This window comes from Chthonobacter albigriseus, assembly GCF_013839445.1.
GTDB lineage: Bacteria > Pseudomonadota > Alphaproteobacteria > Rhizobiales > Pleomorphomonadaceae > Chthonobacter > Chthonobacter albigriseus.
Genome location: NZ_JACDIT010000010.1, coordinates 1 through 55,800, shown reverse-complemented (window position 1 = coordinate 55,800; position 55,800 = coordinate 1). Strand labels below are relative to the sequence as shown.

Genomic DNA, 55,800 nt, shown 5'->3' with positions numbered 1-55,800 from the left:
TCGGTGCCGAGAGCCGCCTGGACCTTGCCGACGACGGCCTGCTGGGCCTCGTCGCCGCCTTCCTGGCGCACGATGCGGATCAGGACGGTGTCCGCCTCGCCGAACTCCTGGACCTGGACTTCGCCGAGGCCGAGGTTGTTCAGCTTCTCGCGGATCTCCGACAGGTTGGCCGGGCCGCTCTTGGTGGCGATCTCCATCAGGGTGCCGCCCTGGAAATCGATGCCGGTGTTCATGCCGAAGGCCAGGTAGGCCACGAAGCAGAGCACGGACAGGATGCCCGAGAACGGGAAGGAATACTTCCGCCACCGCATGAACGGGATGCGGGTGTCGTCGGGGAACAGGCGCAGGAGCCGCATGGGGGTGTCCTCTCGTCCGGCCGGAGCGTCAGATCGGCACGACCGTCGGGCGACGGCGGCGGACCCAGTATGCGATCAGCAGCCGGGTGAAGGTGATGGCGGTGAACATGGTGGTGATGATGCCGACCGTCAGCGTGACGGCGAAGCCCTTCACCGGGCCGGAGCCGAGCTGGAAGAGCACGCCGGCGGCGATCAGCGTCGTGATGTTGGCGTCCAGGATGGTGCCGAAGGCACGCTGGAAGCCGGCGTCGATGGCATTGATCGGCGAGCGGCCGAGCCGCTGTTCCTCGCGGATGCGTTCGTAGATCAGCACGTTGCTGTCCACGGCCATGCCGAGGGTGAGCACGATGCCGGCGATGCCCGGAAGCGTCAGCGTCGCCTGCAGCAGCGTCAGCACAGCGAAGATCATCACGATGTTGACGATGAGGGCGATGTTGGCGAAGAGGCCGAACAGGCCATAGACCGCGAACATGAACAGAGCGACGGCGATTGCGCCGATGACAGAGGCACGCTCACCCGCGGCGATCGAGTCGGCGCCGAGACCGGGGCCGACGGTGCGCTCTTCGATAACCGACAGGCGCGCCGGAAGCGCGCCGGCGCGAAGCAGCACGGCGAGATCGTTGGCGCTCTGGACGGAGAAGCTGCCGGAGATCTGGCCCTGGCCGCCGGTGATCGGCTCGCGGATGACCGGGGCGGAGATGATCTTGTTGTCGAGCACGATCGCGAAGGGACGGCCGACGTTCTCGGTCGTCACCGAGGCGAACTTGCGCGATCCGCCGGTGGAGAGGCGGAAGGAGACGACCGGTTCGTTGGTCTGCGAGGCAAACGAGGCCTGGGCGTCGACGAGGTCCTCCCCGGAGAGCAGCGGGGCCTCCTCCACCACGTAGGGGCGCGGGTTGGCGTCGTCGAGCGATTCAAGCAGCAGCGAGCCGGGCGCGATGCGGCCGGCCTGGGCCTCGGCGATGTCGGCGTTGACGTCGACGAGGTGGAAGGTGAGCTGCGCGGTCTGGCCGATGATGTTCTTGAGGCGAGCCGGATCCTTCTCGCCGGGCGCCTCGACCAGGATGCGCTCGGCGCCCTGGCGCTGGATCGACGGCTCGGTCGTGCCGAGTTCGTCGACGCGGCGGCGGATCACCTCGATGGACTGGTCGACCACGGTGGCCAGGCGCTGACCCAATCCGGCATCGGTGAAGGTCATGCGCAGGAGACCGTCGGCCTGCTGCTCGAACTGGAACTCGGTGACGCCGGTGCCGCCGATCAGACCCTGGTTCAGGGGATTGACCAGCCCCTGCAGGCGGGTCGCCGCGTCGGCCACCCGGTCGGCATCGCGAATGCGGAGCTGGACGGTTTCTCCGGTGACGCCGAGGCCCGTGTAGCCGATGCGCGGATCCTGGCGCATGGCGTTGCGGATGTCGTTTTCCAGAGTCTTCAGACGCTTGGCCTTGTAGTCCGCGGTGTCGACCTCATAGAGCAGGTAGACGCCGCCCTGCAGGTCGAGGCCGAGCACGATCTGCCGGCCGGGTAGCCAGCCGGGCCAGCTGTCCCTCAGGCGCTCGGCGCTGAGGAAGTTCGGCACCAGCACCAGCAGGCTCAGCACGATGACGCCGAGGATGGCCGTCACTTTCCAGCGGGAAAAATATAGCATCGGGACTCTGTAACCTCTTCAAGCCGGGCATCGACCGCGAGACAGGCCGGCGCTCGGCCGCCGCATCCGCATGCCGGCGATCAGGCGCCGTCCTTGACCGGTTCGCCCTTGGTGCGCAGTTCGGCGACGAAGGCGCGCGCGACGCGGACCTTGGTGCCGCCCGTCGACTCGCCGACCTCCAGCACCATCTCGTTGTCGTCCACCACCTTCGAGATCTTGCCGATCAGGCCGCCGGTCATCACCACCGTATCGCCGCGGCGCAGGTTCTTCAGCATCTCCTTGTGCTCGGCCGCCCGCTTCTGCTGGGGGCGGATGAGAAGGAAGTACATGATCACGAAGATCAGGATGAAAGGCATGAACTGGATCAGAAAGCCGGTCGTGCCCATCGGATCACCGGCGGCAGCTTGCGCGAAGGCGGGGGTCACGAACATGCGGAGGGCTCCTTCAAGCGGGTATCGGCGGGCGCGCCGGCGTCGGGGGCGACCATGAACGGGGAAAGGGGCGACCGGAGCCGCGCCGTTCCCCCGATAGGCAAAAGCGCGCGGACTATAGCGATAGCCCCACGCTTTGCAAACGGAGTGTTAGGCATCGGCAACGGCCGGCGGGCTGCCTTGCGCAGGCGCCTTGCGCGCCGCGCTTACCGGGCTTCGTTTGCCTCGCGCGGGAGCGTCGGATAAGTCATGGCCGACAGTCCTTTACGCGAGACACACCCGTGACCGCCGATCCGATCGCCACCTTGAACGCCCACCTGGAGAAGCTCGTCGCGCTCCTGGAGCGGAGCGCGCCGCCGCTCCCCTCGCCGCCGCCTTTCGACGCCGCCGACGCCTTCGTCTGGCACGCCGCCGGCCGATCGCTGCAGCCGGTCGCCCGGGTCAACCGGGTGGAGATGGCGCTCCTGCGCGGGATCGACCGCAGCCGGGACATCCTGGCGGAGAACACCGAGCGCTTCGCCCGCGGCCTGCCGGCCAACAACGCCCTGCTGTGGGGCGCGCGCGGCATGGGCAAGTCGTCGCTGGTCAAGGCCGCGCATGCCGAAGTGAACAGGACGCTCGCCGGAGAAGGCTTCACGCCGCTGAAGCTCGTCGAGATCCACCGGGAGGATATCGAATCCCTGCCGGAGCTGATGGCGCTGGTCCGGCCGGCGCCCTACCGCTTCATCCTCTTCTGCGACGACCTCTCCTTCGACCACGACGATACCTCCTACAAGTCGCTGAAGGCGGTTCTGGAGGGCGGCATCGAGGGGCGTCCGGACAACGTGATCTTCTACGCCACGTCGAACCGCCGGCATCTGCTGCCGCGGGACATGATGGAGAACGAGCGCTCCACCGCCATCAATCCGCACGAGGCGGTGGAGGAGAAGGTGTCGCTGTCGGATCGGTTCGGTTTGTGGATCGGCTTCCACAAGTGCAGCCAGGACGACTATCTCCAGATGGTCGACGGCTACGTCGCGCGGCACGGGATCAGCGTGGACCCGGAGCGCCTGCGCGCGGAAGCGCTGGAATGGGCGACCACGCGCGGCAGCCGGTCAGGCCGCGTGGCATGGCAGTTCGTCCAGGATCTCGCGGGAAGGCTCGGCGTCCGGCTGGACTGACCTGCCGTCGGGCCCCGTGGTTTCCGCTCGCCCCGAGAGCTGCGGCCCCCTGCTCCCGTGGGCGCAGCTTTCGCGACGGGCCACCCATCGAGACGATCCGAAGTCCGGGACGACCGGGCGATCGCCGCCACCAGCACAGTCGCAAAGCCAATCGGCCCGTCCGCGGGTGCGGACGGGTCGATCCTGGCAGTGATAGCGGGTGGGAGCCGCGACCCCGTTCACCCCTGCAGGTGGGGGATTGGATCGACTGGGCGGTTGCCGTTGCGGATCTCGAAGTGGAGCTGCGGCCGGGTGACGTTGCCGGTGGCGCCGACCTTGCCGAGCGTCTGGCCGCGCATCACCGCATCGCCGCGCTTGACGAGGATCTCGCTGGCGTGGGCGTAGGCGGAGACGAAGCCGTTGGGATGCTTGACCAGGACGAGGTTGCCGTAGCCCTTCAGCTCGTTGCCGGCGTAGATCACCGTGCCACCCTCGGCCGCCTTGATCGGCGTGCCTTCGGGGACCTCGATGTTGAGGCCGTCGTTGCGCTCGCCGTTGGCCTTGGTGCCGAAGCCGGAGATCACCCGGCCGCGGACCGGCCAGCGGAATGTGCCGGTGGCGGCGGCGGCGACCTGGGTGCCGACCGGCTTGTTGACCTGCGGCTGGGCAGCGGCCGGCGGCGTCGGCTCGAGCGAGGCGACCTGGGTCTGCTGCGCCACCGGCTGCTGCACGGGCGCCTGGGCGACCGGTTGAGTCGTCGGTTGTGCCAGCGGCTGGGCGGCCTGAGCCGGCAGCGTCATCTGCGGCTTGGCGACCGGCGCCGCGGGATTGGCGTCGGTCATCGTGCCGGTCTGCAGCGAGGCGACGCGCGTGTTGCCGGCGCCCGCACCCGGGATGGAAAGCTTCTGGCCGATCTTGATCGGCGCGTTGGGGTCGATGCCGTTGGCGGCGGCGAGTTCGCGCGAACGCATGCCGTGGGCGTTGGCGATCTTGCCGAGGCTGTCACCCGGCTTGACCACGTAGACGCCTCCCGGTCCCGCGGCCATCGCGGTCTGGGCAGGCGCCTGGGCAGCGGGCTTGGCCGCGACGGCCTGACTGCTTCCGCCGTAGCTGTAGGACGGGATGATCAGCTGCTGGCCGGGCTGGACGGCGGCGTTGGCCGTCAAGCCGTTGGCCTGGAGGATGGCGGTTTCCGGAACCCCGAAGCGGCGCGCGACGGTTTGCACCGTCTCGCCCGGGCGGATCACGACGGGCGTACCACCTTCCGCACTCCAGCCAGCCGCGCGCGCCGCCGTCTGGGCCATCGGCTGGACCTGGGCGGGCGACGGAGGCAGCGTGGCGAGCGACGTCGGCTGCTGGAAGCCGGGCTGGCCGCCCACCGCCGGACGCACATACGGGGCGTTCGACACCACGGCGCCGGGTGCCGGCGGCAGCGTGTTGGAGGTCACGGCCGGGGTGCCGTAGCCGGTGCCGGTCGAAACCATGGTCGGCTGCACCGATCCGGTGACGTCTCCGGCGGGAACCGGCACCTGGGCCATCGTCTGCTGGCGATTGTCGGGCGCCTCGAACAGGCTGCCGAAACGGGTCACATCCGAACTGCAGCCCGCCATCGCGCTGGACAGAAGTCCCACGACGGCAACCTGGGCAAGCAATCGGTTCTTTGAAAAAATGGCAGGGTGACGCATGTCTGAAGTCCCGCTGTGACCACTCTGAAACTGCGGTGATTAAAGCGCGGTAACGTTGACAAACACTTAAGACGGACGATCGAAAGCGCCGGTTAGTGCCGTTTTTCAAGCACCAAACCAGCGTCCGGGACGCCCCGGTGACGGCTAGAGGCGGGCGGCGAGCCCTTCGACCAGCGGCGTGAATCGCACCGGTCCGAGTTCCGTGCGGTGGAACAGCCGTCCGTCGCGGACGACTCGCACCAGCGTCTGCTCCGGCCCCGTCCCGACCGGCGCCACCAGGAGCCCGCGATCGGCAAGTTGGTCGAGCACCGGATGGGGGATTCGGCTGACCGCCCCGTCGAGGAGAATGCGGTCGTAGGGCGCATGGCGCGGGTAGCCGTCGAAGCCGTCGGCGTGGAACGCCTGCACGTTGGGCACCTTCAGCAGCGCGAAACGGTCGGCGGCGAGGTCGGTCAGCGTGCGGAAGCGTTCGAGTGTGACGACCGCGGCGGCGAGCCGGGCGAGCAGCACCGTCTGGTAGCCGGAGCCGGTGCCGATCTCCAGCAGCTTGTGCTCCGGTTTCAGATCCAGCGCCGCGACGAGCATGGCCGTCGTGGAGGGCGGGCTGATCGTCTGGCCGCACTCGATCGGCAGCGCCCGGTCGGCATAGGCGCTCGCTTGGTAGGCGGCCGCCAGGAAGATCCGGCGCGGCACGGCGGCGATGGCGGCCAGGATCCGTTCGTCCGTGACGCCCTGCTCCGCGACGCGTCGAGCCAGCTTCTCGGCACCGGCGCGGTCGCTGTCTGCGGGCTTCATCACGACGTCGTCTCTCAGAACAGGGCGGAAAGACGAGCGAGCCCCGAATCGTCCGTCATGTCCAGCCGCAGCGGCGTTATGGATACGCGGCCCTGGGCGATGGCGTGGTTGTCGGTGCCGGGAACCAGTGCGTTGTCCGCGCGGGCGTAGGCCAGCCAGTAGTAGGGCTTGCGGCGGCTATCGAGGCGCGCCTCGGCCTTCAGACCGTGGGTGGAGGTGCCCTGGCGGGTCACCTCGACGCCGGCGATGCGGTCCGGCGCGCGGTCGGGGAAGTTGATGTTGACGAGCGTCGCCTTGGGGATGCCGCCGGCGACAACCTTGCGGATCAGATCCGGCGCAAGGGCCTCGGCGGTGCCGAAGGGGATCTCGCCGCCGTCAGCCCAGGAATAGGCCTGGCTGAGCGCGATCGACGGGATGCCGAGCAGCGTGCCTTCGATCGCAGCGGCGACGGTTCCGGAATAGGTGACGTCGTCGGCCATGTTCGCGCCGGCGTTGACGCCGGAGAGCACGAGGTCCGGCGGCTCCGGCATCAGTTCCTTGACCGCCATGATGACGCAATCGGTCGGCGTCCCGCGGACGGCGAAGCGGCGGCCGTCGATGTCGCGGACGCGCAGCGGGTCGTGCAAGGTGAGCGAATGGGCGAGCCCGGACTGGTCGGTCTCCGGCGCGACCACCCAGACGTCGTCGGTCAGGGCGTGAGCGATGCTTTCCAGGGCCACGAGGCCGGGAGCGTTGATGCCGTCGTCGTTGGTGATCAGGATGCGCATGCCGGACCCGCTGGAATGAGAGCGTGGAACAGGAATCGAGCCGGGCGCCCTGGATTTTCGGGGCGGCGGCAAGCGGAGACGATCGGGCGGTCAGGCCCGCTCGATCGCCTTCAGCCCACCCATATAGGGCTGCAGCACCTCGGGAACGCCGATCGAGCCGTCTTCGTTCTGATAGGTCTCCATCACGGCGATCAGCGCGCGGCCGACGGCCACGCCCGACCCGTTGAGGGTGTGGACGAAACGCGTGCCCTTGGCCTCGCCCGCCGGGCGGTATCGCGCGTTCATGCGGCGGCCCTGGAAGTCGCCGCACACTGAGCAGGACGAGATCTCGCGGTAGGTGTTCTGGCCGGGAAGCCAGACCTCGATGTCGTAGGTCTTGGCGCTGCCGAAACCCATGTCGCCGGTGCAGAGCGTGACGACGCGGTAGCTGAGACCGAGCCGCTTCAGCACCGTCTCCGCGCAGGTGAGCATGCGCTCGTGCTCGTCGCGCGAGGTCTCGGCCGAGGTGATCGAGACGAGCTCGACCTTGTTGAACTGGTGCTGCCGCAGCATGCCACGCGTGTCGCGGCCGGCCGAACCGGCCTCCGACCGGAAGCAGGGCGTCAGCGCCGTCATGCGGATCGGCAGGTCCTTCTCGTCCAGGATCTCCTCGCGGACGAGATTGGTCAGCGGCACTTCAGCAGTCGGTATGAGCCAGCGGCGGCTGATCGAAGCAGCGAATTCATTGAAACGTCGCGTACCTTCAGGAGTGTACAAATCCCGGCCATCGCTGGTTCTGATAAAGTAGTCGTGTGCCAGCGGATCGGCCTTGAGGCTCGCCATGAAGCGCTTCTCAGCTTCTACGGTATCGGCTTCTGAAAGCGGTGCTGACGCACCAAACAAATCTGCCTCGAACTTCGGCAACTGGCCGGTGCCGTACATGATCTCGTCGCGCACCATGAGCGGCGGCTGGACTTCGGTGTAGCCGTGCTCGGTGGTGTGCAGGTCGAGCATGAACTGTCCGAGAGCGCGCTCCATGCGAGCGAGTGCGCCCTTGACCACCGTGAAGCGGGCGCCGGCAAGCTTGGCGGCGCGCTCGAAGTCGAACAGGCCAAGGCCTTCGCCAAGGTCGAAGTGCTCCTTCGCCCAGTTGATCCGGCGGGGCTCGCCGTGGGTGCGGTAGAGGACGTTGTCCTTCTCGTCGCGGCCCTCCGGCACTTCGTGGAGCGGGACGTTCGGGATGACCGACAGGGCGTAGTTCAAGGCCGAGTCGAGGTCGCGCTCCTTGGCCTCGCCGTCCTGGATGAAGCTCTTGAGATGCGCGACCTCGGCCATCAGCTCCGCGGCCCGCGCCTCGTCCTTGGCGGCCTTGGCCTTGCCGATCTCCTTGGAGGCGGCGTTGCGGCGCTCCTGAGCGTCCTGCAGCGCCTTCAGGTGGGCGCGGCGCGCGTCGTCCCTGGCGATGACGTCGTCGACCGTCGCGCGGGCCGTCTCCTCGGCCTGCCCACGGCGCATCAGCGCGCGGACGAGAGCCTCGGGCTCCTCGCGGATCCATTTGATGTCGAGCATTGGAACACGATCCCCGGCGCGGGGGCGACGGCAGGACCCGGCGCCCGACCGTCAGGAGCCGATGGGAGCCTGCCGCGCCTCGTCGCGCTTCTTCATGAGTCTCACCGCAATGATGGAGACTTCGTAGAGAAGCATGGTCGGGACCGCAAGGAGGATCTGGCTGAGCGGATCGGGCGGCGTCAGCACCGCGGCCGCCACGAAGGCGAGCACGATGGCGTAGCGCCGCTTGTCCTTCAGGCCCTGCTCGGTGATGACACCAGTGCGGGCGAGCAACGTCAGGACCACCGGAAGCTGGAAGGTGATGCCGAAGGCGAAGATCATGGTCATGATCAGGCCGAGGTATTCGGACACCCGCGGCAGCAGCGAGATCGCCGCCCTGCCCTCGCCCCCCTCCTGCTGCATCGACAGGAAGAAGTGCATCATGGTGGGCATGACGAAGAAGTAGACCAGCATCGCGCCGAGGAAGAACAGGATCGGCGTCGCGATCAGGAACGGCAGGAAAGCGTGGCGTTCGTGCTTGTAGAGGCCGGGCGCGACGAACATGTAGATCTGCGTCGCGATCACCGGGAAGGCGATGAACAGCGCGCCGAAGATCGCCAGCTTGATCTGGGTGAAGAAATACTCCTGCGGCGCCGTGTAGATCAGCTCCACCGCCTGGTTGGCACCGGCGGCGGCCTCGTAGGGGCCGACCAGGATGTTGAAGATGGTCGTCGCGAAATAGAAACAGATGATGAAGCAGACCAGGATCGCCAGCAGCGACTTGATCAGCCGCGAGCGCAGCTCGATCAGGTGATCGAGCAGCGGCGCCTTGGAAGCCTCGATCTCGTCTTCGTCGCGCTGGATGGTCACCGGGCGTCTCCAGCGCTGGTGGAGGGAGCGGGCACCGGGTCGGCGGCCGGCGGGACCGGGGTTGCGACGACCGGCGCCGTCGCGGCCGGGGCTGCCGGCGCCACAACAGCGGGGGCGGAGCTCTCGTCGGTGCCGTGGTCGCCGGCGACGTGGCCGGTCTTGGCGGGCTCGGTCGCCGTCGGGGTCGCGGCCGGCTTCGGGTCCGCCATCGGCGTGGTCAGCTCGCGCTTGATGTCGTTGCCGATGCTCGTCACCGGGTTGAGCGCATCCTTGACGCCGGCGAGCGGGTTGAGGGACTTCAGGTCCTCCACCTGCTTCTTGGCGTCCATGATGTCGACTTCACGCTCGGCCTCCCGCAAGGCGGCGTTGAACTGCGACTGGAAGTCGCCGGCCATGCGCCGGGCCTTGCCGATCATCGTGCCGACCGTGCGCAGCAGGCGCGGAAGGTCTTTCGGCCCCACCACGACGATCGCGACCACGGCGACCACGAGGATTTCAGACCAACCGATTTCGAACATGTCTCTACGCCCGCACGTGCCTGCGCGGCGGCCTCGTCAGCCGCCCGCGCCGCCTCTCGATGGATAGGCTCAGGCCTTGTTCACGTCGCTCGTCTTGCTGGCGATCGGATCGGCGGTCTTGTGGTCCAGCGTCTTCACGTCGGTGGTCGCCGTTTCGGTTTCGTCGTCGGCGAGACCCTTCTTGAAGCTCTTGATGCCCTTGGCGAAATCACCCATCAGATCGGGGATCTTGCCGCGGCCGAAGAGGAGAAGCACGACCACCAGGACGATGAGCCAATGCCAGATGCTAAGCGAACCCATGACGAACACTCCGCGATGCGGTAACTCGAATTGGGCGGCACTCTTGCATAAAGGGTGCGGCGTCGCAACAAACGACAGGCGCCCCTTCCGGTCCGTCCCACCCGCGTCATATGGGCCACCGGGGCGGCGGATGAAAGCCCCGGAACGGTTCAGCGCTGAAACACGAGCACGCTGTCCGGGTCGGCGGAGATCCACACGTCGGTGCCGGGGGCGGAGGGCAGCGAGCCGCGGAGACGGGCCTTGAGGGGCGAATCGAGGCCGTCCACCGCCACCTCCACCAGCGAAACCTCGCCGAGGAAGCGCTTGCGCAGGATGCGACCGGGCACGCCGACACCGGCCTCGCCGAGGATCAGGCCGGGCAGCCGGATGCAGACCTTCACCGGCGTTCCGTCGGCAAAACCCGGCGCCGGGAAGACGCCGACCGGGGTTTCCGCCCTGCCCGCCCTGGCGACCGCATCGATCTCGTTGACCTCGGAGAAGAAGCGGGCGGCGAAAAGATCGACCGGGCGGGCGTAGAGGTCCTCGGCCGGGCCGACCTGGATGAGCTGGCCGCCGCGCATCAGCGCGATACGGTCGCCCATGCGCATCGCCTCCTCCGGGTCGTGGGTGACGATGACGGCGGTCGCCCGCGTCTCGCGGAGCACGGCCATTGTCTCGTCGCGCACATTGTCGCGCAGGCGCCGGTCGAGGCCGGAGAAGGGCTCGTCCATCAGCAGCACGGACGGCCGGGGGACGATGGCGCGGGCGAGCGCCACGCGCTGCTGCTCGCCGCCGGACAGGGCGTGCGGGTAGTCGTCGGCGTAGTCCTCCAGGCCGACGCGGCCGAGCGCGGCGCGCGCCACCTGCCCTGCGGCGGCGCGGTCTAGCGAGGTCAGGCCGTACATCACGTTGGCGAGAATCGTCATGTGCGGAAACAGCGCGTAGTCCTGGAACATCAGACCGACGCCGCGCTTCTCCGGCGGTACGAAGCGGGACGGGCCCGCCATCTCCATGCCGTCGATGGTGACGCGACCGCCCGTCGGCCGCTCCACGCCGGCGGCGATGCGAAGGAGCGTGCTCTTGCCGCAGCCGGAATGGCCGAGCAGGCAGAGGATCTCACCTGGCGGAATGTCGAGCGTGATGCCGCGCAGCGAGGGCACGCCGTCGTAGTCGTGCTCGATCGCCTCGAAGGTCAGGCGCGCCGCGATGGTCGCGGCCGCGGTGCCGCGCCGACCCCAGCGACGGAGTTCCTGCGGTGCGGCAGTGCTGGTCGGAAGCGACAAGGCGTCGGGCCCCAGGGGAAAAGCTGACTGTGTCGGTGACGTTTACAGGGCCGGCGCCCGGGTTGGAAGGGGACGGCGGCGAGAGCGCTGCCGTCCCGGCCCGATCACGCGATGCCGAGGCTCTTCAGCTTGCGGTGCAACGCCGAGCGCTCCATGCCGACGAATTCGGCGGTCCTGGAGATGTTGCCGCCGAAGCGGTTGATCTGCGCCTTCAGATACTCCCGCTCGAAGATCTCGCGGGCGTCGCGCAGCGGCAGCGCCATCAGGTGCTCGCCGCCGGTGGAGGTGGGCAGCGAGGGCAGCATCGTCCCGACTTCGGACGGGAGCAGGTCGGCGGTGATCACCGCCTCGGGGTCCGCGCGGGTCAGGATCATCAGCCGCTCCACATTGTTGCGGAGCTGGCGCAGGTTGCCCGGCCAGTCGTGCGCCTGCAGCACGGCCATCGCGTCGTCGCCGATGCGCCGGATCGGCAGGCCGGTGGCGCGGGCGATCTGGTGCATCATGTAGTCGATGAGGAGCGGGATGTCCTCGCGCCGCTCCGACAGGCCGGGCACGCGCAGCGGCACCACGGCGAGCCGGTGGAACAGGTCCTCGCGGAAGCGGCCCTCGGCGATCTCGCGCTCCAGGTCGCGAGCGGTGGAGGAAACGATGCGCACGTCCACTTGGACGCGGTGACCGCCGCCGACGCGCTCGAAGGACTGGTCGACCAGCACGCGCAGGATGCGGTTCTGCGTTTCGCGCGGCATGTCGCCGATCTCGTCGAGGTAGAGCGTGCCGCCGTGGGCCTCCTCCAGGGCGCCGACCTTGCGGCGGCCGTCTTCGCCGGAGGCCTCGGTGCCGAACAGCTCGATCTCCATGCGCTCGGGCGTGATCGCCGCCGCATTGAGCGCGACGAAGGGGCCCTGCGCCCTGGTCGACTGGGTGTGGATCGCGCGGGCGACGATCTCCTTGCCCGAGCCGGACGGGCCGGAGATCAGGATCCGGCTGTTGGTGGGGGCGATCCGATCGATCGTGTGGCGCAGCTGGTTGAGCACGGACGACGTGCCGATCAGGCCGGTCGGCTGGTCGGAGCGGGACTTCAGGTCCTGCACCTCGCGCTTCAGCTTGGAGGCTTCCAGCGCGCGCTGGGCGACGAGCACGAGGCGGTCGGCCTTGAACGGCTTCTCGATATAGTCGTAGGCGCCGCGCTTGATGGCGGCCACCGCGGTCTCGATGTTGCCGTGGCCGGAGATCATGACGACCGGAAGGTCCGGATTGTCCTTCTTGATCTCCTCCAGGAGGGCGAGTCCGTCCATGCGGCTGCCCTGCAGCCAGATGTCCAGGAACACCAGATGAGGACGGCGGTTGGTGACGGCGGCCAGCGCCTGGTCGGAATCACCGGCCTTGCGCGTTCCGTGTCCCTCGTCCTCGAGGATTCCGGCGACGAGTTCGCGGATGTCGGCCTCGTCGTCCACGATGAGAATGTCTGACGCCATTGTTTCCTTCGGCTTGGTTGGCTGGTCGTCGGGCAAAGGGTTCAGGCGTTGACGGCCTCGGGCTCCGGCGCGGTCACCCGCGGCGCAGCACCTGGAGAGACCGGCAGGGTCACACGCACCATGGCACCATGCCCGCCGGTTGCGACGGCGGGCGAATCCAGAAGCTCGATGCGGCCGTCGTGCTCCTCCACGACCTTGCGGACGATGGCCAGGCCGAGGCCGGTGCCCTTCTCCCGTGTGGTCATGTAGGGCTCGAGGAGCCGCTGCCTGTCCTGCGTCGGCAGGCCGACGCCGGTATCCACCACCTCGATGACGAAGTGGTCGTCCTCACGACGTCCGGTGACGTCGACGCGCGGCTCGCCGCGGTCGTCCGGCGGGATCGCGGTGATCGCCTCCACCGCGTTCTTGACGAGGTTGGTGAGCGCCTGGCTGAGCAGGCGATGGTCGAACCGACCGACCATGCCCTTGTCGGGCAGATGCGCCTGAAATGTGATGTCGGGATGGCCGACGCTCATCAGGAACACCGCCTCGCGGATGGCGTCGGCGAGGTCGCGCTCCTCCATCGTCGGCTTCGGCATGCGAGCGAAGGCGGAGAACTCGTCCACCATGCGGCCGATGTCGCCGACCTGGCGGACGATGGTGTCCACGCACTGGTCGAAGATCCGGCGGTCGTCCTCGGCGATCGCCTTGCCGTATCGGCGACGGATGCGCTCGGCCGACAGCTGGATGGGCGTCAGCGGGTTCTTGATCTCGTGCGCGATGCGCCGGGCGACGTCGGCCCAGGCAGAGGTCCGCTGCGCGGTGACCAGGTCGGTGATGTCGTCGAGCGTCACCACGTAGCCGTGTTCGCGGTCGGGCGAGCGGTCGGAGGCGACGCGGACGGCCACCGTGCGCTCCTGGCCGCGGCGGAGCATGGTGATGGTGGACTGGTGGAAGCGGCTGTCGTCGCGGACGGCGGCGGCGAGCAGCGGCTCCAGCTCCGGGATTTCCTGGATGAGCTGGCGACCGATCAGGTCGAATTCGTCGAGGCCGAGGAACACGGTCGCCGACCGGTTGACCAGCGAGATGTGGCCGTCGTTGGAGACGCCGAGCACGGCGGCCGTGACACCGGACAGAACCGCCTCGGTGAAGCGGCGGCGGCGGTCGACCTGGTCGTTGGCGCTCAGGAGTTCGTCGCGCTGGGTGCGCAGCTCGGTGGTCATCTTGTTGAAGGTGGCGCCGAGGCTCTCCAGGTCGTCCAGGTTGTCGCCGACGGGAACGTGGGCGGCCAGATTGCCCTTGGCCACCTCGTCGGCGGCGGTGATCAGGCGGCGGATCGGCGCAACCAGCGCGTTGGCGAAGGACAGGCCCACCCAGATCGCACTCAGCAGGAAGACGATCGTCAGGCCCGCGAAGATCAGGCCGAAACCGATCTGGACGTCGGCGCGGCTCGCCTCCAGCTGGCGGTACTCAACCGCGCTTTCGCGGGCGAGGCGCAGGTTGTCGAGCACCTTGGCGTCCAGCACCCGCACCACGTAGAGGAAGGTCTCGTCGTAGGCCTTGAGCTTGAGGACGCCGCCGACCTGGTTGGAGTTGCCCGGCGAGATCAGCACCGCGCCGCCCGACTGCGCCTCGTCCATCGCGCGCTTGGGCGGCATGATCGTGCGCGCCTGCGGGTCGAGTTCGGTGCGCAGGATGACGGTGCCGGTCTTGTCGAGGAGGTAGGCGCCCTGGACGCCGCGCAGCGAGGCCTGCGCCTCCATCAGCGTGTCGAAGCGACGGGGCTCGTAATCGTAGAGCGGCTTGGCCGAATCGATAGCGGTGGCCAGCCCGATCAGGTCGCCGCGCAGCACGCGGGCGTGCTCCTGCATGTAGGCGCTCGCCACCGTCAGTACGTTGTCGACGATCTGCCGGGTGCGCGACTCGAACCAGCGGTCGAGGCCCTGGTCGATGGTGATGGTGAAGGCAAAAGCGACGAGCGCGGCCGGCAGCGCGGCGATCAGCGAGAACAGCGCGACGATGCGGATGTGGAGCCGGGCGCCCGCCCTGCCCTCGTGCCAGGCCTTCCAGAGCCGGAACCCTTCGTAGCCGACCAGCGCCAGAAGGCCGAGCACCAGCACCGCGTCCACGGCGAGCGCGGTCCGGATGATTCCCTGCGACGGCGTTATCGGCGTCAGGTTGGTGATGATCGCGAAGGTGCCCAGCGAGGCGAGCACCGAGAGGAGAACCAGAATCAAGCCGAGGATGCGGCGGGCGAGGCTGGACTCCCGGGCCGCCGCGCGGGCAGGCGCCGCCGACGGCGCTGCGGGCGCAGGCTTGGGCTCGTCGATGGGCATCGTATCAGCCACGGGACCGCTTTCGTTTCCGCTGCACCTGCCGCCGGAAGCGAGGTGGCGAATGCCTCCGGATGCGAGGTGGCGAAGGGAGTACCATGAATGTTGCAAAATTGCGACACATGTTTGGCAGCCTGTCCGACCTGTGGACGGAGGGGTGTCGAAAACGGCGGCCATTTGACGTCAAGCTTCTGAAAAGCCCGGAAATCCGGCTTGGCGCTTGACTTGCCGGCCGGATGGGTTTTGAAAACTTGAGAACGCGCGCCCAGTCCTTCGTCGGCGCGGCGAATTGCCCAAGCGAGCAAGATGCAGAAGTACAAGACCGCCAAGTTCCAGATCGGGGATGTCGTCAAGCACCGCCACTTCGCGTTTCGTGGTGTGATCTTCGACGTCGACCCGATCTTCTCCAACACGGAGGAGTGGTACGAGGCGATTCCGGAGGCGGTGCGCCCGTCCAAGGACCAGCCGTTCTATCACCTCTACGCGGAGAACGCGGAGAGCGAGTACGTCGCCTACGTCTCCGAGCAGAACCTGGAGCGCGACGACAGCGGCCTGCCGATCCGTCATCCGGAGGTGGAGGACACGCTTGTCGTCACCGACGACGGCGGCTACCGCCTGCCATCCAATTCCTTGAACTGAGCGCCCGCCCGGCGGTCCAAACGTTCCCTAACCTTTGTGCGACATGCTGATCGCATGACGACGGCAAGGGGTGCGCGGCCATGATGGGCAGGGAATTCGTGACGACGGGGCTGACGTTCCAGGGCTATGTGATCGAGCAGGAACTCGGCGTGGTGACCGGTATCGTGGTGCGGTCGCGCTCGGTGGTGGGAAACTTCCTGGCCGGCCTGCAGACTATCTTCGGCGGCAACATCAGCATCTACACCCGGCTCTGCGAGCAGGCCCGCAACGAGGCCTTCGAGAAGATGGTGCATGACGCCGGCGGCCTGGGGGCCAACGCGGTGATCGCCTTCCGCTTCGACGCCACCGAGATCATGTCGGGTGTGACCGAGGTGCTCGCCTACGGCACCGCCGTCCGGCTCCGGCCAGCCTGATCCGGCGGCGTCACGCGCCGACGGGGTCGACGCCGCATTCCTCCACGATCGCCTCGATGAGCCTGGCCAGCACAGCGCCGGCTTCCGCGTCGCCGGGCGGCAGGCGCGAGTTGTCGATCGCCGTCACCGGCTGGACGAGGCGGACCGAGTTGGTGAGGAACACCTGCCCGGCCTGGATCAGGTCGCGCACGGTCAGCGAGCGCTCCACCGGCTGCAGTCCGATCTCCGGCGCAAGCGCCAGAACCAACCCGCGGATGATGCCCGGCAGCACGCCGTCGCGGATTGGCGGGGTGAGGAGCTTGCCGTCCGTGACGGCGAAGACGTTGGCGACCGACGAGCAGGCGACCCGCAGTTGGTTGTTGAGGATCAGCGCGTCCTTGTGGCCGTGTTCGGCGGCCTCGCGCAGCGCCAGGATGTTGTCGAGGTATCCGAGCGTCTTCAGCCGGGAAAGCGGCGAGTTCTCGCTGCGCCGGACCGAGGCCGTGTAGAGGCTGGTCGGCTCGCCGACGAGGTCGCGGCGGAACGGCGACAGCGAGACGATCACCGTCGGGTTCGGTTCGGCCGGCATCGCCAGGCCGCGGACGCCGCCGCCCCTCGTCACGGTGAGGCGGACGACGGCGCCGTCCGGAGGCTCGTGTCCGCCGGCGATCATCAGGTCCGCTTCGAGGCGGTCGCGGGGGACGGAGAAGCCGAGCACGGAGATGCCGTGCTGCAGGCGACGGAGATGGTCGTCCAGCCGGAAGATCGTGCCGCCGAACAGCGTCATCGTCTCGAACAGGCCGTCGCCCAGCATCAGGCCGCGGTCGCTCAGGTCGAATGGCGCCTCGGAACCGTCGTAGGCCCTGCCGTTGAGCACGATCATCGGGAGGCCCAGGCCGCGGCGGCGTTGAGGAAGTTGGCGAGCATGGCGTGACCTCCCTCCGTCAGAATCGATTCCGGGTGGAATTGTACACCGAACGTCGGGTGTTCCCGGTGGGCGAGGCCCATGACCTCACCCTTTTCCGAACGCGCGGTGACGACGAGAGGTCCCTCCGGGTCGTCGATCTCCACGATCAGCGAGTGGTACCGCCCCACCTTCAGCGGGTTCGGCAGGCCACGGAACACGTCCGTGCCGGTGTGGCTGACGAGGGAGGCGCGCCCGTGCATCGGCTCCTTCGCGCGTACGACGCGGGCGCCCATCACGTCGCCGATGCACTGGTGGCCGAGGCAGATGCCGAGGATCGGGATGCGGCCGGAGAGCGCGGCCACCACCGGGTTTGAGACGCCGGCCTCCTTCGGCGAGCACGGTCCGGGCGAAATCACGATCGCGCGCGGCTCCATCGCCTGGATCTCGTTGACGGATATGGCGTCGTTGCGGACGACGTTGACCGCCTCGCCAAGCTCGCGGAAGTAGCGCGCGACGTTGCCGACGAAGCTGTCGTAATTGTCGACGACGAGGATCAACGCGGCTCCTCCGGCTCGAAGGTCTGCAGGACGCGGCTCGCCTTGACGATGGTCTCGTCGTACTCGTCGGCCGGGACCGACAGCGCCGTGATGCCTCCGCCGCCGAACACGATCGCTTCGCCGCCGACGAAGCTCACCGTGCGGATGGCGATGTTGGTGTCGGCCGCCCCGTCGAAACCGAGGTAGCCGATCGACCCGCAGTAGACTCCGCGCTCGATCTTCTCCAACTCCGTGATGATCTCCATGGCGCGGATCTTCGGCGCACCCGTGATGGAGCCGCCCGGGAAGGCGGCGCCGATCAGATCCACCACGTCCAGTTCATCCTCCAGCACGCCCGAGACCACCGACACCAGATGGTGGACGGTGGCGTAGGATTCCAGGCCGCAGAGCGCGGGCACGTGGACCGTGTGGGGCTTGCAGACGCGGGAAAGATCGTTGCGCAGGAGATCGACGATCATCACGTTCTCGGCCCGGTCCTTCTCGGAGGCGAGCAGCACCTGAGCGAGGTTCATGTCCTCAAGCGGATGGGGCGAGCGGCGGATGGTGCCCTTGATCGGGCGCGTCTCCACCCGGCCGTCGTAGACCTGGACGAAGCGTTCCGGCGAGGACGAGGCGATCTTCAGCGGGCCGTAGTCGAGCCAGGCAGCAAAAGTGGCGGCGTTCCGCTTGCGGAGCCTGCGGTAGTAGGCGAAGGCGTCGAAGTCGGGCGGCAGCGGGGCCGAGAAACGCTGGGCGATGTTGGCCTGGAAGATGTCGCCGGCGAGGATGTACTCCACCGTCCGCGCGATGATCGCCTCGTACTCCGGCCGGGTGAAGTTCGATGTCCAGGTCAGCGGTGCGGTGCCCCGGCCGGAGCCTGTCTCGACGGGATCGGTGGCAAGCCGCGTCATGAAGGCCGCCGCGCGCTCCTCCGCGCGCGCCTCGCGCCGGACCGCATCGGTTTCCGGCCAACCGGTCGACACGAGCCAGGCCTTGGCCTCGCGGTGGTCCCAGGCGAGGACAACGTCATAGAAATGCAGGAGAACCGACGGCACGCCCGGCTGCAGCGTCTCCGGCGTCGGCAGACGTTCCAGATCGCGGCCGAAATCGTAGGCGAAATAGCCGGCGGCGCCGCCCTGGAACGGCGGCAGGCCGGGGACGCTCGCCTGATGGTAGAGCGCCAGCTTCTCCTTCAGGACGCGCAGCGACTCGCGGCCACCCACGGCCACCTGCTCGTCGTTCCAGTAGCCCGCGCCGCCCTCGATGCGGAACGTCGCAAAGGGATCGGCGGCGAGGAAGGAGAAGCGCCCGAGGGTCGCGTGCTCCATCGCGCTGTCGAGGAAGGTCAGGTTTGGAAGCCCCTGCAGCCGGCCGACGGCCTCGATGGGATCCCTGATGGCAAGCGTGCGAACGAGCATCGATCCGGCCCCCGACGAGGCCCCCTTCTCCGCCGGACCTTGTGCCCGGTCCGCTCACCGGGAAGCTATGGTGCGGGAGGGGACGTGTCGAGGGGCGGAACCGTCGCGGCGGGGGACAGTCGCGGCCCGAGACCCCGAACCGCAACCGACCGGTCGCGGTTCGGGTTGCCGGTCGTCAGGCGATGGCGAAGACGCGGGCCGGGCCGCCGGTGCCGCCGCGGTGCTTGGGCGCGCCGACGACCAGCGTCGCACCCTTTGCAGGCAGTGCGGCCAGATTGGCGATGCACTCGATGCCCCAGCGGCCGGTCGGCAGCCAGCCGTAGTGGGTGGCGAAGTCCGGCGAGGCGCCGAAATCGAGCGACAGCGTGTCGGAGGCGATGCCAACCGTGTTGCCGTCCTCGATCAGCATCTGCGCGGCTTCCACGTGGAAGCCGGGGAAGTGCATGACCTTGTCCTCGCCGGCGTTGCGGTACTTGGCGGTGCCGACATGCGCATCCCAGCCGGAGTTGAGGGCCACGCAGCCGCCCTTCGGCAGCGGGCCGTTGGCGGCGATCCAGGCCTTCAGATCGTCGGGCGTCAACTGCGCGTCTGCGCTCTCGGCGGCCTTGGCGCGGATGTCGACGATCGACAGCGGCACGACAAGGCTCTCCACCGGGATCTCGGCCACGCTGTTGCCGTCCGCCGAGAAGTGCAGTGGCGCGTCCATGTGGGTGCCGGTGTGCTCGTTCACGCGAAGCTCGAAGAGATTGAACTTGTGTTCGGCGTAGTTGAACTTCTGGTCCATCCAGAACTGCTGAACGCCGAAGAACGTCGGGAAATCCGGGTGGAGTTCGTGCGTCAGGTCAAACGGCTTGCCGCTGGCGGAAACGCCTTCGGCGAACGCCGGACCCGCCGTGGCGGCAACCGTGGCGGTGGCAGCCGCCGCCGCAAGGCCGGAGAAGAACGAGCGACGCGATAGCATCCGCTCCTTCACCGATTCCATAACGCAATGATGGCACATGGATCACCCCCGGTGTTATGCTATTACATTGTTATCGCTGGTTTTCCAGCTGCCGGTACTGTCCTCCCGCGAGCCGGGTCGCGCAAGGGGCACTTTTCGCGTGGGGCTTCAGCGGTCCGTATGCCGACCCGATCAGGACAGGTGAACCATGTATATCCCGCCGCACTTCGAAGAGATCGACGCGAAGCAGATCACGACAATCGTGGATACGGCGCCGTTGGCCTGCATCGTGGCTCAGACTGAGAACGGCCTGATCGCCAACCACATTCCTCTTCTCGCGGTCCCCGACGGGTCGCTCGTCGGCCATGTCGCGCTGGCCAACGACATGCATCGGCTGATCGCGGAGGGTCAGGAGATCATGGCGATCTTCCGCGGCGAGGATGCCTACGTGTCGCCGAACTTCTACCCGACCAAGCCGGAGCATCACCGCCACGTGCCGACTTGGAACTATCAGGTCGTTCACGTCTATGGGGCGATCAGCTTCCAGCACGACGAACGCTCCAAGCGCGCCGCCGTCGGGCTCCTGACGCGCAATCACGAGCAGCGCGTGAACGGCAAGGCTGCCTGGCGGATGGCGGATGCGCCGGCGGACTACATGGAGAAGATGCTGGCCGGTATCGTCGCGTTTCGCATTTCCGTCACTCGGACGCTGGCCAAATCGAAGCTCAGCCAGAACCGAGAGCCGCGCGATTACCTCGGAGCAATCGCGGGCCTCTACGCGACCGGGCACGACGCTTTGGCGCAGACGATGGAGGGGCGCCTTAAAGTCTCCGATTGACCCTGGGGGCAAAAGTCGTCCTGGTCGGTTCCCCCGTTTCGGTCTCTCGCCTTGACGTTTCCGCATTTCCCCGGCATCCATCGCCGCGATTTCTCGCGGGCGCGGGCCCTGCGAAACGCGTGAAGGTTCCATCCCGTCATGACCGAGACCGCCACCGCCGCATCCGTGCCGGCGACCGAGGGGCATCAGCCCAAGATCTCCTTCGTCAGCCTCGGCTGCCCCAAGGCGCTGGTGGACAGCGAGCGGATCGTCACGCACCTGCGTTCGGAGGGCTACGAGATCGCCCGCCGCCACAATGGTGCGGACGTTGTGATCGTCAACACCTGCGGCTTCCTCGACAGCGCCAAGGCGGAGAGTCTGGCGGCCATCGGCCAAGCCATGAAGGAGAACGGCAAGGTGATCGTCACCGGCTGCATGGGCGCCGAGCCCGAGCAGATCCGCGACGCCTTCCCGGACGTGCTGGCGATCACCGGCCCGCAGGCCTACGAGAGCGTGATGACGGCGGTGCACGCGGCGGTGCCGCCGAAGCACGACCCGTTCGTCGACCTCGTGCCGCCGCAGGGCGTGAAACTGACGCCGCGACACTACGCCTATCTGAAGATCTCGGAGGGCTGCAACAACCGCTGCACCTTCTGCATCATCCCCAAGCTGCGCGGCGACCTGGTCTCCCGCCCGGTGGTGGACGTTCTGCGCGAGGCGGAGCGGCTGGTGAACGCCGGCGTCAAGGAACTGCTGGTGATCAGCCAGGACACGTCGGCCTACGGCGTCGACATCCGCTACCAGAGCGGGATCTGGAAGGACCGCGAGGTCCGGGCGAAGTTCTTTGACCTTGCCGCCGCGCTGGGCGAATTCGGGGTCTGGGTGCGGATGCACTACGTCTACCCCTACCCCCACGTCGACGAGGCCATCCACCTGATGGCCGATGGCAAGATCCTCCCCTACCTCGACATTCCCTTCCAGCACGCCGCGCCCGGTGTCCTCAAGGCAATGCGCCGGCCAGCGCACGGGGAGAAGACGCTGGAGCGGATCCACCGCTGGCGTGAGATCTGCCCGGAGCTCGCCGTCCGCTCCACCTTCATCGTCGGGTTCCCCGGCGAAACGGAAGAGGACTTCGAGTTCCTGCTGGACTGGCTGTCTGAAGCCAAGCTGGAGCGCGTCGGCTGCTTCAAGTACGAGCCGGTTGCCGGCGCGACGGCCAACGACCTCGGCCTGCCCGCCGTCCCGCCGGAAGAGCAGGAGCGCCGCTGGCACAAGTTCATGGCCCACCAGCAGGCGATCTCGGCGAAGTTGCTGCAGCGGCGCGTCGGCAAGCGCATCCCCGTCATCGTCGACGAGGCGAACGGGCTTGTCGCCAGGGGGCGCTCCAAGTGGGACGCACCGGAGATCGACGGCGCCGTGCACATCCAGAGCCGCCGGCCGATCCGCGCGGGCGAGATCGTTACCGTCAAGATCGACCGTGCCGACGCCTACGACCTCCACGGACAGGTGGTGTGACCAGCGCTCCCTGGCGCTGATTTACAGGCTTGTTACACAGCCGGACAATTGACTTCGCCGGGCAGTTCGCCGCCTATGGCGGGCCGCCCCGCGGGTATCGTCTCCGGGGCCGTTGATACGGGATGGCACCGTCATGTCGGCCGGCACCACGGCTCCGCTCCAGATCGATTCCCGGACCCGCATGGTCGGCATCGCCGCCTCGATCGGCGCGATCTCGGCCGTGGGGACGTCGATCAGCCTCGGGCTGCCGCTGCTCGGCATCGTGCTCGACGACCGCGGCGTGACGCCGTCGGAAATCGGGCTGAACGCGGCGATGGGCGGCGTGGCGGCGCTGGTCTGCACGCCATTCGTGCCGCGGCTGGCGCAGAAGGTCGGCGCGGCGCGGCTGCTTCTGTTCGCGCTCGTGGTGGTGACCGCCACCTTCCCGCTGTTCTACGTCTTCTCGTCGCTGGCGGCGTGGTATCCGCTGCGATTCATCTTCACGGCGGCGCTGACCACCTGCTTCATCCTGTCGGAGTTCTGGATCAATGCGCTGGCGCCGGACGGCAAGCGCGGGCTGATTCTCGGCATCTACGGGACGGTGCTGTCGCTCGGATTCTCCGTCGGCCCGGCCATCCTCGGCATTGTCGGCTCGGAGGGCTTCCTGCCGTTCGCGATCGGCACCGCCATCTTGGCGCTGTCATCGGTGCCGGTGCTGTTCGCGCTCGGCGCCAACCCGGCCATGGAGGAGCGTCCGAAAGGCTCGTTCCTGCGCTACCTCGGCCTCGTGCCGCTCGCCACCTTTGCCGGCTTCGCCTTCGGGGCGACCGACAGCGGCATGCTGGGCTTCATCGCGATCTACGGCCTTCGCGTCGGCTTCAACGAGCAGATGGCGGCGCTGCTGGTCTCGGCGCTGGCGCTCGGCAACGTGGTGTCGCAGATCCCGCTCGGGCTGCTTTCGGACCGGATGGACCGCCGCCGGCTGCTTCTGATCATCGCTCTAACGTCGGCTGCAGCGATCATGGCCCTGCCGGTGGTGTCGCACAGCCTGGTGCTGGTGTTCGTCGCGGTCGCCTTCTTCGGCGGCGTTTCGGCGGGCCTCTACACGGTTGGGCTGGTCCATCTCGGTGCGCGGCTGAAGGGGTCCGACCTGGCAGCGGCGAACGCCGGCTTCGTCTTCATGTACGGCTTCGGCATGCTGGTCGGGCCGGCCGCGGCCGGCGCAGGGATGGATCTCTGGGACCCGCACGGGCTGGCCGTCGTGGTGGCGGCGATTCTCCTTGCCTACGCGCTGTTCGCGGTCTGGCGGATCATCACGGTCGGTGGCAAGGCGCAACCGGGCCCGATGCCGGCTCGACTTGACATCCCCGCGGTTTCGACTAGGTTGCCGGCCGATCCGACACCGCCTCCGGCGGCGTCCGGCCATGACGGCCGTTCTCAGTAACCCAATTCAAGGAACCGGGCGCCATGGCCAAGGCGACGACCATCAAGATCAAGCTCGTTTCGACCGCCGACACCGGCTACTTCTACGTCACCAAGAAGAACTCTCGGACGATGACCGAGAAGCTGACCATGAAGAAGTACGATCCGGTCGCCAAGAAGCACGTCGACTTCAAGGAAGCCAAGATCAAGTGATCGCCGCTGCGGCGCACCTCGATCCAACCCTTCGAAAGGCCGCCCCAAAAGGGCGGCCTTTTCGTTTGCTGAAAAATGAAGTACACCGCGGAAGATAAATAGATTTCGGCGTGTAGACGCGCTCGTTACTTTTACTAATTCAAGTCGAGCTTCGCCACCGCGATCCGTCCGATGTTTCTTTGTGATCGCGCGAGGACCCGGCGAGAATCGAGGACTTCAGATGGCCGCGAGGACGATCGGCGAGCTCTATTCCAGCAAGGGCAACAACTTCACCCTTCTGCGCATCATCGCGGCGTCGATGGTGCTTTGGTCGCACAGCTATCCGCTCGCCAATGGCTCAATCGAAACCGAGCCGCTGGCCTGGCTCGGCATCACGCTGGGGAAGATCGCCGTCGACATGTTCTTCATCATCAGCGGTTTCCTCGTCACTCACAGCATCGTGCGCGGCGGCTCGGTGGTCGACTTCGCGGTCCGGCGCGCGCTGCGCATCCTGCCCGGTCTGTTCGTGATGCTGCTGCTCTGCATCTTCTTCCTTGGACCGGTGGTGACGCGGCTCGATCTCGGCAGCTATTTCTCGGCGCGGGAGACCTACACCTTCCTGTTGCACAACGCCGTGCCCTTGATCGACATCCAGTACCGGCTCCCAGGCGTGTTCGAAACCAACCCGTACCCGAGCGCGGTGAACGGCTCGTTGTGGACGCTGCCCTTCGAACTGCACGCCTATGTCGGGCTTGCGCTGCTGTTCGCCGGCGCCCGATTGGTGAGGCGGCCGCGGTGGCTGTTTGCCGCGCTGGTCCATGCCGTCGCCGCGCTGACCCTGGCGCTGCACCTGCTGTCGCCGTGGATGCATGTCATTGGATCGCACCACAATCCGCTGATGTCGATGTTCTTCATGGGCGGCTCGCTCTATCTCCTGCGGGACCGGGTGCGGCTGGATCCCCGTCTGTTCGCCGGCCTGCTGGCGGCGGTGATCGTCTCGACGGTCCAAGCCAAGCTGTTCTTCGTGACCTACCACCTGGCCATCGGTTACGTCGTGCTCTTCGCCGCACTGATGCCGATCTGGGGCGGCGAGACGATCGCCACCTGGCACGACGTGTCCTACGGGATCTACATTTACGCCTTCCCCATCCAGCAGACGCTCGCCCGGTTCTGGCCTGGCATCGGCGTCGGGAAGATGATCGCCGTGTCCGCGGCGGCTACAGTGGTCGTCGCATTCCTGTCCTGGACGCTGGTCGAGCAACCGTCGCTCCGCCGGAAGGGGGCGGCAGTCGCCCTAGGTCGGACCGTTCGCGACCGGCTGGTACCGGAGCCGCTGTTGCGCCGGCTGTCCTGAGGCAACAGAAGGGAAAGCGCTTGCCGCGCAGCGATTTGGCATTTTCCCACTCCCATCCGCAGATCTACCGAACCTATTAACTGCGCCTTTCGATGCGGCTTGCTCAAAGTTCCGTAACCGGGTTATCGATTTAGAAACCTGGAACGCAACAGCGCAGCTACAGAACGCTGCAGATCCATTAGATATTCGTCGTTTATGCCAGTCTCGAGCAAAGATTTCACAACCTGACGAAGGTACTCGGCTGAAGACCCCCAATTTCCGGATCCGGTCGCCAGCATATCCACTTGTTGTTCGCGGGACATATCCCGGACGAAGGACGGACCGTCCGGAGAGGAAACGAAGACGACTGCCGTCACCTCGCCTAGGCTGGTCTGCACGGGCACGATCTCGGGCAGCTGGTTCGGCGGATTGACCGTCAGCTCCCGCTGGTAGAGCGCCAGCAGGTCGGTTGGCGCGGTCAGCGGAGACAGTCGCTGAACAAAGCCGACGGTTTCTCCCCCGGGGACAAGCCCGAGGACGAGACCGGGCCGCTCCGGACTGCCGCGCCAGCGTGTGGACCGGAGGCAGAAGGATCGCCGGTATCCCTCGAGGGTGCCCTTCCGGGTCTCCACGATGGTGCCGACGGGTTTCCAGATCAGGGAACCGTAGGCGAAGAGCCAGACTTCGTCGCGGTTTCCGAGCCGGTCCAGGGTGGCTTCGACGGCGGCACGATGCTCGTCGGCGGTGTAGTAGCGCAGGTCCGGATGCGGACCGGGGTCGGATAACTGGGGTGGAACGAGCGCGCAGAGTTCTTCTGTGAGGTCGAGGTGCAGGGGGTTTTTTGAAGGCGTCATCGCGAAGGTTCAACTGCCGAAAGCGGTTCGCCGCCTGAACCGGCGGCCTGAGCGGAACAATTGGGCGCAGAGATGTTTAAAGAATTCGGACGAGCAAGGGTTGCGTCATGCGTATGCAGAAGCTGGCTATCGAGGGAGCTTTTCTGATCGAGGCCTCCCCCATCGGCGACGAGCGCGGGTTTTTCGCCCGTTCCTGGTGCGACCGGGTTTTTCGCGAAGCCGGTGTCACGTTCGAGGTCATGCAGACCAACATCTCCCGGACCCAGCAGAAGGGTACGATCCGCGGCATGCATTTCCAGCGCGCGCCGCAGCGCGACGGCAAGGTCGTCCGCTGCTTCCGCGGCACGGTCTATGACGTGATCGCCGACATGCGTCCGGAGTCGCCGACCTTCCGCGCCTGGCAGGCCGTGCTGCTGTCCGAGCGAAACCTGCGGTCGCTCTACCTGCCGCCGGGCTGCGCGCAGGGGTTCCAGTCGCTGGAGGACGACGTGGTCGTCCACTACATGATGGGCGCCTTCTACAATCCCAACCTCTACGACGGGTTCTGCTACGACGATCCTGCCGTCGGCATCGAGTGGCCGCTGCCGGTCAGCTGCCTTTCGGATCGCGACAAGTCCTGGGAACGGCTGGTCGAACGCTGTCCGCGGACGAACATGATCGCTCCGGACGGAACGGTCGATTTCGACTATTGCATCTGACACGCCGGGGAAGCGACGCATGGACCGGACACTCGTCTTCAGCCTGGGCTCGCCGTTCGCGCGCAAGATCCGGATCGTGCTCGCCGAGAAGCAGCTCGCCTACGCCGAGGACATCCGTCCAGGTTTCCGCGAGGTCGAGGAGCTTCGCGCCCTGACGCCGACCCTGATGCTGCCGGTGCTGATCGACGGCGGCGAAACGATCTTCGAATCCAACCTGATCATCCGCTACCTGCTGACCCGCTATGCGGAAACAGCACCCGTTGCCGATCCGCGGCCGTTGGCGCCGCAGATGACGCGGGCCGGGCGGGAGTTGGCGGACGAGAAGATCCTCGCGGTGATCGAGACCTTCGCGAACACGATGGTCAACGTGCGCCACGTCCTGGCCGACAGCCCCGAAGCCTCCTACATGCGCCGCCAGCAGAGCCGGCTCGCAACCTGCCTGGACTGGCTGGAGGCGGAACTCACCGACGACGGCTTCTGGCCCGGCACCCTGTCGGCCATGGACATCAACCTCGTCTGCCCGCTGGACTACGCGTTGAAGCGCAACGTCTACGACTGGCGCGGTCGGCCGAAGATCGACGCGCTGCATGCGCGGCTTTCCGAACGGGCCAGCTTCCTGGCGACTGCCATCCCCCAGTAATCGCCAAGCGTTGCCGCCGGTCCGGCCGCATCCCGGTCGTGGTCGGCCGGACAGAGCTGCGCGCATGAAAAAAGAGCCCGGTGGGGATGCCGGGCTCTTCAGGTCATTATTGCGACAGCTCGAAATACGTCAGGTCAAGAAATGGTGGCCGGTCGACCACGGATCAACGAGGAGGCCACTCTTCCCGTGACCGACCGGCCTTTCCCTACGGACTCAGGAGATGCGGCGGACCTGAGCGAACCGTAGGGGTTGCTTTGATGATCTGGAGTGGAGACTTCGTCGCCGCTGTCCGTTCCAGATCTCTTCATGAGTTGAAGCTAGCGCAGCCGCGGCGAAACCGCAAATGATTCAAGCTTTAACATTAGCCGTCACTGGATATGTAGTGAACGGTTAAGGTAAACGCCAGAGGTGGACGAGATAGAAACGAGGTTCTACTCACCACGATGACGGCGATGGTCAGTGAAGGTCGATGGCCACGCTGCGGATCAGCTTGACCTGGTGGACGCGCTCGGTGTCGGCGAACTCCTCGCCGAAGGGGGCGACGGTCCACTCCCAGGCCGTGTCGTGCGCCGTTCAGCGAGCTTGGGCCTTCCTGACCCTCCGGACAGGCCACAGAACTGCTAAAGACGGTTAGAACCGCCGGCGATCCTCTTTCATCGATCGCCCGGCTCGACCACACTGCCGGCCCGCCGCCGAGATTCATCTATCGAGGATGCCGCCTTGCCCTTGACCATCGCCACCTGGAACATCAACGGCGTGAAGGCCCGCCTGGAGACCGCCCTCACCTGGCTGAAGGAGGACGGCCCGGACGTGGTCTGCCTGCAGGAGATCAAGTCGGTGGACGAGCAGTTCCCGGCCTCCGAGTTCGAGCAGCTGGGCTACAACGTGGCGACCCATGGGCAGAAGGGATTCAACGGCGTCGCGCTCCTGTCGAAGTTGCCCCTCGACGAGGTCACGCGCGGGCTGCCGGGCGACGAGGGAGATGTGCAGTCGCGGTTCATCGAGGGCGTGATCTCGGTGAAGGGCGGGGTCGTGCGCGTCGCCTCGCTCTACCTGCCGAACGGCAATCCGATCGGCACGGAGAAGTTCGAGTACAAGCTCGCCTGGATGGAGCGGCTGCGCGCCTATGCTGCGGACCGACTGCGGCTCGAAGAGCCGCTGGTGCTGGCCGGCGACTACAACGTGATCCCGGAGACCTGGGATTGCCACGATCCGCGCATGTGGGTGAACGACGCGCTGTTCCAACCGGAAAGCCGCATGGCGTTCCGCGCGCTGAAGAACCTCGGCCTCACCGACGCCTTCCGCGCGGTGGACGATCAGCCCGGCCGCTACACCTTCTGGGACTATCAGGCGGGCGCTTGGCAGAAGAACTGGGGCATCCGCATCGACCACCTGCTCCTCTCGCCGGAGGCGGCGGACCGCCTCCAGGCCTGCGAGATCGTCTCCCGGGTCCGCGGCTGGGAGAAGCCGTCAGACCACGTGCCGGTGGTCGCCACGTTCGGGTTCGACGCGCCTTGAAGGCCGAGCGGCGAGCCGCTCAGCCCTTCTTCAGCAGGTCAGCGAGCGCCAGCGCCACCACTTCTGTCGCCGCCTTGAGGTCGGAGAGCTTCAGATGCTCGTCGGCGGCGTGGGCGTTGGCCTCCAGGATGGAGCGCGGTCCGGCGCCGTAGAGGATGGTCGGGATGCCCGCCGCGGAGTAGTGGCGCGCGTCGGTGTAGAGCGGCACGCCGGTCGGCTGCACGTCGACGCCGAGGACGCGCGTGGCGTGGGTCTGCACCGCGGTGACCAGCTTGTCGACGCCGGGCTGCGGGCGCAGCGGCTCGGCCAGCATGATGCGCCGGCACTCCACCTCCAGGCCCGGCAGCTTCGGCGCCGCGGCCTCCACCAGCTTGATCAGCGCGGCCTCCACCTCCAGGCCGTTCTCCTCCGGGATCAGCCGGCGGTCGAGGCGCATCACGATGCGGTCGGGCACCACGTTGGTGTTGATGCCGCCGGAAATCAGCCCGACCGTCAGCTTGGGCGAGCCGATGCCCTTCTGCGCGGACGTGGTGGCGCCCAGGCGGTGGCGCTCCCCATAAAGGGCCTGGAGGATCGGCACCGCGCTTTCCAGGGCGTCGACGCCGGTCTCGGGCATCGCGGCGTGCGCCTGCCGGCCACGGACGACGATCTCCAGGTGGAGGCAGCCGTTGTGAGCGGTGGTGATGGCGTAGGAGAAGCCGGCGGAGAAGGCGTAGTCGGGCTTGGAGAGCCCCTGCTCCAGCAGCCATTTCGGACCGACGAAGCCGCCTGCCTCCTCGTCATAGGTCAGGTGCAGTTCGATCGTGCCGTCGAGGTCCGCGCCGCTGGCGATCAGCGCCTTCAGCGCGTAGGCGTAGGTGGCGAAATCGGACTTCGACACCGCGACGCCGCGGCCGTATATCGAGCCGCCGCGCTCCTCGGCGCCATAGGGATCGGCGGTCCAGCCTTCGCCCGGGGGCACCACGTCGCCGTGGGCGTTCATGGCGATCACAGGGCCCCTGCCCTCGCCGAACACGTGCCGGACGATCAGGTTGGTGACCGACTTCATGCCGTGCTGGCGCACGAAGGGCTCGGGCACCGGGTGACGCTCCACCTCGAAACCGGCGGCCTCGAGCAGGGCCGCGGTGACCTCCGCGTGCCGGTCGCAGTCGCCGGGCGGGTTGTCGCTCGGCACCTTCACGATGGCCTTCAGGAACGCGACCTCCTCGTCGAAGGCGGCCTCGATCAACGATCTCATCGGTTCTCTCCCTCGGCCTCGGCAAGTGCGGTGAGCGCGCGGATCAGCGCTTCCACGGCGAGCCCCATGTCGCTCGCCTCGGCATATTCGTTCGGGCTGTGACTTATACCAGCGCGGCAGCGGACGAACAGCATGCCGATGTCGCAGAGCGCGTGCATCGCGTGCCCGTCGTGGCCGGCGCCGGAGGTGAGAGCCTGCACCGGCAGGCCCAAGCTCTCGACCGCCGCAGCGAAGGCGCCGCGGATCGGTTCGCCGCACGGCGTGGTCGGCGTGTCATGGTAGCGGTCCATCAGGAAGCCGACGTTGCGGCGTTCGGCGACCGCCCGGAAACGGCGGCGGATCTCCTCGATGGCGGCCAGTCGTGGCGCGTCGCTCTCGGCGCGGATGTCGAGCGTGAAGCTGACCCGGCGGGGAATCACGTTCACCGCGCCCGGCTCCAGGCTGAGCCGGCCGACCGTCGCCACCATCTGGTCGGCGCGGCCGGCGCGGGCGACCTCCTCGATGGCGAGCATCATCTCCGCGCTGGCGGCGAGCGCGTCGCGGCGCATGGTCATCGGCACAGTGCCGGCATGGCCCGCATCGCCCGTCACGGTGACGTGGAAACGGGACTGGCCGGCTATCGAGGTCACCACGCCGAGCGGCAGGTTCTCGATCTCCAGCACCGGCCCCTGCTCGATGTGGACCTCCAGGTAGCCGAGCACGTCGTCCCGGGAATAGGCGGCGTCGGCGATGCGGTCCGGGTCGAGCCCGAAGTCGGCGAGCGCCTGGCGGACCGTGATGCCGTCGGTGTCGGCGGCCGTGAGATCCGCGGGCTTCAGCGTTCCCGCGACGGCGCTCGACGAGGCTAGCGTGGTCGGAAACCGCACGCCCTCCTCGTCGCCGAAGGCGAGCACGTCGACGCCGAACGGCAGCCTGATGCCGCGGGCGGCGACCTCCTGCATCGCCAGGATCCCGGCGACGACGCCGAGCGTGCCGTCGTAGCGACCGGCGTCCACCACGGTGTCGATGTGCGAGCCGACCAGGAAGCGGCGGTTCGCCCGTGGTCCCGGCGCGCCCGGCGGCGTCGCCCCACGCACGGTGCCCAGCGGATCGATGCTGACCGCCATGCCGGCTTCCCGCATCCAGCGCGCCACGAGGTCCACCGCGCGCCGGTGGGCGGGCGAGAGATAGAGCCGCGTGATCCGGCCGTCCTCGTCGGTGATCGCGGCCAGCGCGTCGAGCATGGCCTGGGCGCGGCGGCCCAGTTCGGCGGTGGAGGCGCTCGTCACGGCAGAACCCGGTCCTCGATCCGGAAGCGGAAGATCCGCGCCACCTGGGTAACGGCGGTCTCGAACTCGGTCGCCGGGTCGTTCTCCACCCGCGCCTCGAAGGCGGCCAGGATCATGTCCTTGGTGGCGCCTTTCACGGCGAAGATGAAGGGGAAGCCGAAGGTGGTGCGGTAGCGGTCGTTGAGCGCGGTGAAGCGGGCGAACTCCTCGGCCGTCAGCCGGTCGAGGCCTGCGCCCCTCTGTTCGCGCTTGGAATCGTCGGCCACCTCGCCCGCCATTGCCGCACGGCCGGCAAGGTCCGGGTGGGCGCGCACAAGAGCCAGCTTGTCGTCCGGGTCGGCTTCGCGCAGCACGTCCTCGAACACGGCCACGAACTGGTCGCGGCTTGCGAAAGGCCGCTCGCCTGCGGCCGCGGCGGCCACCCACGGCGAGTGTTCGGCGACGTCGCCGAACGCGTCCACGAAGGCGGCGGGGGAAAGGCCGTTCACGTCGGCCAGGGACATGGGAAAGCGATCGGTCATGGCTCGGCCAGTCATATCGCCGTGCAGGGCAAAGTGGCAACCGTTGATCCCGAGGCCGGCACCAGTGGAACGGCTTGCCAAGCCCCCGCTTCCCCGCCCATGGTGGCCCAGCAACCGGGAGGGCGCATGCTCGACGATTTTCTGCTCAATGCATTCGCCACGCTGCTCGTCACCATCGACCCGATGGGGCTTGCGCCCATCTTCCTCGGCGTTACGCGCGGGGCCGCGCCCGCCATGCGGCGGACGATCGCGATCCGGGGTTCGGTGATCGCCGGAGCGATCCTGATCGGGTTCGCGTTGACCGGCACCACGGTACTCACCTTCCTCGGCATCTCGCTGCCGGCGTTCCGCATCGCGGGCGGCCTGCTGCTCTTCTGGATCGCCTTCGAGATGGTGTTCGAAAAGCGCGACAAGCGGAAGCAGGCCTCCGCCGAACAGGCACTGGCGCAGGAGCGCGGCGAGGGACCGCGCCCGCATGGTGCAACCGGCGAGGACCTCCGCCACATCGCGGTGTTTCCGCTGGCGATCCCGCTGATCGCGGGGCCCGGGGCTATCAGCGCCACCATCCTGCTCGCCAGCGAGGCTCAGGATCTTCTCTGGCTCGCCATGCTGGTCGGGCTGATCGTCCTGATGATCGGCTCCTGCCTCCTCGTCTTCATCGCGTCGGACCGTGTCGACCGCTACCTCGGCGACACCGGCCGCAGCGTTCTCACCCGCCTGCTCGGCGTGCTCCTGTCCGCGCTCGCCGTCCAGTTCGTGGCGGATGGCGTCAAGGCGATCATGGCTTGAGGAGCCCGCACATGGCCGAGACGCAGGCCGAACTTGGCGCCACGATCCGCATTCTTACCCCGGCGGAGGGCGTCTACGCCTACTACGACGGCCGCATTCCGGGCGTGCGCGCCTATTCGGCCGCGCCGAACTGGCTGGACGACGGCGCCTACGAAGTCGGCATCGCCTCCTACGCGCTGGTGAGCGGTGAGGCGGCGCTGGTCTACGACACCCACATCTCCGAGGCCCACGCCCGCCTGATCCGAAGCCATCTGGAGGGGCTCGGAGTCCGCGACATCCGCGTCGTCCTCAGCCACTGGCACGACGACCACGTCGCCGGCAACGCGGTGTTCCGTGACTGCGAGATCATCGCCAACCGCGCCACCGCCGACCTTATGGCCGAGAACCGGGTCAAGCTGGAGACCGGCACCCCGCCGATCGCGCCGCTCGTGATGCCGACGCGGTTGTTCGAGAACACGCTGTCCCTGAGCGTCGGGTCGATCGACGTCGAACTCCACCAGGCGGACATCCACAGCCGGGACGGCACATTGCTCTGGATCGCGAGCCGGCGGCTGCTCCTCTGTGGCGACACGCTGGAAGACACCGTCACCTTCGTCAGCGAGGCCGAACGGCTGGCCGAGCACCTCCGGGATCTCCAGGCGATGCCGCGGTTCGGCGCCACGCGCATCCTGCCTAACCATGGCGCAGAGGCGGTGATTGCCGCCGGCGGCTACGATCCGTCACTGATCGCCGCCACAGAGCGCTACGTGCGCAAGCTGCTGCGCTGTCCGTCGGACCCGGCGCTTGCCGCCGAGGATCTGCGGGACTTCATCGCCGACGATCTCGCCTCCGGCGCGCTTACCTGGTTCGAGCCCTACGCCGCCGTCCACCGGGCCAACGTGGAGGTCGTGCTGGCCGCCGCCGGTTCCGCGCCGGTCGAGGGTTGAGCGGCGGACCAATCGGGCCCATCTGCCTTCTGCCGATCCGTGCGGTGGGGATCCGGCGGAGGAGACGACCATGGCCCTTTCGTTGAGCGAAATCCGGGACCTGATCGGCCCGGTGGACGAGGCAACGGCGGCGGAGGTGCTGCGCATCGGTGCCAATCGCGCGGAGATCATCGAGGCGATGGCCTGGATCAATGCGGACGAAGCGCAGGCGAACGCCGGCCGGAAGCCCGCGTCCGGCCTTGCGGCCGCAGTGATCGACATCCTCCTTGCCGAGGATGAGGACGAGGACGGGCCGGGCGATGCCGGTCCGTCCGATTTCGTGTAGCCGGCGCCGCATCACCGGTTGTCAGGTTGGCTGCGCACCGAGATGCGGCCGAGCATCGAGATGCGATACGGCCCGCTTGCGCGTGACTCGACGAGCCGTCGCCGCTTCAGTTTCCTGAAGAGGTCCAGCGTGCAATCGCCGAGAAGCGTGCCGTCGCGCGTCCAGCACTCGACCGCGACGATGCGTCCGCCGTCGTCGCGGCGGTGGCGGATGTGGCCGCCCTGGGCGAGCACGTGCAGCACGCGCTGTTCCAGCTTGGATATGTTCATGATGGATGAAGTCCGGAGTAGAAAAACCGCAAAGCAGCGGCGCCTATCCGCGGGGCGGTTCGGCGGCTGCATGTTTCCCGTCCCGATCAACGGGACGTCAGCGGTTTCCGGCAATCTCCGGCATCAAGACTCCATCGGGCCGCTCGGACGGCCACGGTCAGGCCCGAGCGGATAACCCAAGGCGGGGGTCCGGTTCAACCCTTCACGACATCCAATTGCGCGCGGCTGCGAAAGCCCCGCCCCATGCCGGGGCCGACACGCCTACGGGGTGATCGGGAGGCCGGCTCCGGTCGGGATGTCGGCTTTGCGGGAGCGCAGCGCCGGTCCGCGGCGGAGGTGGAAGACAAGCCGGCGGCCGTGCCGCTCGGTTACCAGCCGAACACCACCTGCCCCATTCGCCGCCCCGGCATCAAGGTGAAGATGCCGGCACCGACCAGCGCGGCCCAGAAGAGCCACGTCATCGCCCGCGCGTGGGCTGGCACCCGGCCGGTACGGGCGAACCAGACGGCGAGCGGGACGTTCAAAAGCGTCCATACGGACAGCACGTGGATGAAGCTGAACCCCATGAACTGGTCGATGCCGTGGATCCAGAAGGAGGATCCCGCAGCGGCCAGCATCAGGCCCACCCAGCTCCATCCCAGCACGCGGTGCGCCGTCGTGCCTTTTCGCCCCACCATCTGGAGAACGCCAAGCCCAAGCGCCATGAGGGCCGCGACGGCGTGCCAGAACACGGCCGGCGGGGCGGAAAGAAGCGGAGAGAGATTCATCGGAGTGCCCGGTCAGCGACCGTGGCACTCTTCCATGACCCGGTATTTCCGACAAGCCTGGAGGCCCGTCGTCGACCGGTCAGAACGGGATTTCGTCGTCCATGTCGGAGCCGAAGCCGCCCGAGGATCCGCCGCCCCCTGCCGCGCCGCCGCCGCCACCCGAACGGCCACCGCCGCCGCTGTAGCCGCCACGTCCGCCACCGGAGCCGCCGCGGCTCTCCATCGGGCTGGCCGCGCCGAAGTCGGAACCGCCCTCCAGATAGTCGCCGCCCTCACGGCTGCCGCCCTCGCCGCGGCTGTCGAGGATGGTGAGTTCGCCGCGGAAGCGCTGCAGCACGATTTCGGTCGTGTAGCGCTCGGCGCCCGACTGGTCCTGCCACTTGCGGGTCTGCAGTTGGCCCTCGATGTAGACCTTGGAGCCCTTGCGCAGGTACTGCTCGGCGATCTTGGCGAGGTTCTCGTTGAAGATCACCACCGAGTGCCACTCGGTGCGCTCGCGCCGCTCGCCGGACGCCTTGTCGCGCCAGTTTTCCGACGTGGCGATGCGCAGGTTCACGACCGGCTCGCCGGATCCGAGGCGCCGCACCTCCGGGTCGCGACCCAGATTGCCGACCAGGATCACCTTGTTGACGCTGCCCGCCATGGAGCTTTCTCCCCTGCCTTCTTCCGGCCCTGTCCAAACGATCCGGCACCCTACGCCGTGCATCCGCCGCGTCCAACCCCGGCGGTCGTCGGAGACCCCTTTTCCACAGCGGGGCAAAATCCCCACAGGTGCGGAAAAAGCTTTGTGGCACCCTTGATCGTTCCTGTTCCGTTCTATACACAAAGTTGGCGGCGCGCAACTGCTGCCTATATGAACCGATCCGAGGGGCTTCCCACGCGTTGATGAGGTGTGAGCCGAGCCGCCGCCCGTTTGCTGGCGGATCGGCCGGGGCTGCTGACGGCGGGCGTCAGCAGGGCCGGCTAGGGTTCGGCCGCGCGCGTCGGCGTGGTGCTTGCATGGTGTGACGACGCGGGCTGATCCCGCGCGGGCGGATTTCCAGACGTCAGGTGTTCGATATGGCGAATAGGACCAGCGCGTTCGATACGGCGAAGCGGGTGATCTCCATCCGCGGCGCGCGCGAGCACAACCTGAAGAACGTCGATCTCGACATCCCTCGCGACGCGCTGGTGGTGTTCACCGGGCTGTCCGGGTCCGGCAAGTCGTCGCTCGCCTTCGACACCATCTACGCCGAGGGCCAGCGGCGCTACGTGGAGAGCCTGTCGGCCTACGCTCGGCAGTTCCTGGAGATGATGCAGAAGCCGGACGTCGACCAGATCGACGGCCTGTCGCCGGCGATCTCCATCGAGCAGAAGACGACGTCGCGCAATCCGCGCTCGACGGTCGGAACCGTCACCGAGATCTACGACTACATGCGCCTGCTGTTTGCGCGCGTCGGCATCCCCTACTCTCCCGCCACCGGCCTGCCGATCGAGAGCCAGACGGTCAGCCAGATGGTGGACCGGACGCTTGAGCTTGCCGAGGGCACCCGCCTGTTCCTGCTCGCGCCGATGATCCGCGGGCGCAAGGGCGAGTACCGCAAGGAACTGGCGGAGCTGCAGAAGAAGGGCTTCCAGCGCGTCAAGATCGACGGCACGTTCCACGCCATCGAGGAAGCGCCGGCGCTCGACAAGAAGCTGAAGCACGACATCGACGTGGTGGTGGACCGCATCGTCGTGCGGCCGGACCTCGCCACGCGCCTCGCCGACAGCTTCGAGACCGCGCTCGGCCTCGCCGACGGGATCGCCGTGCTGGAATGGGCCGACGAGAAGGACGAAGCGGGCGAGCCGCGGCGGATGCTGTTCTCCGAGAAGTTCGCCTGCCCGGTTTCCGGCTTCACCATCTCGGAGATCGAGCCGCGGCTGTTTTCGTTCAACAACCCCTTCGGCGCCTGTCCGAAGTGCGACGGCCTCGGCACCACGCTGCGCTTCGAGGCGGAGCTCGTCGTGCCGGAGGACCACCTCTCCTTGCGCGGCGGGGCGATCCTGCCGTGGGCGAAGACGGGCTCATCGTCGCCCTATTACGCGCAGACCCTGGAAGCGATCTGCCGGCACTTCAAGGTGTCGATGAACACGCCCTGGCGCGACCTGCCGGAGGACGTGCGCAACACCATCCTGCACGGCTCGGGCGACGAGGAACTCACCTTCACCTATGACGACGGCCTGCGCGCCTACAAGACCACCAAGCCCTTCGAGGGCGTGGTCACCAACATCGAGCGGCGCTGGAAAGAGACCGAGTCCGACTGGGTGCGCGAGGAGCTGGCGCGGTTCCAGTCCGACCACCCCTGCGAGGCCTGCAATGGCTTCCGTCTGAAGCCGGAGGCGCTGGCCGTGAAGATCGGCGGCCTGCACATCGGCGAGGTCACCGCCAAGGCGATCCGCGAGGCCGGCGCCTGGTTCGAGGCGCTGCCCGGCCGGCTCACCGACAAGCAGAACGAGATCGCCTCGCGGATCCTCAAGGAGATCCGAGAGCGGCTGCGCTTCCTCAACGACGTCGGCCTGGAGTATCTCACCCTGTCGCGCGCCTCCGGCACGCTGTCCGGCGGCGAGAGCCAGCGCATCCGGCTCGCCAGCCAGATCGGCTCGGGCCTGACCGGCGTGCTCTACGTGCTCGACGAGCCGTCGATCGGCCTGCACCAGCGCGACAACGACCGCCTGATCGCCACGCTGAAGCACCTGCGCGACCTCGGCAACACGGTGATCGTCGTGGAGCACGACGAGGACGCGATCCTCGCCTCCGACTACGTGGTGGACGTCGGCCCGGGCGCCGGCATCCACGGCGGCCGCATCATCAGCCAGGGAACCCCGGCGGAGGTGATGGCCGACGCCGGCTCGCTCACCGGGCAGTATCTCTCCGGCGCGCTCGCCATTCCGGTGCCGAAGCAGCGCCGCAAGGGCGTGAAGGGCCGGACGCTGAAGGTCGTCGGCGCGCGCGGCAACAATCTGAAGAACGTGTCCGCGGAAATCCCGCTCGGCACCTTCACCTGCGTCACCGGCGTATCCGGCGGCGGCAAGTCCACGTTCCTGATCGACACATTGTTCAAGGCCGCCGCCCGCCGGCTGAACGGCTCGCGCGAGCAGGCCGCGCCGCACGACCGGATCGAAGGGTTGGAGCACCTGGACAAGGTGATCGACATCGACCAGTCGCCGATCGGGCGCACGCCGCGGTCCAACCCGGCCACCTACACCGGCGCGTTCACGCCGATCCGCGAGTGGTTCGCCGGCCTGCCGGAGGCCAAGGCGCGCGGCTACCAGCCAGGCCGCTTCTCGTTCAACGTCAAGGGCGGGCGCTGCGAGGCCTGCCAGGGCGACGGCGTCATCAAGATCGAGATGCACTTCCTGCCGGACGTCTACGTCACCTGCGACGTCTGCAAGGGCAAGCGCTACAACCGTGAAACGCTGGACGTGCACTTCAAGGGCAAGTCGATCGCGGATGTGCTCGACATGACCGTGGAGGAGGCCTGCGACTTCTTCCAGGCCGTTCCCGCCGTGCGGGACAAGATGTTCTCGCTGCGCGACGTGGGCCTCGGCTACATCAAGGTCGGCCAGCAGGCGACGACGCTGTCGGGTGGCGAGGCGCAGCGCGTCAAACTCGCCAAGGAGCTGTCGCGCCGGGCGACCGGGCGCACCCTCTACATCCTGGACGAACCGACCACCGGGCTGCACTTCCACGATGTCGCCAAGCTGCTGGAGATGCTCCATGAGCTCGTCGAGCAGGGCAACACCGTGGTGGTGATCGAGCACAACCTCGAGGTCATCAAGACCGCGGACTGGATCGTCGACCTCGGTCCCGAAGGCGGCGACGGCGGCGGCACGATCGTCGCGGCCGGCCGCCCGGAGGACATCGTCAAGGAGCCGCGCTCCTATACGGGGCGCTACCTGAAGGATCTCGTCGGCCGGCGTCCGCAGCGCGGCGTGGAAGCGGCGGAGTAGCCGCCACGCCCGCGGGCATGCGGCCGGGGGAGTGCGGGCCGCCGGTTTCGGCCGGTCCGAATACCCGCCTGACGCCTAGCGACGGACATGCCACCCGGTTTCCGTCGAGGGGAATGGCGCGTTGCGCGGTCTCCCGCCCTGCTCTTTCCGGCGTCAGCCGTCGACCAGCACCGCCACGTTGTCGGCGCGAGCGTAGGAGGCGAGTAAGTCCTCGATCTCGAAGATGATCGGGTCGTCGACGGAAGCGTCGGCGCCGCCTGTCAGGGCCTCCAGGAAGGTGTTCTGGAGCTGGACGAGGATCGAGTACTCGCCGGTGCGCGGGTGTCCGGCCTTGCGGACGCCGTGCACGCCGATCAGGAACTCGCGGCCGTCGTATTCCACCTCGAAGGTCCAGCCGATCCCACCGGGCTCGGCGAGGCCGCGCGCTTCGGCGCCGCGGGCCACCAGCATGTTGCGCAGCCAATCGGCAAGCGGCTTGCCGATGGCATCGGCGTCTCTCGGGTGCAGTCCAATCCGCGTATCAAAGAAGCTGGAGGAAAAAACAATCATTCTGGACCCCCGTGCAATGTTGCGGGAATGCCACAAACACGAAGAGCCGAGTGTGTTCCGCGAGTTCCTGCCAAGGCCCTAACGCGTGGTCATGAAGAGGGGCGACCGGCAGCCGGAGAGGCCTCTCGGCGGGACTTTTGTGCACTGCACAACGTCGGAATCCCGGAAAACCGGCTTTTGTTCAGAGTTCGTACTAAACAAAGCGTTCTCGCCGTCGGCCTTGTTTTCGGCCCTTCCGTGGCAAGAATGGGCTGATCTGCATGATTCCGACCCAAATCATAAACACTTTGTTAAACAGCTCTTCACCCCGTTCATATTGCTCTGCAACAATTGCAGGACAGGCATGCGAAAGCCCCCCTGCCTGCGCAGGCTCGGCTCCACTATCTGTGTCCTTGTCGAGGGCGACGTTCCACCGGTTGGCGGTGTCGAGCGATCCCTCCAGAAGAAAAACCTGAGGTAAGTGTCATGTTCGGCAACGTCGTCAAGAAGCTCCGCTCCTACCAGAAGTACCAGGAGACCTATCGGGAGCTGTCCCGCCTGTCCTCGCGCGAGCTGACCGATCTCGGCATCTCCCGCGCCGACATCCCCTACATCGCCCGCCGCGCCGCTCAGTGACGCCGGGCCGGCCCTCCGGGGCCGGAACTGCCCGCCCGGCGGCGGTGCGGTCTTCATGGCGCCCCAAGGCGACGTGAAACCGAAACCGACCCGAGCGGGTTCAAGAGATCGGACCGAGGCCGGCCTTTCCTCCTCCCTGAGGCCCCCTCGATCCGGTAAGCCGCGGACGGCTCCTCCCTCCGTCCTCGGCCCTTCGCGGGGCGGATTCCTCCTCCCTTCCTCTCCGCGATCCCAATGCGGGGCACCGATGGACCTCCTCCCCCATCGGCAGCACTCTGCAAGTGAAGCGTACGGATCCAGGCGGCCACCTCCTCCCGGCCAAGCGGATCCGAAGCCGGCGACGTGATTTCTCCGTTCCGGCTGATGGCTTTCGGCGACCTCCTCCCCGCCGCTGGCCACATCGCGTGAAGCGGATCTCCTCCCCCGCTTCACGACCTACACGACGCCCGACGGATCTCCTCCCCCGTCGGGCGTTCGTGCGTTCAGGGCTCCCCCTTGGGTACGGATCGCTTGGCCGTTGTGCCCCGCCGCCGAGGCGAGTAGGGTCCGCCGCCATGAGCGACATCAGCAAAAACCTTCCCGTCCACATCATCGGCGGCGGTCTCGCCGGATCCGAGGCCGCCTGGCAGCTTGCCGGCGCCGGCATCCCCGTGGTGCTGCACGAGATGCGGCCAGACCGCCCGACCGAAGCCCACAAGACCGATCGGCTTGCAGAGCTGGTCTGCTCCAACTCCTTCCGGTCGGACGACCACAATCTCAATGCCGTCGGCCTGCTGCACGAGGAAATGCGGCGCTGCGGGTCGCTGATCATGGCGACGGCCGACCGGCATCAGGTGCCGGCCGGCGGCGCGCTGGCGGTCGATCGCGACGGATTCGCCGATGCGGTGACCGCGGCGATCGCGGCGCACCCGCTGATCACCGTTGCGCGCGGCGAGATCGCCGGGCTGCCCCCGGAGGACTGGGACTCCGTCATCATCGCCACCGGCCCGCTCACGTCGCCATCGCTTGCGGAAGCCGTCCGCAGCCTGACGGGCGCCGATGCGCTCGCCTTCTTCGACGCCATCGCGCCGATCGTCCATTTCGACAGCATCGACATGGGCAAGGCCTGGTTCCAATCGCGCTACGACAAGGCAGGACCGGGCGGCACCGGGGCGGACTACATCAACTGCCCGATGGACAAGGAGCAGTACGACGCCTTCATCGACGCTCTCCTCGCCGGCGAGAAGACCGAGTTCAAGGATTTCGAGAAGACGCCCTATTTCGATGGCTGCCTGCCGATCGAGGTGATGGCCGAGCGTGGGCGCGAAACGCTGCGCCACGGCCCCATGAAGCCGGTCGGGCTCACCAATCCGCACCAGCCGGACGTCAAGGCCCACGCCATCGTGCAGCTCCGACAGGACAACGCGCTCGGCACGCTCTACAACATGGTCGGTTTCCAGACCAAGCTGAAGTATGCCGAGCAGGTGCGGGTTCTCCGCCTCATTCCCGGGCTGGAGAACGCCGAGTTCGCCCGGCTCGGCGGCCTGCATCGCAATACCTACCTGGACAGCCCGAAGCTGCTCGACGGAACGCTGCGCCTGAAGGCGATGCCGCGTCTGCGGTTCGCCGGCCAGGTCACGGGCTGCGAGGGCTATGTGGAATCGGCGGCGATCGGCCTGCTTGCCGGACGCTTCGCGGCAGCCGAGCGGCGCGGGGACGTGCCGAGCCTGCCGCCGGCGACGACGGCCTTCGGCGCGCTGCTCGGCCACATCACGGGCGGCCACCTCTCGGTGGAGGGCGAAGGCCCGCGGTCGTTCCAGCCGATGAACGTCAATTTCGGCCTGTTTCCGCCCGTCGAGGTGGTCAAGGAGCCCGGCAAGCGGCCGCGCGGGCCGGAGAAGGCGGCGGCCAAGAAGCGCGCACTCACCGCGCGGGCGCTTCGAGATCTCGCAGAGTGGCTGGGCGAGCCGCAGGCGCCGGCCGCTGCGGCCGAGTGATCACTCCGCCTCGCTGTCCGGTGCCCCTTCGTCGGCCGCCTTGCGGCCCTTGAAGCCGCGGGCGCAGACGTACATCTCCACGCTTTCCTGGCGGCTCGACGGCGGCTTGATGTGGGTGACCACGTCGAAGTTCTGCTTCAGCGTCGCCAGCAGCGACGTCTCGGTGCCGCCGCGGAAGACCTTGGCGACGAAGGCGCCGCCAGGCTTCAGCACGTCGCACGCGAAGTCGGCTGCGACCTCGCAGAGGTAGGTGGTGCGCAGGTGGTCCGTCTTGTGGTGGCCGGTGGTCGGCGCGGCCATGTCGGAGACGACGAGGTCGGGCGCGTGGCCGCCAAGCGCTTCCATCAGCTTGGCCGGCGCGTCCTCATCCAGGAAGTCCTTCTGGAGCAGCACGACGCCCGGGATCGAATCCACCTCCAGGTAGTCGATGCCGACAACCAGTGGATTCTCGGACGTCGATCCAACCTTCTTGGCCGCCACCTGGCACCAGCCGCCGGGGGCGGCGCCGAGGTCCACCACGCGCATGCCCCGCTTCAGGAGGTGGTACTTCTCGTCGATCTCGATCAGCTTGAAGGCCGCGCGCGACCGCCAGCCTTCCTTGCGGGCGCGGACGACGTAGGGATCGTTCAGCTGGCGCTCCAGCCAGCGGTTGGACGAGGCGGTGCGGCCGCGCGCGGACTTCACGCGCACCTTCAGGCCGGTGTCGGCGCGGCCGAGCGGCTTCTTCGCCTTGTCCTTCTTGTCGTCCTTCTTGTCGCTCACGCGTTCTGATCCCTTGTCGGTTTCACGGCCGCGGGGGCGCCGGGCGCCGGCGCCAGACCCCGTCGCGCGCCATCAGTTCCACGAGGATCCCCTCGCGCAGGCCACGATCGGCAACGCGCAGGCGCTCGCAGGGCCAGCGCAGGCGGATCGCCTCCAGGATGGCGCAGCCGGCCAGCACCAGATCGGCGCGATCGGCGCCGATGCAGGGGTTGGCGACCCGGTCGGCGAAATCCATCGTGCTCAACTGCTCGACCATGCGGTCGACCTGCTCGGCCTCCAGCCAGACGCCGTCGACGCGGCGGCGGTCATAGCGCTTGAGGCCGAGGTGGATGCCGGCGAGCGTGGTCACCGTACCGGAGGTGCCGAGCATGTGCACGCGGCCTTCGGCGATCAGCGGGCCGATCTCGTCCATGTCGCGGAAGTCCTCCAGCATGGCGGACACCTCGGCGACCATCTCCTCGAACACCTGCCGCGTGACGGTGACGCCGCCGTGGCGCTCCGACAGCGTCACGACGCCAACCGGCAGCGAGGTCCAGGCCTTGATGAAGCGCGTCAGCGCAAATCCGCGTGCTTCGCCGCGTTGGCGCAGGTCGAGCCAGACGAGCTCGGACGAGCCGCCGCCGATGTCGAAGAGCACGACGCCCTCGGCCCGGGGGTCGACGAGCGTGGCGCAGCCGGCCACCGCCAGGCGTGCCTCCGTTTCGCGGTTGACGATCTCCAGGCTGAGGCCGGTCTCGGCCCGCACGCGCTCCAGGAACACCGGCCCGTTCTCCGCGGCCCGACAGGCCTCGGTCGCGATCAGCCGCATGCGGCGGACGTCGTGGTCGGCCATCTTCGACCGGCAGACGGCCAGCGCTTCGACCGCGCGGTCCATGGCCGCCTCGGACAGGCGGCCGGAGCGGCCGATGCCCTCCCCCAGGCGAACGATGCGGGAGAACGCGTCGACCACGCGGAAGCCGCGCTCCTGCGGCTCGGCGATCAGGAGGCGGCAGTTGTTGGTGCCGAGGTCGAGAGCGGCATAGAGGTGGGGGGCGTTCGCCGGCCGGCGGCGGTAGCGGGACGTGCCGTCGCGGTCGGCGGCATCGGGCTGGCGGTCCGGGGCCCGGTCACGCGGCGCGGGGGCCGGGGCCGGGCCGCGGCGGCGGTCCGGTTCCGGGCGAGCCGGCGCGGTGCGATTGTCCGAGCGGTTTTGCGGCGCCGGCGCCCTGCCCTGCGGTTGCGGCTGGCGAACCCCGCGCACGGCGGCCTCGCCGCCGGCCTTGGCGGGCGAACGGGCCTGCCGCTTGGGCCGGCGGTCCTTGCGTTTTCCTTGCGGCTCGGGCTTTTGCGCCCGCTCCGCCTGCGCTGCAGCCTGGGGCTTGTCCGTTCGTTCAGCGGCCGCCGCGGCGCGCCGTTTGCGCCGTCTGCGGGCCGCCCGCTTGGACAGGCCTCCCGAAGGGCCGTCCGGCCGGGGTTCGGCCGTCCGACTGACTTCGGGTACAGGATCTGCGCGGCCGTTCACATCGCCCGCGTCGCTCACTGGTTCTCTCCGGCAACACGCGAACCGGTCCAGGCTCCAGCGCATTGCAGATTGGTGTCGTTGGCATGACGTTACCAGCGCACGCCGGCAAAAGCAAAAGCATGAGGCGGCTTGCACATGCACGTTTACGTAAGCTTCACAGCGGCGCGGTCAGCCGACCCGGGCCACCGACTTCAGGCGCGCCGCCAGGTAGATCACGAAGGCGCAGCCGACCGGAAACACGAACTCGTTGACGGCGGCGGCAACCACGGCGGCGGTCGGCAGCGCGGTTCCTGTGAGCGCGGCGTTGCGCTGGGCGAGCAGCGTCATCACGGCGGCGGCGACGATCCCGACCGCAGCGCCGAGCAGCAGGTAGGGGCGCGCGTGGGCGGTGCCCTTGCCCACGAGATGGCCGAGCGCCGCGCCCAGGATGGCGTATTCGACGCCTTTCAGCGCCGACACCGTGTAGAAGAAGCTTGTGATCGGATCGACCGTGGCGCCTACGAGATGCTGGACGGCGCGTTGGACGCCCTTGGCGAGCCCCCAGGCCACCGGCGCCGCGATGAAGCCGATGGCTCCCATCACCGCCGATCGCGAGCGCCCGGCCACCGTTCCGATCGCGATCCCGGCGCAGACCAGCAGCGCCCAGGTCACGCCCTGCGCGAGGTCGGCCAGGAACGCCAGTTGCGGCCAGGAAGCAGCGGCTACGACCTTGACCGCGAGCACCAGCAGTTGGACGGCGATGCCGAGCAGGATCGCGGCCCAGGCGGCGAAGATGGCGCGGCGGATGGCGTCGGCGGACGCCTCCTCGTGGACAGCCTCGGCGAGATTGTCGGAGATGAAATCGCCGTCCATCGGTCCCCCGCGCCGCTCGCCGCCCCGCGTTGTCGAGCGCGGACGGCCGAGCAAACTCGCACTGTGCGGCACGATCTGGCAAGCCGGCAGCTTCGGACGGCGCCGAGAACGGTCTGGAGGATGCGGCCGGCGGATCGGGCGCCGGCGCCCGGTGTCAGCGGAGCAGCGGGCGGCGGCCGGCGTAGTGGACGCGCCAGCCTTCGCGGCTGCCGCCGAAGATGTCGGCGCATTCCCCGCGGGCCTTGCGGCCATGCTCGCGGCGGCGTTCGGTGGCGTCGAACTCGGCGGTCAGGCACTCCAGCGTGTCGAACAGCGACTTCAGGCCGTCCGGCGTGAAGCGGAAGAAGTCCTCCGGCTGCGGCTGGTAGCGGGTGGTGAACACGGTCGAGTGGAAGGTGATGCCGCCGGGGCGCAGGATGCGGGCGATCTCGGCCGCGACGCGCCAGGGCGCCTTCACGTGCTCGATGGTGTCGACGGAGAAGACGACGTCGTAGCTTTCGTCCGGGATCTCGCGAAGGGCGGTGACGATGTCGACCGGGATGCCCTCCACGGCCACGTCGCGCTGGTCGTGGCGGACGTTGCTGTCCATCCAGTCGGCGTGAGAAACGCCGCGGCGGCCGATCTCCAGCGCGCTTCCCGCGCGGCCGTGTTGCTGGACCAGTCGGCGAAGGAGGGTCTCGGCGCGGGGCCTGGACGACCCTACATAGGACGAGAGCCCCGCGGCGACGCGGGGTACGGCCGAGGCATTCACCAAGCTGACACCGGCGTCTCCTCCGACGGCCTTCATCAGACGCAACCCGAAACCGAGTCGATGGCGCAAAGCCTGAACAGCGTTCATGTGGTCTCCTCCAACCGGCAGCAGCCGGCGTCGGCGTTCTCCTCCGGGGGGTCCACTGTTGAATGGGACCTCTTGTTTCTTACCGCTACGAACGAGGGTCCCGTGGGGATCACACCTTGAAGCGGGGGCGGCCGCATCATCCGCTCATTCCACGCCGGAAAGCAAGGGTCGACTGAGAAAAACACCAATAGAAATGACCGCTCGCTTGATAGTCAAACCCGATGAATGCACGGCGACCGACGACGGCGGCGTACATTCTCATCAACCGACGAGAACAAGTTCTATGCAAAAAAGGCTCTGCTCAAGCCGCGCCAGTCGGGCGATCATGTGGACGGTGATCGTTGCCGCGGCATCCGGCGTGCCTAGCGAGCAGGCAGCGGCCGAGACGCCAACCGTGAAAACTGCGCCAGTCCGGCCCGCCGTGCCCGTCTATCGTCCGTCCGTTGGTGCGCCGCACAATTCACTGCCGATCCCGGAGAACGGCGTGAATGATCCGCCCCAACAGCGTCCGGTCCAGACGAAGCCCGAGACCGTGTTCGACCGGTGCGCACGCATCCCCGGTGTGGAGGGCGGCGCCAACCGGCCGCTCGCCTGCCGCAACGTCCGCCGCTAGACCGTCCGGCACGAGGCGGCCGGCTCTCAGTCCACCTCGTCGGAGGGCACGATCCAGGTCTCGGCGCGTCCGGCCTCCAGCCATTCGGCCATCGCGGGGTAGCTGAACAGGGCCTCCACATAGGCCGTCTCAACCGGCCCGAGCGGCACCGCGTAGGTGACGAAGCGGCTGGCGACCGGGGCGTAGAAGGCGTCGGCGATGGTGAACCGTCCGAACAGGAACGGGCCGCCCTGGCCGTGGGCGCGGCGCGCATCGCGCCAGATCTCCTTGACGCGGGCGATGTCGGCGGCGGCGGCAGGCGTCTCGGGACGCGACGCGACGGGCCGGCGGATGTTCATCGGATAATGGCCGCGCAGCCCCATGAAGCCGGAGTGCATTTCCGCGGTGATGGCGCGCGCATGGGCGCGGGCCGCCGAATCGGCCGGCCAGAGCCCGGCGTCGGGGGCCTTCTCGGCGAGGTACTCGGCGATCGCCAGGGAGTCCCACACCGTGACGTCGCCGTCGACCAGCACCGGCACGCGGCCGGCCTTGGAATACTGCGTGATCCGGGCGTGGGTGTCCGGCAGGTCCAGCCCCACCAGGATCTCCTCGAAGGGCAGTCCGCTCGCCTTGGCCACCAGCCAGCCACGGAGCGACCAGGATGAGTAGTTCTTGTTGGCGATCACCAGTTTCATCAGCTCTCCCCTACACGCCGGACCAGGAGCCGGCCGGAATCGATCAGGCCTTTCGCTGCCACCCGCCCCTGTCGGCCTGCTGCCAGTATGTCACCTCGTGTCCCGCGGCCTTCAAGGTCTTCCAGTGCCCGCGCGCCTCGGCCAGGGCTTCCGGGTCGCCGCCGTCGAAGAGGATGACGACCCGGTCGTACGCGGCGACGTCGGGCGGCGGGGCCGCACGGTCCACCAGGAAACGGACGGTGGCGGCGTTGGGGTTGGCGTGGTCGGTTGTCAGGAAGATCGGCTGCTCGGCCTCATGCCCGTCGGCGGCTGTGCCGTGCGGCAGGAAGCTTTCGTCGGCGAAGGTCCAGAGGTGCGAATCGATCGCCTCCAGGCGCTCGGGCGAGCCGACCTGCACCACCACGCGCCAGCCGCGTTCCAGCGACTTGGCCAGCAGCGTCGGCAGAACCGCGTCCAGCGGCTGGGAGTCCAGGTGATAGAACAGCAGCTCGGTCATGAGCGCCCTTCTACCACCCCGAATAGAGATCGAGAACGACCACCGCGAGCCCGACGAGCACGGCGCCGGCGACGCCCGACAGCAGCGTCGGCCGCGCGCCGGTCAGGATCTTCGTCACCACCAGGGTCAGCATCCAGCCGATGGTCAGCGCGAAGAGGATCTTGAGGGCGAGGCGCATCGGTCACCGGGTCCGAATCGAAAACGGGCGCCGGCAGAGCCGACGCCCGGGACCCTAGCGGCCAACGGTTGATCGTTGGTCAACCCTCGTAGGCGTCGCGCACCAGCCGGTCGAGCAGCCGCACGCCGAAGCCGGAGCCCCAGGAGCGGTTGATCTCGCTGTCCGGCGAGGCCATCGCCGTGCCGGCCACGTCGAGGTGCGCCCACGGCGTGTCGTTGACGAAGCGCTTCAGGAACTGCGCGGCGGTGATTGCGCCGCCGTAGCGGCCGCCGGTGTTCTTCATGTCGGCGAAGCGGCTGTCGATCAGCTTGTCGTAGTCGGGGCCGAGCGGCAGGCGCCAGACCCGCTCACCGGAGGCCTGGCCAGCCTTGTAGAGCCGGTCCGCCAGTTCGTCGTCGTTGGAGAACAGGCCGGCGTGCTGGGTGCCGAGCGCCACCATGCAGGCGCCGGTCAGCGTCGCCAAATTGACCATGAACGCCGGCTTGAAGCGGTCCTGGCAGTACCAGAGCGCGTCGGCCAGAACGAGGCGGCCTTCCGCGTCGGTGTTGATGATCTCGATGGTCTGGCCGGACATGGAGGTGAGGATGTCGCCGGGGCGGTAGGCGTTGCCGTCCGGCATGTTCTCGACGAGGCCGAGGATGCCGATGGCATTGACCTTGGCCTTGCGGCCGGCGAGCGCGCGCATCAGGCCGATCACGGCGGCCGCACCGCCCATGTCGCCCTTCATGTCCTCCATGCCCTGCCCCGGCTTGATGGAGATGCCGCCGGTGTCGAACACCACGCCCTTGCCGACGAAGGCGATCGGCTTGTCCTTCGATTTGGACCCGTTCCACCGCATGATGGCGAGGCGGGCGGGCCGGACCGAGCCTTGCGCGACGCCGAGCAGCGCGCCCATGCCGAGCTTCTTCATGTCCTTGTCGGTGAGGATCTCGACCTCCAGCCCGACCGATTCCAGCTTTTCCGCCGCCTCGGCGAACTCGACGGGTCCGAGGATGTTCGGTGCCTCGTTGACGAGGTCGCGCGCCAGTTCCACGCCGGCGGCCACCTCGGCCGCCTCGCCCCAGGTCTTCTTGACCTTGGCGGCGTCTTCGACCGCCAGGTTGATGCGGGCGGCGGGCGTCTCGGCATCGTCCTTCTTGCGCGTCTTGTGCCGGCTCCACTCGTAGGACCGCAGGCGAAGGCCGAGGGCGAATTCGGCGGCGAGCACCGGATCGAGCGCCTCGCTGCCCGGGCGCTCCAGCAGGATCGTCACGGCCTGGGCCTTGGTCTCCTTGATCTTGCCCATCACCACGCCGCCGAGCTTCAGCGCGGCGGTGGCGTCGAACTCGCCCACGGCGCCCATGCCCACCACGATCACGCGGTCGAGGGTGGAGCCCGCCGGCGCGACGATGTCGAGCATCGATTGCGCCTTGCCCTTGAATGTCGTCGCCGCGATCGCCCGCTCAACCGTGCCGGACAGAGATTCGAACAAGGCGCGGGCGGCGGGGCCCGGGTTGTTGTCCTGGTCGACGAAAACCACAGCGACACCGGTGGCGGGCGACGTTGTCTTGCTGATCGTGATGGTCGGTTGCGCTGCCATGATGGTGGTGCCTCGGGCCTTTCTCATATGTCGATTTTCGTGTCATGGTCGCCGCGCGATCGGCGGCGTCGGGGGCAGGATTCGCGATTGATGCATCCGAACGGGCGCATTGCTTGCGGCACAAGGTGGCGCTTATCGTTGCGCCCGGCAAGCGCCCGGTCCATTCGTCGCGCCAAGCACGGCCAGGCATCGAAGATCGGCATGATGAGAATCCTCTGATGCGGCGGCTCGGGCTTCACCTTTTTCTTCGGACGTCCGTCGTGTTCTCGGCCGTCCTGGCCACGCTCACCCTCATCGTCTGGGTGACGCAGGCGCTCCGGCGATTCGATCTCGTCACCGCCAAGGGCCAGGCGATCGCCACCTATCTCGGCATGACGCTGCTCGCCGTGCCGTTCCTGGTCAGCGTCGTCGCACCCTTCTCGCTGGTGATCGCCATGGTCGTGGTGCTCAACAGCATGCATGCCGGCAGCGAGCTCGTGGCGATCAACGCGGCCGGGGCCTCGCAGCGGCAGGTCGCGGCTCCCTTCATCGTGCTGTCCCTGATCGTCGCCGTGCTGGTCGCCTGGATCGGGTTGTTCGCCGGGCCGCAGAGCCTGCAGGCGCTGCGCGACCAGACCAACCGCATCCGCGCGGACGTGGTGGCCAACGTGGTGCAGCCCGGCCGGTTCGTGGAGATCGACGAGAACTTCACCTTCCATATCCGGAACCGGGCCGGCGACGGATCGCTGGAGGACCTCTTCATCTACGATGCGCGGGATCCGGAGTTCGTGTTCACCTACACGGCCGAGCGCGGGCGGGTCGTCAACGCGGTTGAAAAGACTCTGGTCGTGATGGAGACCGGAACGATCGAGCGGACGCGGCGCGACGACGGCTCGTCGACCTATGTCGCCTTCGGCTCCTACGCCTTCGACCTCACGGAGTTGAAGGCGGCGGGCGACAAGGAGCGGCCGTACCAGCCGAACGAGCGCACCATCACGGAGCTCTACGGCACGCCGCTCGACGATCCCTACCGCAAGGAGCGCGAGGACCGGTTCCGGGCCGAGATCCACACGCGGCTGACGGCGCCGCTCTATCCGGTGGCGATGGCGCTGACGACGTTTCTCTTTCTCGGCTTTCCGACGACCACGCGGTCGGGCCGTACCGCGGCGCTCGCCGGCGGCATCGTGGTGTCGGCGCTGATCCGCGTGGTGGGGTTCGCACTCGCGGGTCTCGCCGCGGCCGACGAAATGTGGCTGCCGGTGGTCTGGGGGGTTCCCATCCTCTTCATCCTGGCCTCGGCGGTGTCGCTCTGGTTGGGCGTCCAGCCCTTCGTCCCGCGGTTCCTCGCCGAGCCCTTGGAGCGGCTGTCGGATTTTATCCGCCGGTCGGCCGACCGGATGATCAACGCGTCGGGGCCGTCATGATCGGCCGCACGCTCTTCAACTACTACGCCGCGCTGTTCGCCAAGTGGATCCTCGGCCTGTTCCTGGGCGCGACGCTGCTGGCCCTCCTGATCGATTTCCTGGAAGTCGCCCGGTCCAACCTCGGCAAGGAGGAAGCGAGCACCCTGACGGTGTTCGCCATCTCCGCCCTGCGGGTGCCGCTGATCACCGAGCAGCTGCTGCCGTTCGCCGTGCTGGTCGGGTCGATCGGCGCCTTCCTGTCGCTGTCGCGCCGGTCCGAGCTGGTGGTGTCGCGGGCGGCAGGCATCTCGGTCTGGCAGTTCAGCGCGCCGGGGTTCATCGTGGCGCTGGTCATCGGCATCTTCGCGACGGGGGTCTACAATCCGCTGGCGACGGCGATGAAAGCCGAATCCGACCGGATCTCGACCTCGCTCGGATCGGCGGCGTCGCTTCTCACCGACACGACCAGCGGGGCCTGGCTGCGGCAGCAGACGGCAGAAGGCGAGGCTGTGATGCGGGTCCAGGGCATCGCCGACAACGGCCGGCTGGTGCTCGATCCGGTGTTCTGGGTGTTCGGCGCGGACGGGCTGCTGAAGGAGCGGGTGGAGGCGGTGCTCGGCGAGATCGAGGGCGATCGGTGGGTTTTGTCGGAGGCGCGAATCGTCGACGTCAGCGGCGCGCCGCGGCTGGCGGAGCGCTACCAGCTGCCAACGTCGCTGACGCCGGAGCAGGTCCGCAACCGATTGTCGTCGCCGGAAATCGTGTCTTTCTGGCATCTACCAGAAACGATTTCTCAAGCAGCCGCATCAGGGCTTCCTCCGTACAGGTTTCGTTTGCAATTTCATGTCTTGTTAGCCAGACCGCTTCTGCTGGCTTCGATGGTCCTGATCGCCGCTACGGTGTCGCTCGGGCTGTCTCGATCGGGAGGAGTCGGGCGGATGATTCTCGGTGGCGTGAGCGCAGGCTTCGTGCTTTATGTCGTCACTGAAATCGCTCGTGATTTGGGCAGCGAAGGGCTGGTTCCCGCAGCTCTGGCGGCCTGGGCCCCTGCGGTGTTCGCTACGCTCATGGGGTCGACTGTGTTGCTGTTCCGGGAGGATGGTTAGTTGCGTACCTCCATCGTCCCGCAGTTCCGGACGAACCTGCGCGCCGCCGCTTTGACGGGCGTGGCGCTCGCCGCGATCGTCGCCGGATCCCACCAGGGCCTCGCCCAGGAGGCGTCGGAAACGGATCCGTCGATTCTGGCCGCCGTCGCCAAGGGCGACCAGCAGGGCCGGATGCTCGTCGAGTCCGATACGCTGGTCTACGATCTCAACAGCGAGAGCGTGTCCGCGGTCGGCAACGTCGTCATCTACTACGGCGCCTACACGCTCACGGCCGAACGGGTCGACGTCGACCGCCGCACCAAGCGGGTCCGCGCGACCGGCGGGGTCGAGCTGATCGATCCCAGCGGCAACGTGGTGCGCAGCGCCGCGCTCGACCTGACGGACGACCTGCGCGAGGGCGTCGCCGAAGCGCTGGAGATCGTCACCCAGCAGCGCACCGCCTTCAACGCGGAGCGCGCGCGCCGGACGGAAGGCGACGTCACCGAGTTCGAGAACGGCACCTACCTGCCCTGCGTCGACTGCGACGGCGTGCCCGGCCGCAAGCCCGTTTGGCAGATCAAGGCGAAGAAGATCATCCATCGCCAGGGCGACAAGACGATCAGCTTCAAGGACACCACGTTCGAGTTCCTCGGCGTGCCGATCGCCTGGGCGCCGTCGTTCACCACCTTCGATCCGAGCGTGAAGCGCAAGTCCGGCTTCCTGTTCGCCAAGCCGTCCTACAACAGCGAGCGCGGTTTCGGCCTGCAGGCGCCCTACTTCTATGCGCTGAAGCCGAACATGGACGTGACGCTGGCGCCGGGCGCCTTCTCCAAGCAGGGCGGCTTCTTCGACGCGGAGTTCCGCCACCGGGTGATCAACGGCGCCTACAAGATCCGCGTATCCGGCCTGCGCCAGTCCGCGCCGGACGAGTTCGCGGGCACCTCGGGCGACCGTCGCTACCGTGGTGGCGTCACCACCTCCGGGCAGTTCGACATCAACAGCCGCTGGAGCTGGGGCTGGGATCTCGCGGTCGCCACCGACCGCTCCTACTTCGACGACTACGACCTTCCCGGCGCGGACAGCGATTCGGCGACCAACGACATCTACCTCACCGGCGTCGACGGCCGGAATCGCTTCGAGGCGCACGCCTACGGCTTCTTCATCACGCAGGAGGACGACACCGCTGCCGATGCGCTGGAGCAGGACGTCGGTCTGCAGTCCAAGCAGCCGCTGGTCCATCCCGTCATCGATCACCAGGTCTACCTGGAGGAGCCGGTCGCCGGCGGCGAGGTGTCGATCAAGTCGAACTTCACCAGCCTGACGCGCAACGCCAACGACATCTTCGAGTTCGACGCCGACAACGACGGCGTGTTCGGCGAAGCCGGCGAGACGCGGCTGCTGGCGCCGTCCGGCTCCTACTCGCGGGCCAGCATCGACGCGCTGTGGCGCCGGCGGTTCGTGGATTCGCTCGGCCAGGTGTTCACACCCTTCGCCTACTTCCGCGGCGACGTGTTCTTCTCCTCCCCGGACGACACCTCCGGGCTCGACGACGACGTGTCGGGCCGCGCGATGCCGGCCGTCGGCCTGGAATACAGCTACCCCTTCCTGATCCAGTCCTCGATCGGGTCGCAGGTGATCGAGCCGGTGGCACAGCTGATCGTGCGCCCGAACGAGACGGAGATCGACAACCTGCCGAACGAGGACTCGCAGAGCCTCGTGTTCGATTCCACGTCGCTGTTCGATTACGACAAGTTCTCCGGCTACGACCGCGTGGAAGGCGGCACCCGGCTCAACGTCGGCTTCCGCTACAACGGCCAGTTCGTCAACGGGACCTCCGTCACGGCGAGCTTCGGCCAGTCGTTCCAGCTCGCCGGCCGCAATTCGTTCGACGCGGCGTCGGTCTACTCCACCGGCCAGGACTCCGGCCTGGACGGCGACGTCTCGGACTTCGTCGCGGGCCTGTCGGTCGACACCGACCTCGGGCTGCTGCTCAATGCCAACGCGCGGCTCGACAAGTCCAACCTGATGCCGAACCGGCTCGAGGCGCAGGTGGTGGGCCTTGCCGGACCGGTGACGGCCGCCTTCACCTACGCCTTCATCCGCAGCCAGCCCGACCTCGGCATCGAGGACGACCGGCAGGAGCTCCAGGCCGCCGGCAGCGTCCGCCTGAACGACCGCTGGCGCATGTTCGGCTCCACCCGGTTCGACATCGAGAACACCAACGTGGTGCGCAACGCCATCGGCGTCGCCTACGACGACGAGGCCTTCTCGCTGTCGCTGTCCTACGCCGAGGACAAGACGCGGGTGACCGGCGAGGCGACGGACCGGACGGTCTACCTGCGGCTCGGCTTCCGCACGCTCGGCGACCTCAACAGCTCGTTCGACGTCATGAAGTGACAGTCCGGCCGAAAACGGCGGCCGAGCGTCACCTTTCCGCCACGCCCGTCCCATACTTGACACGCGAACAGGCGGACTTGACACTCCCCGCCCGTCGAAAAGAGCGGGTCCGCCCGCCGCAGGATGGTTTTCTCATGTCCTTCTCCAAGACCGTGGCCCGCACGATCCTCGCCGCCCTCCTCGTGAGCGCTTCCGCCGCCATCCAGCCGGCAGCGGCGCAGTCCTCGATCAAGGTCGTGGTCGACGACACGGCGATCACGACGATGGACATCTCCAGCCGCGCCCGGCTGCTCCAGCTGGCGCAGAAGCTGCCCGCCGGCGCGTCGCAGAAGGCGGCCGTGGAAGAGCTGATCGAGGATGCGATCAAGCTGAAGGAGGCCAGGCGGCGCGGCATCGTCATCTCGGACGCGCAGGTCGATGCCGCGGTGGCCGAGGTCGCAGCCCGCTCCAAGCTCTCGCCCGCGCAGTTCGCCCAGGCGCTCGGCCAGGCCGGCGTCGGCATCCGCACCTTCAAGGACCGCATCCGCGCCCAGATCGCCTGGGGCCGCGTGGTCCGCAGCAAGGTCCAGGCCGCCGTGCGCGAGGAGCAGAACGACCTGCTCGCCCAGATGCGCAACCGCGAGAAGGGCGCCTCCGAGGTCACCGCCGAGGACTACGTGCTCCAGCGCGTGGTGTTCACCCTCCCGGCGAAGCGCTCCAGCGATGTGGTCGAGCGGCGTCGCCGCGAAGCCGAGGCGTTGCGCAAGCGCTTCACCTCCTGTGCCGAGGGAATCCCGATGGCCAAGGCGCTGAAGGAGGTGGCTGTGCTCAACGTCGGCCGCCGGCTCGCGTCGGAAGTGCCGCCTCAGTTGCAGGAGCAGGTCAAGGAAACCGCCGAAGGCCGCCTCACCAAGCCTGCGGTCACCGACCAGGGCGTGGAGATGTTCGCCGTCTGCGATCGCATCACTGTCACCGGTGAGAGCGCAGTGACGGCCAGCATGGACGCCGAAGCGATGAACGCGCAGGCCAAGGCAGCCTCGGACGCCCTGATCAAGGAACTGCGCGAGAAGTCCAGCGTCACCTATCGCTGACGGCAGACCATCATGACCGCATCGGCATCAGTCCCGGGGGGCGGGCCGGAAACGAGCCCGCCGCGTGTCCTCGCCAAGGGGGGACCCGCCGGCCCCGGCCAGCGCCTTGGCCAGCGAGCCCACCGAAATGCCCGCCGGTGTTGCGGCAGGCCAGCCATGGATGCCGGACGGCAGGCAGAGAATCGAGCCGCGGTGGCTCATCTCGGCGAAGCGAAAGCCGCCGTTGCCATAGGCGCTGACCGGCGCCCGCCCGGGGAAGTGCTGCTCCCGCATGCCG

Annotated in this window: 55 protein-coding genes and 1 pseudogene (1 of these 56 only partly in view); 22 read left to right on the top strand and 34 right to left on the bottom strand. The window is 67.9% G+C overall.

What is annotated here, in order from left to right; genetic code table 11:
- The 3 genes from secF to yajC all read right to left on the bottom strand — a co-directional run.
- Positions 1-356: the start of a protein translocase subunit SecF gene (secF, locus tag HZ321_RS21745; RefSeq protein WP_181704075.1), read on the bottom strand. It extends 595 nt beyond the left edge of the window; 356 of the gene's 951 nt are visible here — the first part of the coding sequence; it begins with the start codon at positions 354-356; its stop codon lies off the left edge, out of view.
- A gap of 28 nt (positions 357-384) precedes the next feature.
- The gene (secD, locus tag HZ321_RS21740) at positions 385-2,001 is read right to left on the bottom strand and encodes a protein translocase subunit SecD (RefSeq protein WP_181704074.1); all 1,617 of its coding nucleotides are present in this window, start codon (positions 1,999-2,001) and stop codon (positions 385-387) included.
- Between the two features lie 80 nt (positions 2,002-2,081).
- On the bottom strand, positions 2,082-2,432 hold the full coding sequence (gene yajC / locus HZ321_RS19470; protein ID WP_181704073.1) for a preprotein translocase subunit YajC: 351 nt from the start codon (positions 2,430-2,432) through the stop codon (positions 2,082-2,084).
- A 281-nt stretch (positions 2,433-2,713) separates the two neighbouring features.
- Between yajC and HZ321_RS19465 the strand changes: the two genes are divergently transcribed.
- Entirely contained in the window at positions 2,714-3,592 is an 879-nt protein-coding gene (locus HZ321_RS19465) for a DUF815 domain-containing protein (protein WP_181704072.1), read from the top strand.
- Between the two features lie 218 nt (positions 3,593-3,810).
- Here the strand turns inward: HZ321_RS19465 and HZ321_RS19460 are convergent, their stop codons facing one another.
- From HZ321_RS19460 to HZ321_RS19415, 10 genes are all read right to left on the bottom strand, one after another.
- A complete protein-coding gene (locus HZ321_RS19460; RefSeq protein ID WP_342343882.1) occupies positions 3,811-5,202 on the bottom strand; it encodes a peptidoglycan DD-metalloendopeptidase family protein in 1,392 nt (463 codons plus the stop codon).
- 198 nt (positions 5,203-5,400) lie between these two features.
- Entirely contained in the window at positions 5,401-6,051 is a 651-nt protein-coding gene (locus HZ321_RS19455; protein ID WP_181704070.1) for a protein-L-isoaspartate(D-aspartate) O-methyltransferase, read from the bottom strand.
- Positions 6,052-6,065: 14 nt separating this feature from the next.
- Positions 6,066-6,818 (bottom strand): 5'/3'-nucleotidase SurE, encoded by a 753-nt coding sequence (gene surE / locus HZ321_RS19450; protein WP_181704069.1) that lies wholly within the window; start codon positions 6,816-6,818, stop codon positions 6,066-6,068.
- Positions 6,819-6,908: 90 nt separating this feature from the next.
- Positions 6,909-8,366 carry a serine--tRNA ligase gene (gene serS, locus HZ321_RS22045; RefSeq protein WP_181704068.1) on the bottom strand — a complete coding sequence of 486 codons (1,458 nt, stop codon included), beginning with the start codon at positions 8,364-8,366 and terminating at the stop codon, positions 6,909-6,911.
- A gap of 51 nt (positions 8,367-8,417) precedes the next feature.
- The gene (gene tatC, locus HZ321_RS19440; protein ID WP_181704148.1) at positions 8,418-9,209 is read right to left on the bottom strand and encodes a twin-arginine translocase subunit TatC; all 792 of its coding nucleotides are present in this window, start codon (positions 9,207-9,209) and stop codon (positions 8,418-8,420) included.
- A 2-nt stretch (positions 9,210-9,211) separates the two neighbouring features.
- On the bottom strand, positions 9,212-9,733 hold the full coding sequence (tatB, locus tag HZ321_RS19435) for a Sec-independent protein translocase protein TatB (protein WP_181704067.1): 522 nt from the start codon (positions 9,731-9,733) through the stop codon (positions 9,212-9,214).
- A 69-nt stretch (positions 9,734-9,802) separates the two neighbouring features.
- On the bottom strand, positions 9,803-10,033 hold the full coding sequence (locus tag HZ321_RS19430; protein WP_181704066.1) for a twin-arginine translocase TatA/TatE family subunit: 231 nt from the start codon (positions 10,031-10,033) through the stop codon (positions 9,803-9,805).
- A gap of 149 nt (positions 10,034-10,182) precedes the next feature.
- Complete coding sequence (locus HZ321_RS19425; RefSeq protein ID WP_181704065.1) at positions 10,183-11,295, bottom strand: ABC transporter ATP-binding protein; 1,113 nt, start codon at positions 11,293-11,295, stop codon at positions 10,183-10,185.
- A gap of 104 nt (positions 11,296-11,399) precedes the next feature.
- Positions 11,400-12,770 (bottom strand): nitrogen assimilation response regulator NtrX, encoded by a 1,371-nt coding sequence (ntrX, locus tag HZ321_RS19420; protein WP_181704064.1) that lies wholly within the window; start codon positions 12,768-12,770, stop codon positions 11,400-11,402.
- A 41-nt stretch (positions 12,771-12,811) separates the two neighbouring features.
- Positions 12,812-15,097, bottom strand: a complete 2,286-nt coding sequence (locus HZ321_RS19415; protein ID WP_206682808.1) for an ATP-binding protein — start codon at positions 15,095-15,097, stop codon at positions 12,812-12,814.
- A gap of 291 nt (positions 15,098-15,388) precedes the next feature.
- On the opposite strand from HZ321_RS19415, the gene hspQ reads away from it, so the two are divergent.
- Entirely contained in the window at positions 15,389-15,721 is a 333-nt protein-coding gene (gene hspQ, locus HZ321_RS19410) for a heat shock protein HspQ (protein ID WP_181704063.1), read from the top strand.
- Between the two features lie 80 nt (positions 15,722-15,801).
- On the top strand, positions 15,802-16,134 hold the full coding sequence (locus tag HZ321_RS19405) for a YbjQ family protein (protein ID WP_181704062.1): 333 nt from the start codon (positions 15,802-15,804) through the stop codon (positions 16,132-16,134).
- 10 nt (positions 16,135-16,144) lie between these two features.
- Here HZ321_RS19405 and HZ321_RS19400 read toward each other — a convergent pair whose 3' ends face one another.
- The 4 genes from HZ321_RS19400 to HZ321_RS19385 form a co-directional block, all read right to left on the bottom strand.
- On the bottom strand, positions 16,145-16,996 hold the full coding sequence (locus tag HZ321_RS19400; RefSeq protein WP_181704061.1) for an aminotransferase class IV: 852 nt from the start codon (positions 16,994-16,996) through the stop codon (positions 16,145-16,147).
- The gene (locus tag HZ321_RS19395; RefSeq protein ID WP_181704060.1) at positions 16,993-17,577 is read right to left on the bottom strand and encodes an anthranilate synthase component II; all 585 of its coding nucleotides are present in this window, start codon (positions 17,575-17,577) and stop codon (positions 16,993-16,995) included. The genes HZ321_RS19400 and HZ321_RS19395 overlap by 4 nt, the downstream gene beginning before the upstream one ends.
- Positions 17,574-18,974, bottom strand: coding sequence for an aminodeoxychorismate synthase component I (gene pabB, locus HZ321_RS19390; protein ID WP_181704059.1), 1,401 nt, complete (start codon positions 18,972-18,974; stop codon positions 17,574-17,576). The genes HZ321_RS19395 and pabB overlap by 4 nt, the downstream gene beginning before the upstream one ends.
- Positions 18,975-19,149: 175 nt before the next feature.
- Positions 19,150-19,974, bottom strand: coding sequence for a cyclase family protein (locus HZ321_RS19385; protein WP_181704058.1), 825 nt, complete (start codon positions 19,972-19,974; stop codon positions 19,150-19,152).
- Between the two features lie 148 nt (positions 19,975-20,122).
- Here HZ321_RS19385 and HZ321_RS19380 point away from each other — a divergent pair, with 148 nt between their 5' ends.
- The 5 genes from HZ321_RS19380 (at position 20,123) to HZ321_RS19360 (ending at position 25,193) form a co-directional block, all read left to right on the top strand.
- Positions 20,123-20,752, top strand: coding sequence for an FMN-binding negative transcriptional regulator (locus HZ321_RS19380; protein WP_181704057.1), 630 nt, complete (start codon positions 20,123-20,125; stop codon positions 20,750-20,752).
- 138 nt (positions 20,753-20,890) lie between these two features.
- On the top strand, positions 20,891-22,246 hold the full coding sequence (rimO, locus tag HZ321_RS19375) for a 30S ribosomal protein S12 methylthiotransferase RimO (RefSeq protein ID WP_181704056.1): 1,356 nt from the start codon (positions 20,891-20,893) through the stop codon (positions 22,244-22,246).
- Between the two features lie 133 nt (positions 22,247-22,379).
- Positions 22,380-23,669 carry an MFS transporter gene (locus HZ321_RS19370; protein ID WP_244636042.1) on the top strand — a complete coding sequence of 430 codons (1,290 nt, stop codon included), beginning with the start codon at positions 22,380-22,382 and terminating at the stop codon, positions 23,667-23,669.
- Between the two features lie 23 nt (positions 23,670-23,692).
- Entirely contained in the window at positions 23,693-23,860 is a 168-nt protein-coding gene (gene rpmG / locus HZ321_RS19365; protein WP_181704055.1) for a 50S ribosomal protein L33, read from the top strand.
- A gap of 220 nt (positions 23,861-24,080) precedes the next feature.
- Positions 24,081-25,193, top strand: coding sequence for an acyltransferase family protein (locus tag HZ321_RS19360; RefSeq protein ID WP_181704054.1), 1,113 nt, complete (start codon positions 24,081-24,083; stop codon positions 25,191-25,193).
- A 122-nt stretch (positions 25,194-25,315) separates the two neighbouring features.
- On the opposite strand, the gene HZ321_RS19355 is transcribed toward HZ321_RS19360, so the two are convergent.
- Positions 25,316-26,026, bottom strand: coding sequence for a gamma-glutamylcyclotransferase (locus HZ321_RS19355; RefSeq protein ID WP_181704053.1), 711 nt, complete (start codon positions 26,024-26,026; stop codon positions 25,316-25,318).
- Between the two features lie 107 nt (positions 26,027-26,133).
- Here HZ321_RS19355 and rfbC point away from each other — a divergent pair, with 107 nt between their 5' ends.
- The 3 genes from rfbC (at position 26,134) to xth (ending at position 28,882) form a co-directional block, all read left to right on the top strand.
- Positions 26,134-26,724: a dTDP-4-dehydrorhamnose 3,5-epimerase gene (gene rfbC / locus HZ321_RS19350; protein WP_181704052.1), complete on the top strand. Its 591-nt coding sequence runs from the start codon at positions 26,134-26,136 to the stop codon at positions 26,722-26,724.
- A gap of 19 nt (positions 26,725-26,743) precedes the next feature.
- Entirely contained in the window at positions 26,744-27,364 is a 621-nt protein-coding gene (locus tag HZ321_RS19345) for a glutathione S-transferase family protein (protein ID WP_181704051.1), read from the top strand.
- Positions 27,365-28,090: 726 nt separating this feature from the next.
- Positions 28,091-28,882: an exodeoxyribonuclease III gene (gene xth / locus HZ321_RS19340; RefSeq protein WP_181704145.1), complete on the top strand. Its 792-nt coding sequence runs from the start codon at positions 28,091-28,093 to the stop codon at positions 28,880-28,882.
- Between the two features lie 19 nt (positions 28,883-28,901).
- On the opposite strand, the gene HZ321_RS19335 is transcribed toward xth, so the two are convergent.
- The 3 genes from HZ321_RS19335 to uraD are packed head-to-tail and all read right to left on the bottom strand — an operon-like array spanning position 28,902 to position 31,908.
- The gene (locus tag HZ321_RS19335; protein WP_181704050.1) at positions 28,902-30,119 is read right to left on the bottom strand and encodes an ArgE/DapE family deacylase; all 1,218 of its coding nucleotides are present in this window, start codon (positions 30,117-30,119) and stop codon (positions 28,902-28,904) included.
- Complete coding sequence (locus tag HZ321_RS19330; RefSeq protein WP_181704049.1) at positions 30,116-31,387, bottom strand: allantoate amidohydrolase; 1,272 nt, start codon at positions 31,385-31,387, stop codon at positions 30,116-30,118. Before HZ321_RS19330 ends, HZ321_RS19335 begins: the two co-directional genes overlap by 4 nt.
- Entirely contained in the window at positions 31,384-31,908 is a 525-nt protein-coding gene (uraD, locus tag HZ321_RS19325; protein WP_181704048.1) for a 2-oxo-4-hydroxy-4-carboxy-5-ureidoimidazoline decarboxylase, read from the bottom strand. Before uraD ends, HZ321_RS19330 begins: the two co-directional genes overlap by 4 nt.
- Before the next feature lie 126 nt (positions 31,909-32,034).
- Here uraD and HZ321_RS19320 point away from each other — a divergent pair, with 126 nt between their 5' ends.
- The 3 genes from HZ321_RS19320 to HZ321_RS19310 all read left to right on the top strand — a co-directional run bounded on the left by HZ321_RS19320 (position 32,035) and on the right by HZ321_RS19310 (position 33,948).
- Positions 32,035-32,697 carry a MarC family protein gene (locus tag HZ321_RS19320; protein ID WP_181704047.1) on the top strand — a complete coding sequence of 221 codons (663 nt, stop codon included), beginning with the start codon at positions 32,035-32,037 and terminating at the stop codon, positions 32,695-32,697.
- Between the two features lie 11 nt (positions 32,698-32,708).
- Positions 32,709-33,623: an MBL fold metallo-hydrolase gene (locus HZ321_RS19315; RefSeq protein ID WP_181704046.1), complete on the top strand. Its 915-nt coding sequence runs from the start codon at positions 32,709-32,711 to the stop codon at positions 33,621-33,623.
- A 70-nt stretch (positions 33,624-33,693) separates the two neighbouring features.
- Entirely contained in the window at positions 33,694-33,948 is a 255-nt protein-coding gene (locus HZ321_RS19310) for a hypothetical protein (RefSeq protein WP_181704045.1), read from the top strand.
- Between the two features lie 11 nt (positions 33,949-33,959).
- Here HZ321_RS19310 and HZ321_RS19305 read toward each other — a convergent pair whose 3' ends face one another.
- The 3 genes from HZ321_RS19305 to ssb form a co-directional block, all read right to left on the bottom strand.
- Entirely contained in the window at positions 33,960-34,217 is a 258-nt protein-coding gene (locus HZ321_RS19305) for a YjhX family toxin (RefSeq protein WP_181704044.1), read from the bottom strand.
- A gap of 368 nt (positions 34,218-34,585) precedes the next feature.
- Entirely contained in the window at positions 34,586-34,984 is a 399-nt protein-coding gene (locus tag HZ321_RS19300; protein WP_181704043.1) for a DUF2306 domain-containing protein, read from the bottom strand.
- Between the two features lie 79 nt (positions 34,985-35,063).
- Complete coding sequence (gene ssb / locus HZ321_RS19295; RefSeq protein WP_181704042.1) at positions 35,064-35,627, bottom strand: single-stranded DNA-binding protein; 564 nt, start codon at positions 35,625-35,627, stop codon at positions 35,064-35,066.
- A 416-nt stretch (positions 35,628-36,043) separates the two neighbouring features.
- On the opposite strand from ssb, the gene uvrA reads away from it, so the two are divergent.
- On the top strand, positions 36,044-38,956 hold the full coding sequence (gene uvrA / locus HZ321_RS19290; protein ID WP_181704041.1) for an excinuclease ABC subunit UvrA: 2,913 nt from the start codon (positions 36,044-36,046) through the stop codon (positions 38,954-38,956).
- 153 nt (positions 38,957-39,109) lie between these two features.
- On the opposite strand, the gene HZ321_RS19285 is transcribed toward uvrA, so the two are convergent.
- Positions 39,110-39,505 (bottom strand): hypothetical protein, encoded by a 396-nt coding sequence (locus HZ321_RS19285; protein ID WP_181704040.1) that lies wholly within the window; start codon positions 39,503-39,505, stop codon positions 39,110-39,112.
- Between the two features lie 465 nt (positions 39,506-39,970).
- Between HZ321_RS19285 and HZ321_RS19280 the strand changes: the two genes are divergently transcribed.
- Together HZ321_RS19280 and trmFO are read left to right on the top strand one after the other, a co-directional pair.
- Positions 39,971-40,120, top strand: coding sequence for a DUF1127 domain-containing protein (locus HZ321_RS19280; protein WP_181704039.1), 150 nt, complete (start codon positions 39,971-39,973; stop codon positions 40,118-40,120).
- A 554-nt stretch (positions 40,121-40,674) separates the two neighbouring features.
- A complete protein-coding gene (gene trmFO / locus HZ321_RS19275) occupies positions 40,675-42,096 on the top strand; it encodes a methylenetetrahydrofolate--tRNA-(uracil(54)-C(5))-methyltransferase (FADH(2)-oxidizing) TrmFO (RefSeq protein WP_194304078.1) in 1,422 nt (473 codons plus the stop codon).
- Here trmFO and HZ321_RS19270 read toward each other — a convergent pair whose 3' ends face one another.
- The 4 genes from HZ321_RS19270 to HZ321_RS19255 all read right to left on the bottom strand — a co-directional run bounded on the left by HZ321_RS19270 (position 42,097) and on the right by HZ321_RS19255 (position 46,049).
- Entirely contained in the window at positions 42,097-42,858 is a 762-nt protein-coding gene (locus tag HZ321_RS19270; RefSeq protein ID WP_181704038.1) for an RlmE family RNA methyltransferase, read from the bottom strand.
- A 22-nt stretch (positions 42,859-42,880) separates the two neighbouring features.
- Positions 42,881-44,098, bottom strand: a complete 1,218-nt coding sequence (locus HZ321_RS19265) for a Ppx/GppA phosphatase family protein (protein ID WP_425305421.1) — start codon at positions 44,096-44,098, stop codon at positions 42,881-42,883.
- Positions 44,099-44,527: 429 nt separating this feature from the next.
- Positions 44,528-45,211 carry a hypothetical protein gene (locus HZ321_RS19260; protein WP_181704036.1) on the bottom strand — a complete coding sequence of 228 codons (684 nt, stop codon included), beginning with the start codon at positions 45,209-45,211 and terminating at the stop codon, positions 44,528-44,530.
- A 154-nt stretch (positions 45,212-45,365) separates the two neighbouring features.
- The gene (locus tag HZ321_RS19255; protein ID WP_181704035.1) at positions 45,366-46,049 is read right to left on the bottom strand and encodes a methyltransferase domain-containing protein; all 684 of its coding nucleotides are present in this window, start codon (positions 46,047-46,049) and stop codon (positions 45,366-45,368) included.
- Positions 46,050-46,533: 484 nt separating this feature from the next.
- Between HZ321_RS19255 and HZ321_RS21875 the strand changes: the two genes are divergently transcribed.
- Positions 46,534-46,662, top strand: a complete 129-nt coding sequence (locus HZ321_RS21875) for a hypothetical protein (protein WP_280514515.1) — start codon at positions 46,534-46,536, stop codon at positions 46,660-46,662.
- A 26-nt stretch (positions 46,663-46,688) separates the two neighbouring features.
- Here the strand turns inward: HZ321_RS21875 and HZ321_RS19250 are convergent, their stop codons facing one another.
- The 4 genes from HZ321_RS19250 to HZ321_RS19235 all read right to left on the bottom strand — a co-directional run bounded on the left by HZ321_RS19250 (position 46,689) and on the right by HZ321_RS19235 (position 49,589).
- Positions 46,689-47,336, bottom strand: a complete 648-nt coding sequence (locus HZ321_RS19250) for a glutathione S-transferase family protein (RefSeq protein WP_181704034.1) — start codon at positions 47,334-47,336, stop codon at positions 46,689-46,691.
- Positions 47,337-47,379: 43 nt separating this feature from the next.
- Positions 47,380-47,832, bottom strand: a complete 453-nt coding sequence (locus tag HZ321_RS19245) for a DNA polymerase III subunit chi (protein WP_181704033.1) — start codon at positions 47,830-47,832, stop codon at positions 47,380-47,382.
- Positions 47,833-47,842: 10 nt separating this feature from the next.
- Positions 47,843-48,010, bottom strand: a complete 168-nt coding sequence (locus HZ321_RS19240) for a hypothetical protein (protein WP_181704032.1) — start codon at positions 48,008-48,010, stop codon at positions 47,843-47,845.
- A gap of 79 nt (positions 48,011-48,089) precedes the next feature.
- Complete coding sequence (locus HZ321_RS19235) at positions 48,090-49,589, bottom strand: leucyl aminopeptidase (RefSeq protein ID WP_181704031.1); 1,500 nt, start codon at positions 49,587-49,589, stop codon at positions 48,090-48,092.
- 44 nt (positions 49,590-49,633) lie between these two features.
- Here HZ321_RS19235 and HZ321_RS19230 point away from each other — a divergent pair, with 44 nt between their 5' ends.
- The 4 genes from HZ321_RS19230 to HZ321_RS19215 all read left to right on the top strand — a co-directional run bounded on the left by HZ321_RS19230 (position 49,634) and on the right by HZ321_RS19215 (position 55,523).
- Positions 49,634-50,992 carry an LptF/LptG family permease gene (locus HZ321_RS19230; RefSeq protein ID WP_342343881.1) on the top strand — a complete coding sequence of 453 codons (1,359 nt, stop codon included), beginning with the start codon at positions 49,634-49,636 and terminating at the stop codon, positions 50,990-50,992.
- A complete protein-coding gene (lptG, locus tag HZ321_RS19225) occupies positions 50,989-52,077 on the top strand; it encodes an LPS export ABC transporter permease LptG (RefSeq protein WP_181704029.1) in 1,089 nt (362 codons plus the stop codon). Before HZ321_RS19230 ends, lptG begins: the two co-directional genes overlap by 4 nt.
- Positions 52,078-54,453 carry an LPS-assembly protein LptD gene (locus HZ321_RS19220; RefSeq protein ID WP_181704028.1) on the top strand — a complete coding sequence of 792 codons (2,376 nt, stop codon included), beginning with the start codon at positions 52,078-52,080 and terminating at the stop codon, positions 54,451-54,453. It abuts the gene before it with no gap.
- A 134-nt stretch (positions 54,454-54,587) separates the two neighbouring features.
- Positions 54,588-55,523, top strand: a complete 936-nt coding sequence (locus HZ321_RS19215; RefSeq protein WP_181704027.1) for a SurA N-terminal domain-containing protein — start codon at positions 54,588-54,590, stop codon at positions 55,521-55,523.
- A 131-nt stretch (positions 55,524-55,654) separates the two neighbouring features.
- Here the strand turns inward: HZ321_RS19215 and HZ321_RS22040 are convergent.
- Positions 55,655-55,796, bottom strand: a pseudogene (locus HZ321_RS22040) (Mth938-like domain-containing protein); the annotation flags it as partial.
- Between the last annotated feature and the right edge of the window lie 4 nt (positions 55,797-55,800).

Bases quoted from the DNA above. Each gene is read 5' to 3' on its own strand.
- rpmG (WP_181704055.1), top strand. From the start codon at position 23,693: ATGGCCAAGGCGACGACCATCAAGATCAAGCTCGTTTCGACCGCCGAC.
- ntrX (WP_181704064.1), bottom strand. From the start codon at position 12,770: ATGGCGTCAGACATTCTCATCGTGGACGACGAGGCCGACATCCGCGAA.
- serS (WP_181704068.1), bottom strand. From the start codon at position 8,366: ATGCTCGACATCAAATGGATCCGCGAGGAGCCCGAGGCTCTCGTCCGC.
- trmFO (WP_194304078.1), top strand. From the start codon at position 40,675: ATGAGCGACATCAGCAAAAACCTTCCCGTCCACATCATCGGCGGCGGT.
- surE (WP_181704069.1), bottom strand. From the start codon at position 6,818: ATGCGCATCCTGATCACCAACGACGACGGCATCAACGCTCCCGGCCTC.
- secD (WP_181704074.1), bottom strand. From the start codon at position 2,001: ATGCTATATTTTTCCCGCTGGAAAGTGACGGCCATCCTCGGCGTCATC.
- HZ321_RS19285 (WP_181704040.1), bottom strand. From the start codon at position 39,505: ATGATTGTTTTTTCCTCCAGCTTCTTTGATACGCGGATTGGACTGCAC.
- HZ321_RS19240 (WP_181704032.1), bottom strand. From the start codon at position 48,010: ATGCGCCTCGCCCTCAAGATCCTCTTCGCGCTGACCATCGGCTGGATG.
- HZ321_RS19245 (WP_181704033.1), bottom strand. From the start codon at position 47,832: ATGACCGAGCTGCTGTTCTATCACCTGGACTCCCAGCCGCTGGACGCG.
- ssb (WP_181704042.1), bottom strand. From the start codon at position 35,627: ATGGCGGGCAGCGTCAACAAGGTGATCCTGGTCGGCAATCTGGGTCGC.
- HZ321_RS19255 (WP_181704035.1), bottom strand. From the start codon at position 46,049: ATGAACGCTGTTCAGGCTTTGCGCCATCGACTCGGTTTCGGGTTGCGT.
- HZ321_RS19400 (WP_181704061.1), bottom strand. From the start codon at position 16,996: ATGATCGTGCTCAACGGCAGGGCCTACGACGGTTCCGAGGCGCCATTC.
- HZ321_RS19355 (WP_181704053.1), bottom strand. From the start codon at position 26,026: ATGACGCCTTCAAAAAACCCCCTGCACCTCGACCTCACAGAAGAACTC.
- HZ321_RS19370 (WP_244636042.1), top strand. From the start codon at position 22,380: ATGTCGGCCGGCACCACGGCTCCGCTCCAGATCGATTCCCGGACCCGC.
- uraD (WP_181704048.1), bottom strand. From the start codon at position 31,908: ATGACCGATCGCTTTCCCATGTCCCTGGCCGACGTGAACGGCCTTTCC.
- HZ321_RS19380 (WP_181704057.1), top strand. From the start codon at position 20,123: ATGTATATCCCGCCGCACTTCGAAGAGATCGACGCGAAGCAGATCACG.
- HZ321_RS19250 (WP_181704034.1), bottom strand. From the start codon at position 47,336: ATGAAACTGGTGATCGCCAACAAGAACTACTCATCCTGGTCGCTCCGT.
- HZ321_RS19305 (WP_181704044.1), bottom strand. From the start codon at position 34,217: ATGAACATATCCAAGCTGGAACAGCGCGTGCTGCACGTGCTCGCCCAG.
- pabB (WP_181704059.1), bottom strand. From the start codon at position 18,974: ATGCTCGTTCGCACGCTTGCCATCAGGGATCCCATCGAGGCCGTCGGC.
- HZ321_RS19430 (WP_181704066.1), bottom strand. From the start codon at position 10,033: ATGGGTTCGCTTAGCATCTGGCATTGGCTCATCGTCCTGGTGGTCGTG.
- HZ321_RS19235 (WP_181704031.1), bottom strand. From the start codon at position 49,589: ATGGCAGCGCAACCGACCATCACGATCAGCAAGACAACGTCGCCCGCC.
- HZ321_RS19260 (WP_181704036.1), bottom strand. From the start codon at position 45,211: ATGGACGGCGATTTCATCTCCGACAATCTCGCCGAGGCTGTCCACGAG.
- HZ321_RS19280 (WP_181704039.1), top strand. From the start codon at position 39,971: ATGTTCGGCAACGTCGTCAAGAAGCTCCGCTCCTACCAGAAGTACCAG.
- HZ321_RS19345 (WP_181704051.1), top strand. From the start codon at position 26,744: ATGGACCGGACACTCGTCTTCAGCCTGGGCTCGCCGTTCGCGCGCAAG.
- HZ321_RS19335 (WP_181704050.1), bottom strand. From the start codon at position 30,119: ATGAGATCGTTGATCGAGGCCGCCTTCGACGAGGAGGTCGCGTTCCTG.
- HZ321_RS19310 (WP_181704045.1), top strand. From the start codon at position 33,694: ATGGCCCTTTCGTTGAGCGAAATCCGGGACCTGATCGGCCCGGTGGAC.
- HZ321_RS19300 (WP_181704043.1), bottom strand. From the start codon at position 34,984: ATGAATCTCTCTCCGCTTCTTTCCGCCCCGCCGGCCGTGTTCTGGCAC.
- HZ321_RS19385 (WP_181704058.1), bottom strand. From the start codon at position 19,974: ATGTGCCATCATTGCGTTATGGAATCGGTGAAGGAGCGGATGCTATCG.
- uvrA (WP_181704041.1), top strand. From the start codon at position 36,044: ATGGCGAATAGGACCAGCGCGTTCGATACGGCGAAGCGGGTGATCTCC.
- tatB (WP_181704067.1), bottom strand. From the start codon at position 9,733: ATGTTCGAAATCGGTTGGTCTGAAATCCTCGTGGTCGCCGTGGTCGCG.
- hspQ (WP_181704063.1), top strand. From the start codon at position 15,389: ATGCAGAAGTACAAGACCGCCAAGTTCCAGATCGGGGATGTCGTCAAG.
- HZ321_RS19360 (WP_181704054.1), top strand. From the start codon at position 24,081: ATGGCCGCGAGGACGATCGGCGAGCTCTATTCCAGCAAGGGCAACAAC.
- lptG (WP_181704029.1), top strand. From the start codon at position 50,989: ATGATCGGCCGCACGCTCTTCAACTACTACGCCGCGCTGTTCGCCAAG.
- rimO (WP_181704056.1), top strand. From the start codon at position 20,891: ATGACCGAGACCGCCACCGCCGCATCCGTGCCGGCGACCGAGGGGCAT.
- yajC (WP_181704073.1), bottom strand. From the start codon at position 2,432: ATGTTCGTGACCCCCGCCTTCGCGCAAGCTGCCGCCGGTGATCCGATG.
- HZ321_RS19455 (WP_181704070.1), bottom strand. From the start codon at position 6,051: ATGAAGCCCGCAGACAGCGACCGCGCCGGTGCCGAGAAGCTGGCTCGA.
- HZ321_RS19320 (WP_181704047.1), top strand. From the start codon at position 32,035: ATGCTCGACGATTTTCTGCTCAATGCATTCGCCACGCTGCTCGTCACC.
- HZ321_RS19215 (WP_181704027.1), top strand. From the start codon at position 54,588: ATGTCCTTCTCCAAGACCGTGGCCCGCACGATCCTCGCCGCCCTCCTC.
- HZ321_RS19405 (WP_181704062.1), top strand. From the start codon at position 15,802: ATGATGGGCAGGGAATTCGTGACGACGGGGCTGACGTTCCAGGGCTAT.
- HZ321_RS19230 (WP_342343881.1), top strand. From the start codon at position 49,634: ATGGTCGCCGCGCGATCGGCGGCGTCGGGGGCAGGATTCGCGATTGAT.
- HZ321_RS19315 (WP_181704046.1), top strand. From the start codon at position 32,709: ATGGCCGAGACGCAGGCCGAACTTGGCGCCACGATCCGCATTCTTACC.
- rfbC (WP_181704052.1), top strand. From the start codon at position 26,134: ATGCGTATGCAGAAGCTGGCTATCGAGGGAGCTTTTCTGATCGAGGCC.